Source organism: Nocardioides sp. REDSEA-S30_B4 (assembly GCF_001627265.1).
Classification (GTDB): Bacteria; Actinomycetota; Actinomycetes; order Propionibacteriales; family Nocardioidaceae; genus Nocardioides.
The window spans coordinates 1-43,577 of the sequence record NZ_LUPI01000042.1 but is presented as its reverse complement, the minus strand read 5'-3'; the positions used below and the strand labels follow the sequence as shown (position 1 = coordinate 43,577).

48 protein-coding genes, 1 tRNA gene and 1 pseudogene are annotated in these 43,577 nt (G+C 72.5%); 21 read left to right on the top strand and 29 right to left on the bottom strand.

Annotated elements, in window-relative coordinates; genetic code table 11:
- Window positions 1-76: 76 nt before the first annotated feature.
- The 15 genes from A6R01_RS10000 to A6R01_RS09930 form a co-directional block, all read right to left on the bottom strand.
- Window positions 77-580, bottom strand: a complete 504-nt coding sequence (locus A6R01_RS10000; RefSeq protein WP_292605409.1) for a lytic transglycosylase domain-containing protein — start codon at window positions 578-580, stop codon at window positions 77-79.
- The gene (locus A6R01_RS09995; RefSeq protein WP_292605407.1) at window positions 577-945 is read right to left on the bottom strand and encodes an NlpC/P60 family protein; all 369 of its coding nucleotides are present in this window, start codon (window positions 943-945) and stop codon (window positions 577-579) included. The genes A6R01_RS10000 and A6R01_RS09995 overlap by 4 nt, the downstream gene beginning before the upstream one ends.
- A complete protein-coding gene (locus A6R01_RS09990) occupies window positions 942-1,400 on the bottom strand; it encodes a flagellar FliJ family protein (protein WP_292605405.1) in 459 nt (152 codons plus the stop codon). The genes A6R01_RS09995 and A6R01_RS09990 overlap by 4 nt, the downstream gene beginning before the upstream one ends.
- Window positions 1,397-2,740 carry a FliI/YscN family ATPase gene (locus tag A6R01_RS09985; RefSeq protein ID WP_292605411.1) on the bottom strand — a complete coding sequence of 448 codons (1,344 nt, stop codon included), beginning with the start codon at window positions 2,738-2,740 and terminating at the stop codon, window positions 1,397-1,399. Before A6R01_RS09985 ends, A6R01_RS09990 begins: the two co-directional genes overlap by 4 nt.
- 5 nt (window positions 2,741-2,745) lie before the next feature.
- Window positions 2,746-3,465: a FliH/SctL family protein gene (locus tag A6R01_RS09980; protein WP_292605403.1), complete on the bottom strand. Its 720-nt coding sequence runs from the start codon at window positions 3,463-3,465 to the stop codon at window positions 2,746-2,748.
- A 4-nt stretch (window positions 3,466-3,469) separates the two neighbouring features.
- A complete protein-coding gene (fliG, locus tag A6R01_RS09975; protein ID WP_292605401.1) occupies window positions 3,470-4,495 on the bottom strand; it encodes a flagellar motor switch protein FliG in 1,026 nt (341 codons plus the stop codon).
- A complete protein-coding gene (fliF, locus tag A6R01_RS09970; RefSeq protein WP_292605399.1) occupies window positions 4,495-6,057 on the bottom strand; it encodes a flagellar basal-body MS-ring/collar protein FliF in 1,563 nt (520 codons plus the stop codon). The genes fliG and fliF overlap by 1 nt, the downstream gene beginning before the upstream one ends.
- A complete protein-coding gene (gene fliE, locus A6R01_RS09965; protein WP_292605397.1) occupies window positions 6,057-6,413 on the bottom strand; it encodes a flagellar hook-basal body complex protein FliE in 357 nt (118 codons plus the stop codon). The genes fliF and fliE overlap by 1 nt, the downstream gene beginning before the upstream one ends.
- On the bottom strand, window positions 6,410-6,802 hold the full coding sequence (locus A6R01_RS09960; protein ID WP_292605396.1) for a flagellar basal body rod C-terminal domain-containing protein: 393 nt from the start codon (window positions 6,800-6,802) through the stop codon (window positions 6,410-6,412). Before A6R01_RS09960 ends, fliE begins: the two co-directional genes overlap by 4 nt.
- Window positions 6,802-7,194 carry a flagellar basal body rod protein FlgB gene (gene flgB, locus A6R01_RS09955; protein ID WP_292605394.1) on the bottom strand — a complete coding sequence of 131 codons (393 nt, stop codon included), beginning with the start codon at window positions 7,192-7,194 and terminating at the stop codon, window positions 6,802-6,804. Before flgB ends, A6R01_RS09960 begins: the two co-directional genes overlap by 1 nt.
- 233 nt (window positions 7,195-7,427) lie before the next feature.
- The gene (locus A6R01_RS09950; RefSeq protein ID WP_292605392.1) at window positions 7,428-7,928 is read right to left on the bottom strand and encodes a hypothetical protein; all 501 of its coding nucleotides are present in this window, start codon (window positions 7,926-7,928) and stop codon (window positions 7,428-7,430) included.
- A gap of 11 nt (window positions 7,929-7,939) precedes the next feature.
- Complete coding sequence (locus A6R01_RS09945) at window positions 7,940-8,311, bottom strand: response regulator (RefSeq protein WP_292605390.1); 372 nt, start codon at window positions 8,309-8,311, stop codon at window positions 7,940-7,942.
- 26 nt (window positions 8,312-8,337) lie between these two features.
- Window positions 8,338-8,802 (bottom strand): chemotaxis protein CheX, encoded by a 465-nt coding sequence (locus A6R01_RS09940; RefSeq protein WP_292605388.1) that lies wholly within the window; start codon window positions 8,800-8,802, stop codon window positions 8,338-8,340.
- Entirely contained in the window at window positions 8,799-9,125 is a 327-nt protein-coding gene (locus tag A6R01_RS09935; protein WP_292605386.1) for a response regulator, read from the bottom strand. Before A6R01_RS09935 ends, A6R01_RS09940 begins: the two co-directional genes overlap by 4 nt.
- Window positions 9,126-9,127: 2 nt before the next feature.
- Window positions 9,128-10,036, bottom strand: a complete 909-nt coding sequence (locus A6R01_RS09930) for a CheR family methyltransferase (protein ID WP_292605384.1) — start codon at window positions 10,034-10,036, stop codon at window positions 9,128-9,130.
- 128 nt (window positions 10,037-10,164) lie between these two features.
- Here A6R01_RS09930 and A6R01_RS09925 point away from each other — a divergent pair, with 128 nt between their 5' ends.
- Window positions 10,165-11,208: a chemotaxis response regulator protein-glutamate methylesterase gene (locus A6R01_RS09925; RefSeq protein ID WP_292605382.1), complete on the top strand. Its 1,044-nt coding sequence runs from the start codon at window positions 10,165-10,167 to the stop codon at window positions 11,206-11,208.
- A gap of 16 nt (window positions 11,209-11,224) precedes the next feature.
- On the opposite strand, the gene csrA is transcribed toward A6R01_RS09925, so the two are convergent.
- From csrA to flgN, 5 genes are read right to left on the bottom strand one after another with little or no spacing between them, the layout of a single operon-like run.
- Complete coding sequence (gene csrA / locus A6R01_RS09920) at window positions 11,225-11,458, bottom strand: carbon storage regulator CsrA (protein WP_292605380.1); 234 nt, start codon at window positions 11,456-11,458, stop codon at window positions 11,225-11,227.
- 39 nt (window positions 11,459-11,497) lie between these two features.
- A complete protein-coding gene (locus A6R01_RS09915) occupies window positions 11,498-11,968 on the bottom strand; it encodes a flagellar assembly protein FliW (protein WP_292605378.1) in 471 nt (156 codons plus the stop codon).
- A complete protein-coding gene (gene flgL / locus A6R01_RS09910; RefSeq protein WP_292605376.1) occupies window positions 11,965-12,852 on the bottom strand; it encodes a flagellar hook-associated protein FlgL in 888 nt (295 codons plus the stop codon). The genes A6R01_RS09915 and flgL overlap by 4 nt, the downstream gene beginning before the upstream one ends.
- Window positions 12,852-14,240, bottom strand: a complete 1,389-nt coding sequence (gene flgK, locus A6R01_RS09905) for a flagellar hook-associated protein FlgK (RefSeq protein WP_292605374.1) — start codon at window positions 14,238-14,240, stop codon at window positions 12,852-12,854. The genes flgL and flgK overlap by 1 nt, the downstream gene beginning before the upstream one ends.
- A 3-nt stretch (window positions 14,241-14,243) precedes the next feature.
- Window positions 14,244-14,720, bottom strand: coding sequence for a flagellar export chaperone FlgN (gene flgN, locus A6R01_RS09900; RefSeq protein WP_292605372.1), 477 nt, complete (start codon window positions 14,718-14,720; stop codon window positions 14,244-14,246).
- Between the two features lie 367 nt (window positions 14,721-15,087).
- On the opposite strand from flgN, the gene A6R01_RS09895 reads away from it, so the two are divergent.
- From A6R01_RS09895 to A6R01_RS09860, 8 genes are all read left to right on the top strand, one after another.
- Window positions 15,088-15,972 carry a sigma-70 family RNA polymerase sigma factor gene (locus A6R01_RS09895; RefSeq protein ID WP_292605370.1) on the top strand — a complete coding sequence of 295 codons (885 nt, stop codon included), beginning with the start codon at window positions 15,088-15,090 and terminating at the stop codon, window positions 15,970-15,972.
- 138 nt (window positions 15,973-16,110) lie between these two features.
- Window positions 16,111-17,247 carry a flagellin gene (locus A6R01_RS09890; RefSeq protein ID WP_292605368.1) on the top strand — a complete coding sequence of 379 codons (1,137 nt, stop codon included), beginning with the start codon at window positions 16,111-16,113 and terminating at the stop codon, window positions 17,245-17,247.
- A 137-nt stretch (window positions 17,248-17,384) separates the two neighbouring features.
- Entirely contained in the window at window positions 17,385-18,716 is a 1,332-nt protein-coding gene (gene fliD, locus A6R01_RS09885) for a flagellar filament capping protein FliD (RefSeq protein WP_292605366.1), read from the top strand.
- 31 nt (window positions 18,717-18,747) lie between these two features.
- Complete coding sequence (fliS, locus tag A6R01_RS09880; protein ID WP_292605364.1) at window positions 18,748-19,128, top strand: flagellar export chaperone FliS; 381 nt, start codon at window positions 18,748-18,750, stop codon at window positions 19,126-19,128.
- Between the two features lie 573 nt (window positions 19,129-19,701).
- A complete protein-coding gene (locus A6R01_RS09875; RefSeq protein ID WP_292605362.1) occupies window positions 19,702-21,999 on the top strand; it encodes a chemotaxis protein CheA in 2,298 nt (765 codons plus the stop codon).
- The gene (locus tag A6R01_RS09870; RefSeq protein ID WP_292605360.1) at window positions 21,996-22,496 is read left to right on the top strand and encodes a chemotaxis protein CheW; all 501 of its coding nucleotides are present in this window, start codon (window positions 21,996-21,998) and stop codon (window positions 22,494-22,496) included. The genes A6R01_RS09875 and A6R01_RS09870 overlap by 4 nt, the downstream gene beginning before the upstream one ends.
- Window positions 22,493-24,817 (top strand): methyl-accepting chemotaxis protein, encoded by a 2,325-nt coding sequence (locus tag A6R01_RS09865; protein WP_292605358.1) that lies wholly within the window; start codon window positions 22,493-22,495, stop codon window positions 24,815-24,817. Before A6R01_RS09870 ends, A6R01_RS09865 begins: the two co-directional genes overlap by 4 nt.
- Before the next feature lie 281 nt (window positions 24,818-25,098).
- The gene (locus A6R01_RS09860) at window positions 25,099-25,560 is read left to right on the top strand and encodes a MarR family transcriptional regulator (RefSeq protein ID WP_292605356.1); all 462 of its coding nucleotides are present in this window, start codon (window positions 25,099-25,101) and stop codon (window positions 25,558-25,560) included.
- 49 nt (window positions 25,561-25,609) lie between these two features.
- On the opposite strand, the gene A6R01_RS09855 is transcribed toward A6R01_RS09860, so the two are convergent.
- From A6R01_RS09855 to A6R01_RS09845, 3 genes are all read right to left on the bottom strand, one after another.
- The gene (locus A6R01_RS09855) at window positions 25,610-27,238 is read right to left on the bottom strand and encodes a glycoside hydrolase family 13 protein (RefSeq protein WP_292605354.1); all 1,629 of its coding nucleotides are present in this window, start codon (window positions 27,236-27,238) and stop codon (window positions 25,610-25,612) included.
- Between the two features lie 78 nt (window positions 27,239-27,316).
- Window positions 27,317-28,012, bottom strand: a complete 696-nt coding sequence (locus A6R01_RS09850; RefSeq protein ID WP_292605352.1) for a hypothetical protein — start codon at window positions 28,010-28,012, stop codon at window positions 27,317-27,319.
- Window positions 28,009-29,373 (bottom strand): deoxyribodipyrimidine photo-lyase, encoded by a 1,365-nt coding sequence (locus A6R01_RS09845; protein ID WP_292605350.1) that lies wholly within the window; start codon window positions 29,371-29,373, stop codon window positions 28,009-28,011. Before A6R01_RS09845 ends, A6R01_RS09850 begins: the two co-directional genes overlap by 4 nt.
- An 89-nt stretch (window positions 29,374-29,462) precedes the next feature.
- On the opposite strand from A6R01_RS09845, the gene A6R01_RS09840 reads away from it, so the two are divergent.
- Together A6R01_RS09840 and A6R01_RS09835 are read left to right on the top strand one after the other, a co-directional pair.
- The gene (locus tag A6R01_RS09840; RefSeq protein WP_292605348.1) at window positions 29,463-30,149 is read left to right on the top strand and encodes a metal-dependent transcriptional regulator; all 687 of its coding nucleotides are present in this window, start codon (window positions 29,463-29,465) and stop codon (window positions 30,147-30,149) included.
- 183 nt (window positions 30,150-30,332) lie between these two features.
- The gene (locus A6R01_RS09835; RefSeq protein ID WP_292605346.1) at window positions 30,333-30,803 is read left to right on the top strand and encodes a hypothetical protein; all 471 of its coding nucleotides are present in this window, start codon (window positions 30,333-30,335) and stop codon (window positions 30,801-30,803) included.
- 24 nt (window positions 30,804-30,827) lie between these two features.
- Here A6R01_RS09835 and A6R01_RS09830 read toward each other — a convergent pair whose 3' ends face one another.
- Window positions 30,828-31,724 carry a Sir2 family NAD-dependent protein deacetylase gene (locus tag A6R01_RS09830; protein ID WP_292605344.1) on the bottom strand — a complete coding sequence of 299 codons (897 nt, stop codon included), beginning with the start codon at window positions 31,722-31,724 and terminating at the stop codon, window positions 30,828-30,830.
- A gap of 31 nt (window positions 31,725-31,755) precedes the next feature.
- Entirely contained in the window at window positions 31,756-32,025 is a 270-nt protein-coding gene (locus tag A6R01_RS09825) for a DUF2277 domain-containing protein (RefSeq protein ID WP_292605342.1), read from the bottom strand.
- A gap of 215 nt (window positions 32,026-32,240) precedes the next feature.
- On the opposite strand from A6R01_RS09825, the gene A6R01_RS09820 reads away from it, so the two are divergent.
- Window positions 32,241-32,630, top strand: a complete 390-nt coding sequence (locus A6R01_RS09820) for a helix-turn-helix transcriptional regulator (RefSeq protein ID WP_292605340.1) — start codon at window positions 32,241-32,243, stop codon at window positions 32,628-32,630.
- Window positions 32,631-32,710: 80 nt separating this feature from the next.
- The gene (locus A6R01_RS09815; protein ID WP_292605338.1) at window positions 32,711-33,445 is read left to right on the top strand and encodes a hypothetical protein; all 735 of its coding nucleotides are present in this window, start codon (window positions 32,711-32,713) and stop codon (window positions 33,443-33,445) included.
- A gap of 133 nt (window positions 33,446-33,578) precedes the next feature.
- Here A6R01_RS09815 and A6R01_RS09810 read toward each other — a convergent pair whose 3' ends face one another.
- Window positions 33,579-35,609: a beta-propeller domain-containing protein gene (locus A6R01_RS09810; protein ID WP_292605336.1), complete on the bottom strand. Its 2,031-nt coding sequence runs from the start codon at window positions 35,607-35,609 to the stop codon at window positions 33,579-33,581.
- Here A6R01_RS09810 and A6R01_RS09805 point away from each other — a divergent pair.
- The 7 genes from A6R01_RS09805 to A6R01_RS09775 all read left to right on the top strand — a co-directional run bounded on the left by A6R01_RS09805 (window position 35,560) and on the right by A6R01_RS09775 (window position 40,878).
- Window positions 35,560-36,711, top strand: a complete 1,152-nt coding sequence (locus A6R01_RS09805; RefSeq protein ID WP_292605334.1) for a saccharopine dehydrogenase NADP-binding domain-containing protein — start codon at window positions 35,560-35,562, stop codon at window positions 36,709-36,711. The genes A6R01_RS09810 and A6R01_RS09805 overlap by 50 nt on opposite strands.
- Window positions 36,712-36,782: 71 nt before the next feature.
- Entirely contained in the window at window positions 36,783-37,769 is a 987-nt protein-coding gene (locus A6R01_RS09800; RefSeq protein WP_292605332.1) for a hypothetical protein, read from the top strand.
- Between the two features lie 29 nt (window positions 37,770-37,798).
- Window positions 37,799-38,491, top strand: a complete 693-nt coding sequence (locus A6R01_RS09795) for a Pr6Pr family membrane protein (protein ID WP_292605330.1) — start codon at window positions 37,799-37,801, stop codon at window positions 38,489-38,491.
- 162 nt (window positions 38,492-38,653) lie between these two features.
- The gene (locus A6R01_RS09790; protein ID WP_292605328.1) at window positions 38,654-39,001 is read left to right on the top strand and encodes a hypothetical protein; all 348 of its coding nucleotides are present in this window, start codon (window positions 38,654-38,656) and stop codon (window positions 38,999-39,001) included.
- A gap of 55 nt (window positions 39,002-39,056) precedes the next feature.
- Window positions 39,057-39,129 (top strand) — tRNA-Arg (locus A6R01_RS09785).
- Between the two features lie 283 nt (window positions 39,130-39,412).
- The gene (locus tag A6R01_RS09780) at window positions 39,413-40,675 is read left to right on the top strand and encodes an LCP family protein (protein WP_292605326.1); all 1,263 of its coding nucleotides are present in this window, start codon (window positions 39,413-39,415) and stop codon (window positions 40,673-40,675) included.
- Window positions 40,672-40,878: a hypothetical protein gene (locus A6R01_RS09775; protein ID WP_292605324.1), complete on the top strand. Its 207-nt coding sequence runs from the start codon at window positions 40,672-40,674 to the stop codon at window positions 40,876-40,878. The genes A6R01_RS09780 and A6R01_RS09775 overlap by 4 nt, the downstream gene beginning before the upstream one ends.
- A gap of 29 nt (window positions 40,879-40,907) precedes the next feature.
- On the opposite strand, the gene A6R01_RS09770 is transcribed toward A6R01_RS09775, so the two are convergent.
- The 3 genes from A6R01_RS09770 to A6R01_RS09760 all read right to left on the bottom strand — a co-directional run bounded on the left by A6R01_RS09770 (window position 40,908) and on the right by A6R01_RS09760 (window position 42,485).
- Window positions 40,908-41,255, bottom strand: coding sequence for an MscL family protein (locus tag A6R01_RS09770; protein ID WP_292605322.1), 348 nt, complete (start codon window positions 41,253-41,255; stop codon window positions 40,908-40,910).
- Window positions 41,256-41,307: 52 nt separating this feature from the next.
- A complete protein-coding gene (locus A6R01_RS09765) occupies window positions 41,308-42,006 on the bottom strand; it encodes an RcpC/CpaB family pilus assembly protein (protein ID WP_292605320.1) in 699 nt (232 codons plus the stop codon).
- A gap of 110 nt (window positions 42,007-42,116) precedes the next feature.
- Window positions 42,117-42,485 (bottom strand): FmdB family zinc ribbon protein, encoded by a 369-nt coding sequence (locus tag A6R01_RS09760; RefSeq protein WP_292605318.1) that lies wholly within the window; start codon window positions 42,483-42,485, stop codon window positions 42,117-42,119.
- Window positions 42,486-42,551: 66 nt separating this feature from the next.
- Here A6R01_RS09760 and A6R01_RS09755 point away from each other — a divergent pair.
- Window positions 42,552-43,319, top strand: a pseudogene (locus tag A6R01_RS09755) (penicillin acylase family protein); the annotation flags it as partial.
- Window positions 43,320-43,577: the final 258 nt, after the last annotated feature.

Genomic DNA, 43,577 nt, shown 5'->3' with positions numbered 1-43,577 from the left:
GAGTCGGAGGACGAGCCGCGGGACGAGCCGGCGCCGGAGGTGGCGAGCACACCGAGGGGCAGGGGCGCGATGGTCATCAGGCTCCCTCCACCAGGGCGAGGATCTTCGCGACGTACCCCTGCGTCTCGGCGTACGGCGGCACGCCGTCGTACCTGAGCACCGCACCCGGGCCCGCGTTGTAACCGGCCAGCGCGTGGTCGACCCGGCCGAAGCGGTCGAGCAGGTCGCGCATGAGGCGGGCGGCCCCGTCGACGGACTGCGCCGGGTCGAAGGGGTCGCTCACCCCGAGGCCCTTGGCGGTGCCGGGCATCAGCTGCATCAGCCCCTGGGCGCCGGCGGGGCTGACCGCGGAGGGCTGGAAGCTGCTCTCGGTGCGGGCCATGGCGGCCAGCAGCACCGGATCGACGCCGTAGCGGGTGCCGATGGTGTTGAAGAGGTCGGCGAACGGGACGCCGGTTACCTGGGAGGCGCCGGTCGCGGCGACCCGGGAGGCCGGGGCGGTCGCGGAGACGCCCTCGCCGGGCAGGACCCGACGGATGAAGTCGGGGGTGCCGTGCCCGGAGTCCGCGATGCTGATCACGCGGATGTCGAGGCCGGTGCGCGGGGGCTGCCGCTGCGGGCCTGGTCGTTGGAGACGCGCGGCAGGTCGATGCCGTGCTGGGCGAAGACGTGCTGCACGAGGCCGGAGCAGTCCATGCCGCCGTCGGCCGGCGAGCTGCCGCCCCAGACGTAGGGCATCCCGACGTACTGTCGCGCGGTCGCGATGACGCCCTCGGCGGTGGCGGTGCCGCCGGTGGCGGCGCCGGTCGTGGTGGACCCGTAGGCAGCGGTGGCGCCCGACATCATCTGGGCGAAGACGGCGCCGTTCATCGGCGCGGCGGGCTGCAGCTGGGTCAGCTGGCCCTGGATCTGGGCGATGCGGGCCTCGACGGCGGCGATGCTCATGCCGCACCCCCGTCCGCGGTGCTGCGACGCAGCCAGCCCTGGGAGGCGACCTCGTCCATGTCCTTGTCGTCGGCGCGGCGACGCTCGACGCGCCGCTCGGCAGCACGCCGGTCCAGCAGGCCCTCGACGGCGCCGAGCCGGGACCGGTCGCTCTGCCACCGGCCGTCGGCCTCGACCGCCATGCTCCGCGCCACGTCGAGGCGAGCCCGGTCCGCGACCAGCTCCTCGCGCAGGGCCGTGAGCGACTCGCGCAGCGCCACGAAGGTCGACATGTCCCCGGAGACGAAGGAGCCGTGCTCGCGCAGCGCCGCCTCGAGCTCGCCGACCCGCGCCTCCCTGGAGCGCAGGTCGGCGAGCGCGGCCACGAGCCCGAGACGGCTGTCGCGCTCGCGGACCTCCCGCACCCGGGCCACGGCTCCGAGCCCGCGGTCGGCGGGGTGCGGTCGGCGGCTCATCGGGCCACCAGCTGGTGCAGCGCCGCCCAGGTGTCGGCGGTCGGGGTCTGCTCGTCCATCGACTGACGCAGGAACGCCTCGATCTGCGGCATCCGGGCGATGGCGGCGTCGGCCTCGGGGTCGGTGCCGGCGACGTACGCGCCGATCTCGACGAGCTCCTTGACGTCGCGGTGCGCGGCCAGCATGCGTCGCAGGGCGACGGCGTCGCCGCGCTGCTCGGGAGCGGTCACGGCGCTGGTGACGCGGGAGATCGACTCGAGCACGTCGATGCTGGGGAAGTGCCCGGCGGTGGCGAGGCGTCGGGTGAGGACGACGTGACCGTCGAGGATCGAGCGGGCGGTGTCGCCGATCGGGTCCTGCAGGTCGTCGCCCTCGACCAGGACGGTGTAGAGGCCGGTGATCGAGCCGTGCGGCGAGGTGCCGGCGCGCTCGAGCAGGCGGGGCATCAGGTTGAAGACGCTGGGCGGGTAGCCGCGGGTGGCCGGCGGCTCGCCCGCCGACAGACCGATCTCGCGCTGGGCCATCGCCACGCGGGTCAGCGAGTCCATCATCAGCACCACGTCGCGTCCGGCGTCGCGGAAGGACTCCGCGATCCGGGTGGCCACGAAGGCCGAGCGCAGCCGCTCCACCGGCGGGGCGTCGGAGGTCGCGACCACCAGGACCGACCGCGCCAGGCCCTCGGGCCCGAGGTCGTTCTCGATGAACTCGCGGACCTCACGGCCGCGCTCGCCGACCAGGGCGATGACCGAGACCTCGGCGTCGGTGCCGCGGGCGATCATCGACAGCAGGCTCGACTTGCCGACGCCCGAGCCGGCCATGATGCCGATGCGCTGGCCGCGGCCGCAGGGCACGAGCGAGTCCAGTGCCCGCACACCGAGGCCGAGCTGACGGGTGATGGTCGGGCGGGCCAGCGCGTCGGGCGCGCTGCCGTCGACGTCGACGAGCTTCATGCCGGGGATGGCGCCGAGGTGCGGGCCGCCGTCGATGGGGCGGCCGAGGCCGTCGAGCACCCGGCCGCGCAGGGCGTCGCCGACCCGGATCTGCAGCGGGCCGCCGGTGTGGCGGACGTAGGCGCCGACCTGGATGCCGGTGAGCCGGCCCAGCGGCAGGCAGACCAGACCCTCGGTGCTGGAGGCGGCGACCTCGACGAGCACCGGTGGTGTGGACTGCACCTCGAGCAGGTCGCCGACGGCGGCGCGCAGGCCGGTGACCCTCAGGTGGAGGCCGACCATCTCCGAGACCCGGCCCAGGCCGAGCGGACGGATCGCGGCCAGCGCGCGGGAGCGGTTCGCGGTCAGGGCGGCGCTCGCCCCGGCGGGCGTCGGGGCGGGGATCGACATCGCGGTCACGACAGCGCCTCCCGCACCCGGGCCAGGGCGGTCGAGATGCGCAGGTCGACCGCCTCGGCGGTGGTCTCGAGGAGCGCGTCGTGCGGCTCCAGCCCGGCGTCGGCGACGACGGTGATGCCCTGCGCGGACAGCGCGGCCACGTCGGGGTGGCTGGCGACGTGCGGCGCCAGTCGCACGGTCACCGGCAGGCCCTGGGGGAGCGCAGCCAGCACCCGGCGTACGACGTCGGCGACCGGATCCTCGGCGCCGGCCAGCTCGCGGCCGACCAGCGCTTCGGTCAGCTCGCAGGCCAGGCCCAGGGCGTGGTCCTCGACCTCGGCGGCGGTGGCGGTGGCCTGCTGGGCGAACAGCGCGGCGGCGCGCTGCAGCGCGGCCAGCGCCTGCTCGTGCTCGGCCTGTCGGCGGGCCTCGGCCTCGCGGGTCAGGGCCTCCAGCTCCGCGCGGTTCGCGGCCGCCTCGGCGGCGGCCTCGCGACGGCCCTCGGCCCAGCCGGTGGCGTACCCCTGGGCACGCGCCGCGGTCCGGGTGGTCTCGGCGAGCGCGGACAGCACGTCCTCGGTGACCGGGTCGCCGAGGGTGCGCTCGCCGCCGAAGCGGGTCCACGCCCCGGTGCGCAGCTGCGGGGTGCTCAGCGGGCCCACGGCCTGCGCGAGCTCACCGCGCAGGACCCGACGGTCCGGGGACGGCGCGGTCCCGGCTGCGGTGTCCGAGGTCATGACGTCACTCGACGAACTCAACGTCGCCTCCGCGTCGGATCATGATCTCGCCGCGCTCCTCGAGCTGGCGGATCGTGCGGATGATGGCCTGCTGGGCCTCCTCGACCTGCGAGAGACGCACCGGGCCGAGGAGGTCGATCTCCTCCACGAGGCCCTCGGCGGCACGGCTGGACAGGTTGCGGGTGATCTTCTCCCGCACCGCGGTCGAGACGCCCTTGAGCGCGAGCGCCAGCGAGGAGACCTCGACCTGGCGCAGCACCTGCTGGATGGAGCGGTCGTCGAGGCCGGTGATGTCCTCGAACATGAACATCCGGCTCTTCACCTCGTCGGCCAGGCTCGGGTCGAGCGCCTCGAGGCCCTCGACGATCTGGCGCTCGGTGGAGCGGTCGGAGCAGTTGATGATGTTGACCATCTGGTCCAGGCCGCCCACACGCGACATGTCCGAGGGCTGCAGCATCGAGGAGAGCTTGCGCTCCAGCGTGCTCTCGACGGCCTTGACGATGTCGGGCGAGGTCCGGTCCATCACCGCGATGCGGTGCGCGACCTGCGCCTGCTGCTCCGGCGGCAGACCCGAGAGCAGCAACGAGGCCTTGTCCGGCGTCATGTGCGCCAGCACCAGCGCGATCACCTGCGGGTGCTCCTCGACGATGAAGGAGCGCAGCTGCGCGGGGTCGGCCTGGTGCAGGAACTGGAAGGGCATCTGCACCGCCGCGGCGTGCAGGCGCTCGATGATCTCGGCGGCGCGCTCGGGACCCAGCGACTGCTCGAGCAATGCCTGGGCGAAGCCGAGACCGCCACGGGCCATGTGCTCCCGCGCCACCATCAGGTCGCGGAACTCCGTGGCTACGGCCTCGGACTCCGAGACGCTCACCGAGTCGAGCATCGCGATCTCGGCGGTGATCGCCTCGACCTCGTGCTCGTCGAGCATGCTCAGCACCTTCGCGGCCTGCGACTTGCCCAGCTGCACCAGCAGCACGGCCGCCTTGCGGGCGCCCATGGCCTGGATGGGGCTCTTGGTCATGGTGCTCATCAGCGCTCCACCAGCCAGCCGCGCAGCAGGGTCGCGACGTCCTCGGGCTGCCGCTCGATGAGGGCGCTGAGCTCCTCACGCACGTTGTGCTCCTCGACCTGCTCGGCCTCGGCCAGCGCCATCGCGGCCGGCGCCTCGAGGGCCTGGCGCTCCTGGCGCAGCTGCTCGACGACGTACGTCGTGGCCTGCTCGCGCTTCTTGCTGCGGCGTCGGCCGGTGACCAGTGCCAGCAGCAGGACCAGGAGGACTGCGCCGCCCAGCGCGCCCTTCTCGATCAGGTCGTTGCGGGCGGTGGCGGCCTCGGCGGCTGCGGCGGCCTCGAGCTCGGCGGCGGCGGCCTCCTCGCCGGTGCGGTCGAAGGGCATCTGGACCACGCGGATGGTGTCGCCGCGACGGCCGTTGATGCCGATCGCGTCGGCGACCAGCGTCCGCACGTCGGTGGCGGAGACGCCCTGGGTGGTGGCGGTGTCCAGCACCACGCCGACGTTGATCTGCTTGACCGCGCCGGGGGTGGTCTCCCGGGTCTCGACGACGGTGTCGACGCCGTTGGTCCGCGAGCTGGAGGAGTTGTTGTAGGAGCTGTCGCCCTCGGCGCCGGCCGTGGTGTCGGTCTGGTCGTCGACGCCGACGACCCCGCCCACGCCGTCCGCGGCGCCCGCGCCGGAGTAGGTCTCGCTGGACAGCGACTCGGTGAGCGCCGGGATCTCCTCGTCGGCACGGTAGTCGGTGCTCTCGGTGACGGCCTTGTCCCAGTCGAGCTCGACGGTCGCCGACACGGTGGAGTTCCCCGGTCCGACGACGCGGTCGAGCATCGCCTGCAGCCGCGCGCGCAGCTTGTCCTGGTAGGCCTCGGTCTGCTGGGTGCGCTCCGTGGCGGCCGCCGACGTCGTCCCTCCCGGGCTGGACAGGACCCGGCCGGTGGAGTCGGCGACGGTCACCTGGTCGGGGTCGAGCCCGTCGATGCTGGAGGCGACGAGGTGCACGACGGCCTGGACCTGCTCGGGGGTGAGCGTGCGGCCCGGGTTGGTCTGCACGAGCACCGACGCCGTCGGCGGCTGCTGCTCGTCGGTGAAGACGTCCTTCTGGGGGATCGCGAGGTGCACGACGGCGCCGTTCACGCCGTCGATCGCCTTGACCGTGGCGGCGAGCTCGCCCTCCATGGCCCGCTTGAAGTCGGTCTGCTCCTTGAACTCCGAGGTGGAGATCCCCTGGTTGTCGAGGATCCCGTAGCCGCCGTCGGTGCTGGTCGGCAGGCCCTCCCCGGACAGCGCGATGCGGGTGGAGTGCACGGCGTCGCGGGGCACCATGATCGTGGCGCCGCCGTCGGCGAGCTCGTAGCTGACGCCCTGGGTCTCGAGCTCGTCGATGACCGACGAGGCGTCGGAGGGCGCGAGGTTGGAGAACAGCGGGGCGTACGCCGGTGCGCTGGCCCACCGGAAGACCATGAAGCCGCCCAGCAGCAGCGCGGCGGTGCCGATCACGGCCACGACCTTCTGGCCGGGGGTGAACTGCCGGAAGGTCGTCGTGTGGCGGTTCATCGACCGCTGGAGCATCTCGCGCATCAGACCTGCATCCGCATGATCTCGGTGAACGCCTCGACCGCCTTGTTGCGGACGGCGACGGTGACCTGGGTGGTGACCGCGGCCTGGGTCGCGGCGATCGTGTAGTCGTGGATGTTCTGCAGCTCACCGGTGGCGGCCTGCACCGACAGCTGGTCGGCGGTGCGCTGCACGCCGTCGAGTCGGTCGAGCCCGTCGAGCACCAGCTCGCCGAAGTCGGGGCCGCCCGCCCTGCCGACGCCGCCGACCGAGGGCGCGTCGCCGACTGCGGGGGCCGACGGGGTCGCGGGGACCGTCGGGGGGGCGAAGGGCGTGAAGCCGCCGACGCCCGGGATGCCCTCGATGCCGCCGATGCTCATCGCTGACCGATCCCGATCGCGGTCTGGTAGGTGTCCTGGGCGAACTTGGTCACCTGCGCCGAGGCCTGGAAGCCGCGCTGGGCCATGATCAGCTCGGCCATCTGGTCCGACATCTCGGTGTCGGGGAGGCGGACGTAGCCGGCCTCGTCGGCCAGCGGGTGGTCGGGCTGGTAGGTCATCCGGCCCTCGGCCGAGCTCAGCGCGATCTCCCGGACCCGCACGCCGCCGTCCTCGCGGGACTCCGCGACGACCAGCTGGGCCTGGAAGGCGTCCTCGGCGGTGGAGCGGACGGTGCCGATGTTGGCGATGTTGTGCGAGAGCGCGTCCAGCCAGGTCTGGTGCATGCCCAGCCCGGACCCCGCGATCCGCAGGGACTCGAAGGCGCTCATCACATCGCCCCGGCGACGGTCTTGACGAGGTCGAAGCGGTCCGTCACGGCCCGCGCGACCATCTGGTACATGAACTGCGACTGCATCGCGGCCAGCGACTCCTTGCGCAGGTCGACGTTGTTGCCGTTCTCCCCGACCGGGGTGTTGGCGTCCTCCATCAGCGGGGCGGCACCACCGAGCTGTCGCGCCATCGCGGCGTCGCCGGCGGGGGCGTTGCTGCCGATCGCGGAGCGCAGCACGGACTCGAAGTCGACAGCCGTCGCGCGGAAGCCGGGGGTGTCGAGGTTGGCCAGGTTGTCGGCGATGGTGTTCTGACGCAGCGACAGGCCGTCGAGCGCGTAGCTCAGGACGGCCGACACCGAGTCGGACACCGCGTACGACGGAACGGACACGACTACTCCTCGAGACTTCTCTGAGGTGGCTGCCGGTCCGTCGGCGGAAAGGGGTGAGCACTCCCTGCTCGAGGAGGTTGATCGGCGTACGTCGCGAGCACCTGAGACGTTTCCCGCAAACGTCTGCACCGGTGCTGCTGCGGCCCCTCCGGACGCGCAGGACCCCCCGGTCCGCGGGGGACCGGGGGGTCGCGTGGTGGAGTCGCGGGCGCGTGCCCGACCTGACCGGTGGGTCAGGTCAGGACCACGGCCACCCGACCGGAGCCGTAGCCCGCGACGTCCACGTGGAAGTCGGCCCTGCGGCCGAGGACCTGGGTGCGGATGCGCGCGTCGGCGGGCACGTCCTGGCCCGAGGTGTGCGCGGAGTAGAGCTTGAGGTGTGCGGACTCCCCGACGTTGAAGACCGAGGAGAAGACGTTGAAGACCTCCTGGAGACCCTCCCCGAGGATGTCGGGCAGGGCGCCGTCCTCGATCGCCTGCTCGGACCCGCTGGCGGGGACCAGGGCGAGCGCCGCGCCGGCGTGGGCGGAGAGCGGCAGGTCGAAGGCGACCACGGCGCGCACCACCAGCGAGTCGTCGACGAACTGCGCCACGCTGGCCGGGTAGTGCCCGTTCACGGCGAACGGGGGACCCGGCTCGAGCGTGACGTCGCGGTCCAGCAGGTCACCGAGGAGGTCGCGGACCTCCTTGGGCTCCGGCAGGTGGACCGGGCTGGTCCGGTCGGGTGCCTTCATCACCGGTGGCGTCACGGGTGCGCGCCCAGCACGGCGCCGAGGGCCTCGTCGAAGCTCTCGGGGGTGAAGGGCTTGGCGATGAGGAACGCCGCACCGGCGGCCTCCGCCTGGGCGCGCATCGCCGGCGAGCCCTCGGAGGTGACGAAGCCGAACGGCACCGTCCCGCCCGACCCGCGCAGCGTCGTGAGGAAGTCGATGCCCGACATCTCGGGCATGTTCCAGTCCGACAGCACGAGGTCGGGGGCCTCGCGCTGCACCGCCTCGAGGCCCTCCCGGCCGTTCTCGGCCTCGACGATGTCGTGGCCGCCGTGACCGGACTGGCGCAGGGTGCGGATGACGATCTGGCGCATGACGCGGCTGTCGTCGACGACGAGGATCTTCATCGGGGTGCTCCTTCGGTGGACCGTGCTCAGGACGGGTCGGCGGTGGGGGGCTGGTGGACCGTGACGACGACGGGCTCGCCGCGCCAGGTCAGCTCGAGACGGCAGACCTCGACCAGGTGCGACCCCGGTGAGATGTCGCCGTGGCCGACCAGCGGCAGCGAGAGGACGGCCGACCCGGCCATCAGGCTCTTCACGTTGCCGCCGACCATGTTGACCAGCTCGCCGAGGGCGTCGCGGAGGTCCTCGTCGGCGCAGTCCTCCACCGGGCACATCAGCATGGTCGAGGTGACGGCCTGCGCAGCCCCGTCGGTGAGGTTGACCGTGATCTGGGCGTCCCAGCCGCCGCTGACGGTGATGGCGGCCGACCAGCCTCCGGGTGGCATCGGCGTGGCCAGGGGCAGGATCGGCTCCTCGGCCCCGAGGAAGCTCGACCACACCTCCTCGACGACGGCGTGCACGTCCCCCAGGGACGGCTCGAGGGTGACGGTCATGCCGGTACCTCCTGGGCGACGAGCCCGAGGAGCTCCATCTTCTCGATGATCGCGATCTGGCCGTGCTCGCTCTCGGTGGTGACCATCATCAGGGTCACGTTGCGCCACCGGTCGTCGGCCCGGACCCGGGTGACGAACGTGTAGCCGTCCATGAGCGGCATGTTCCAGTCGATGAGGCAGATGTCCGGCACCAGGCCGGCCTCCAGCACGTCGAGCGCCTCCTGGCCGTTGCCGGCCTCGGTGGTCTCGAAGCCGAGCTCGGTCACGATGCGGCGCAGGATGCTGCGCATCGTCTTGGAGTCGTCGATGATCAGGGCGTGCACGGTCAGGCTCCTGTCTGGCTGAGGGCGGGTGCGATGCTCCGGGCGACGCCCGCGGTCGCGCGGGCGGTGGTGGCGGCGAGGCTCCCGGCCGAATCGGTGGGGGACGCGCCACGGGGGCGGTGCATCCAGACCCGGCCCGCGGCCTCGCGGGTCCAGGCGTCGTCGAGGTCGAGGGTCGTCTCCGAGGACCCCAGCAGCAGGTAGCCGTCGGGGGAGATCCGGCTGCTGACGCGGCGCAGGATGTCGCGCTTGGTGTCCACGTCGAAGTAGATGAGGACGTTGCGCAGGAAGACGATGTCGAAGACCGGCATCGGCGGGAACGGCGCCGCGAGGTTGAGGTGCTGGGTGGTGACCATCGAGCGCAGCTCGGGGGAGACCTCCCACTCGTTCCCGGCCCGGGTGAACCACGTGACCAGGCGCTGGGCCGGCATGCCGCGGTTCATCTCCACCTGGGAGTAGCGGCCGGCCCGGACCCGCTCCAGCATCGAGGTGGAGACGTCGGTGGCGTGGATGCGGGCCGTCCAGCCCGGCGGCAGGTTCTCCTTCAGGAGCATGGTCAGGGAGTAGGCCTCCTGGCCGCTCGAGCACGCCGCCGACCAGATCTCGAGGTGCTTGACGTGCGCTCGTGCCTCGAGCAGCGGCGGCAGCATCGCCTCGGTGAAGGCCTGGTAGGGGGCGAGGTCGCGGAACCACGAGGTCTCGTTGATGGTCAACGCGTCGATGGCCTTGGCCCGTTCGGACGGGTCACGGCCCAGGAGCGCGACGTAGCTGTCGACGTCCGGCTGGCCGGCGGAGCGGGCCAACGGGAGCAACCGTGCCTCGACGAGGTACTCCTTGCCCGGTTCACAGAGCATGGCAGTCTCTCGGCGCAGCAGGTCCGCCACGTAGGCGAAGCTGGTGGGGGAGATCACGCCGGTCCCATCGTCCCCGGCCGGGGGCACCTGAGACCGTCTAGACCTCGGGCGGTCGTCCTCGGGACCTTGGTCCCGGGTCGGAGCCGATGCCTCACGTCGAGCCGGCCGGGGCCGATCAGACGCACGTGATCCGTGCACTGGTGGTCGACGACTCGGCCGTGCTGCGTCGCCTCATCAGCAACGTCCTGGCCTCCGACCCCGAGATCGAGGTCGTGGGGACCGCGGTGGACGGGCTCGACGCCATCGAGAAGGCCGACGTCCTGCGCCCCGACGTGGTGACCCTCGACGTGGAGATGCCACGGCTCGACGGCCTGGGCGCGGTGAAGGAGATCAGCAGCCGGCACCCGCGCCTGCCGGTCATCATGTTCAGCACCCTGACCGAGAAGGGCGCCAGCGCCACGCTGCAGGCGCTGTCCAACGGGGCGAGCGACTACGTCGCGAAGCCCACCGGCGCGACGTCCTTCGCCGACGCGCTCGACATCGTGCGCGACGAGCTGCTGCCCCGGGTCAAGGCCCTGGTCGCGGCCCGGCGCATGGTGGCCGCCGCCCCGCCCCGCACCGTCGCCCCGGTCAAGGTCACCACGTCCCCCGAGGTGCTGGTGGTCGCCTGCTCGACCGGCGGGCCCGACGCCCTCTCGGCCGTGCTGGCCGAGCTGCCCTCGTCCTTCGCGCTGCCCGTCCTGGTCACCCAGCACATGCCGCCGGTCTTCACGACCCAGTTCGCCACGCGGCTGGACCGGGTCTCGCCGCTGCAGGTGCGCGAGGCCGCGGACGGCGACGTCGTACGCCGTGGGAAGGTGCTGCTCGCGCCCGGGGACTTCCACCTGCGGCTCTCCCGGTCCGCGGGCGTGGTGCGGGCGACGCTCGACCAGGGCCCGCGCGAGAACTTCTGCCGTCCCGCGGCCGACCCGCTGCTGCGCTCGGCCGCTCAGGTCTACGGCCCCGGCGTGCTCTGCCTGGTGCTCACCGGCATGGGCTCGGACGGTCTCGAGGGCGCCCGCACGGTCGTCGACCAGGGCGGTCGGGTCGTCGTCCAGGACGCCGCCACCTCGGTGGTGTGGGGCATGCCCGGTGCCGTCGCCACCGCGGGGCTGGCCCACGAGGTGCTGCCGCTCGGCTCGATCGCGGCGAGGCTGGCTGCGCTCAGCGGGGCCGTCGCGATCGGCTGAGGCCCGACGACCTCCGTCAGGACCGCTTGCGCAGGGCCTCGGCGAGGTTGGCGACGGCGTCCTCACCGGGGGACGCGGCCGCCTGGTTGCTGTTGGTGACCTCCGCCAGGAGCTCGGCGCGGTTGACCGCGACCGAGCGGGGCGCGTCGATGCCGATCCGCACGACGTCGCCGCGGACCTCCAGCACGGTCACGGTGATGTCGTCGCCGATGACGACGCTCTCACCGACGCGGCGGCTCAGGACCAGCATGGGGCAACGCTACCGGGCGTGGTGGTGGCCGGTGGTCAATCAGGCCACCAACGGCGTGGTCGTGGACAGCGCGGGGTCGTCGAGCACGACCTGGCGAGCGCGCTGGGTGCGGGTGTTGACCAGCAGCGGGGCCAGCAGGTTGGCGGTCGTGGAGACCAGGCTCTCGCCGGCGGTGAGGATGCTGAGCAGGAGCACGTCGTCCGCGGTGGTCACCCCGAGCTCGGCGGCGGTGGCGTCGTCGATGACCGGCGCGTAGTCGGGGAAGAACGCGTGCGGCGGGACCACGAGGAAGCGCAGGTCGGGGTCGTCGAGCGAGCGCAGCGCGCACAGCACGCCGTCGTCGTCGAGGCGGACCAGGGCGAAGCGCACGTGGGTGGGGAAGCCGGGCAGCGGCCGCACCAGCTCGATGACCGGCAGGTCCGGGACCGTCGGGTCGGCGTCCGTGGTCATGCCCGTGCGGTCCTCCTCGGCTGCGGTGCCGGCGCCCTCGGCCGGCCTGGTGGCGATCATCGCAGAAGGTCCACGAGGCTCGGCTGCATGACCCGCGCGGTCGAGGCGAGGGCTGCTTGGTAGGCCACCTCGTGCATCTGCAGGTCGACCATCGCCTTGGGAAGGTCGGTGTCCTCCACCTCCGACAGCGCCGAGCGCAGGGTGACCAGCGCGTCCTGGCCCTTGCGCTCCGCGGCGTCCACCCGGTTGTACGACGCACCGACCGCGGCCTGGGCGTCGCTGACCGCGCGCTGACGGTCGGTGATCGCGGAGATCCCGGCCTGGATGCCGGCCTTGTCGCCGAGGCGCAGGGCGTTCTCCAGGGCGGTCAGGTCGTCGAAGAGGTTGGCGCCGTTCGGGCCGACGACGGTGGTGCCGCTGACGTCGATGCGCACCTTCACCCCGTCGGCGACGCTGCGCTGCACCGGGGCGTCGGCGCCGACGTACGCGCCACTGGCGTCGAAGGCCTCGGACCCGGCCGTGACGCCGCCGAAGATCGGCCGGTCGAGGTAGGTGGTGTTGGCCTGGGCCAGCAGCCCCTCGCGGATCTGGGCGACCTCGGTGGCCAGCGCCTCGCTGCTGGTGCCGGTGATGGAGGCGTTGGCACCCTGCAGGGCCAGCTCGCTGACCCGGCGCAGGTTGTCGGCCATGCCGCTCAGCGTGGTGTCGGTGACGTCGAGCCACCCCAGGCCGTTCTGCGCGTTGCGCACGTGCTGCTGGGTCTCGGCCAGCTGCACGCGGATCTTCATCGACGTCGTCGCGTCGGTGGGGGAGTCCGAGGGCCGGTTGAGGTTCTTGCCGGTGGACAGCTTCTCCTGGGTCTGGGCCAGGCGGTCGAGCCCGGCCTGCAAGGAGGTCAGCGACCTGTTCGTCACCATGTTCTGGGTGACGCGGATCATCGCCATCAGCCGATTCCTGTCCTGTTGATGAGGGTGTCGAGGACGCTGTCCATGACCGACATGACGCGGGCGGCGGCCTCGTAGGCGCGTTGCGCGGTGAGCATCGCGACGGTCTCCTCGTCGAGGTTGACCCCCGAGAGCTGCTCGCGCGCGGAGTCGACCTGCGTGGTGAGCAGCGACTGGGTGCGCACGAGGCGCTGGGCGGAGGCGACCTCGGTGCCGAAGCCGTTGACCAGCCGCTGGTACGACCCCTCGGGGGTGCCCGCGGTGCCGATCACGTCGGCGTTGCTGCCGTCGAGCACCCCGCCGGGCAGCGAGGACGCGGCGACCTGGCGGGCGGTGACGGCCACGGTCAGCGTGGCGGCCGGGTCCGCGGGGTCGTAGGAGAAGAAGGCGGTGCCCGTCGTGCCGTCGAGGTCGTAGCCCGCGGCGTGGACGGCGTTGACGCTGTCGGCCAGGTCGCGCGCGACCGCGCCCAGCCCGGCGGCGTACGCCGGCAGGGTGGTGTTGAGGAGGTCGGCCGAGGCCCCGACCTCGCCGCGCACGTCAGCGGTGAGCGTCGTGCTGGTCGCGCCGTGGTCGATCGCGAAGGTGACGGGGGAGCCGTCCGGGCCGCCGGAGGCCGTGACGCCCGTCGCGATCCGCAGGGTGCCGGCGGTGGAGCCCGACACCAGGGAGACGCCGGCGACGCTCACGGTCATCGTGCCGTCGGGCTGCAGGAGCCCGACGCCGCCGGTGAGCTCGGCCAGCCTGAGGCCGAGCACGTCGCGGGTGTCGGCGAGGTCGGAGACGTCCACGCCGTCGAGCGCCGCGGTGGCGATGGCCCGGTTGGTGGCGGCGAGCTCCGTGGCCACGGTGTCGACCTCGGCGACCGAGCCCTGCAGCGTGAGGCGCTGCGTGGTCATCTCGGCGGAGACGTTGGCGGCCTGTGCGGCGAGCGCCCCGGCGAGGGACTCGGCCCGGGCCAGCACCTGGCCGCGGGCGGCGGTGCCGCCGGGGTCGTTGGCGAGGTCCTGCCAGGAGCTGCGGAAGTCGGCCATCGCGGCGGAGACGCCGGAGTCACCGGGCTCACCCACCCCGCTCTCCATCCGGGCCAGCGCGGTGGCCCGCAGCTGGAGGTAGGAGAGCGAGGAGTGCTCCGTGCGAGCCCGGTTGTCGAGCAGCGCGTCGTTCATGCGGACGATGGAGGAGGTGCGCACGCCGGAGCCGGCACCCTCGTAGGTCGACCAGCGGGCGGGGACGACCGGGGCACCCATCGACTCGCCGTCCACGCGGCGGCGGTTGTAGCCCTCGGTCGCGACATTGGCGATGTTGTGGCTCGCCACGTCCATCGCGACGCGGTTGTACCTCAGCGCACTGAGTGCGGTGTTGAGGGAGGACAGGGTGCCGGACATGGGTCAGAGCGCGCTGTCGAAGAGTCGGGCGACCGGCGTACCGCCCACGGCGCTGCCGTCGGGGGAGTAGCCGTCGGTGGAGTCGCCGAGGTCGGCCAGCGCCTCCCGGGCCTGGCGGTAGCCCTGGGTGAGCAGGTCGCGGTTGGAGTCGGCGAGGGCGGTGATTTGGCGCGTGGAGGAGGCGAAGGCCTCCCGGTGCTCGTGCAGGATCGTCGACCACGGCTCCGGTGCCGCGTCGGCGAGCTGGCGCAGCGACGGGTTGGGCGGGCAGCCGATCTCGGCGGCCGCGGCGTCGGCGGCGGTGGCGCGCAGGACCTCGGTCTCGCGCAGCGTCTCCAGCACGGCCTCGACGTCACGGGCGGCCCGCATCAGGTGCTCGGTGCGGTTGCTGGCCAGCACCAGCTGCTCCACCTCGAGCCGGTAGTGGAGGGTGTCGAGCAGCTCACGCTCGCGCCACAGGACGAGGCACAGCTTCTCCATGGTGGGCTCCGACTCTGCTCGACGGAGACTCCCCCCGTGGGGCCTCCTGGGACGGCACACGCTGCCGAGGCTCCAGTCGGCTCCCGGTCAAGGGACTTGAGGACTTCCGGAGGGCGTGTCCGGAGGGGATGCAGGACCCAGGCCCGATATTCACGGCTTGCAGGCGGGATCGGGACCGGCATGTGAGGAACGCGTGAGGTGGTCTCTCGGACGGCTGGTCTAGCCCCTTCGGGCCAGTCCGGTCCAAAACCCTGTCGCCGATCGGTAAAGCGGCGCAACCTGTGACATGTGTCCCGGTCTGGGAGGTCCGAGACACACCCCGTTGGTCAGGGAGGGCCAGCGGTTGGGAGCACTGAGGGAGGCTCGCGTGACCAACGACGCGTGCGACACGAACACCGCTTCATCGGGGGCGGCGACACCGGTCGACGATGCCCAGGACCCGCAGCGCGAGGCGCTGGTGGTCGAGCACATGACGCTGGTGTCCCACATCGTCAGGGAGACGATGACCCGGGTCCCGGCGCACGTCAGCCGTGACGACCTGCAGTCCGCCGGCCTGACCGCGCTGGTCAAGGCCGCTCGTGCCTACGAGCCCGGTCGGGGGGTGCCGTTCACCCGGTACGCCGCCAGCCGCATCCGTGGGGCGATCCTCGACGAGCTGCGCCAGGTCGACTGGGCCTCGCGCTCGGTCCGCCGCCGCGGCCGCGACCTGGAGGCCGCCCGCACCGCCCTGGCCAACACCCTGGGCCGGGCCCCGGAGAACCACGAGGTCGCCGCCTCGCTGGGCCTCTCGGTCGCCGAGGTGGAGTCCAATGACGGTGACGTCGCCCGCGCCAACGTGCTGTCGCTGCAGGGCTCGGAGGTCTCCTTCGAGGACATGCTGGTCAGCACCTCACCGGCGCCCTCCGAGCTCGTCGAGCACCGGGAGAAGCTGGAGTACCTCGTCGACGCGATCGCCGAGCTGCCCGAGCGGCTGCGCATCGTGGTCCAGGAGTACTTCCTCGCGGAGCGGCCGATGGCCGAGATCGCCGAGACGCTCGGCGTCACCGAGTCGCGGGTCTCCCAGATCCGCGCGGAGGCGCTGGTCCTGCTGCGCGACGCCCTCAACAGCGCTCTCGACCCCAGTCTCGTCCCGCCGCACGCACGCCCGGACGGCTGCGCCGCCCAGCGTCGCAACGCCTACTTCGAGGCCGTGGCCGCCCGCCACGCCTCCGGCAGGGTCACCGCCCGGATCCCACAGGCCGGCACCGCCTAGGGACCAGGCGACCCGCCGCCCGTCGGCCCCGTCGAGAACTGCTCGAGTTTTTTCCTCAAGCGGTCCGAGACGGGGCCGATGTGCTTCTCGAGGCCCATGGACGGGCCGCCCGACTCACCATCCAGGAAGGGATTCATCATGAGTCTTCGCATCAACCAGAACATCGACGCGGTCAACAGCTACCGCAACCTGTCGGTCACGCAGGGCCAGATGAGCAAGTCGCTGGAGAAGCTCTCCAGCGGTTTCCGCATCAACCGTGCCGCCGACGACGCGGCCGGCCTCGCCATCTCCGAGGGTCTGCGCTCGCAGATCGGTGGCCTCAAGGTCGCGGTCCGCAACACCCAGGACGGTGTCTCGGTCGTGCAGACCGCTGAGGGTGCGCTCACCGAGACGCACTCGATCCTCCAGCGCATGCGCGACCTGGCGGTGCAGTCGGCCAACGACTCCAACGACTCCGACTCGCGCGCTGCCATCAACGCCGAGGCCACGGCGCTGAAGGAGGAGCTGACCCGCATCGCGGATAAGACCACCTTCAACAACGTCAAGCTCCTCGACGGCTCGTTCACCGGCAAGGAGTTCCAGGTCGGCTACGCCGCCAACGACACCATCAGCGTCAGCATCTCCTCGGGCGCCGGTGCCAGCGGTGGCGAGGTCCACACCACCACGGGTGCCGCCGTTAGCGGCGCCGACTTCACCACCGCAGACTGGAACATCAGCCAGGGCGGCGTCTCCGTGGACGTCGACCTCTCGGCTGCCACCGGCACGCTGAGCGCGGTCAACACCCTCAACGCGGACGCGGGCTTCGCTGCGAACTTCCTGGCGGAGCAGGGCGACGACGGTGAGCTCGTCATCACCTCGAAGCAGTCCGGCGTCACCACGGACATCGCGGTGACTGACGGCGCCGGTGCCGTGCTGGGTGCTTCCGCTGACGGATCCCTGGGCGGCTTCAACGCGGCGGGTCTCGGGGTTGACAGCATCGACCTGTCGAACCAGGCGGACGCCACCTCCGCCATCACTGCTCTTGACACCGCCATCGGCAACGTGTCGACCGCTCGCGCCAACCTCGGTGCCCTGCAGAACCGGTTCGAGCACACGATCAACAACCTGAACGTGACCGCCGAGAACCTCTCCGCCAGCGAGAGCCGGATCCGCGACACCGACATGGCCCAGGAGATGATGGCCTTCACCCGGTCGCAGATCCTCTCCCAGGCCGGCACCGCGATGCTCGCGCAGGCCAACCAGGCCCCGCAGAGCGTCCTGTCGCTGCTGCGCTGATCCACCACGTCCCGGTGACCGGGGCCCGACGGCGATCCCGTCGCAGCCCCGGTCCCGGGACCGGGCGTCACTGACACCCACCAGCAGGACCGAGCACCACCAGCAGCACCAGGGAGCGCGAGAGGAGGCGACCTCGAATGGCAGCAAGCATCAGCGGACTGGCCAGCGGCATGGACACCGCGACCATCATCGACCAGCTCATGCAGCTGGAGGCCGCGCCCCAGAACCGCCTCAAGTCCCGGGTCTCCTCCGAGAAGCTGGTCCTCTCCAGCCTCCAGGCGCTCAACAAGACCACCGCGACGCTGGCCACCAAGGCCGAGGCGCTCGCGAAGGACACCGCGTGGACGCCCCTGACGTCCTCGAGCTCGGCCGCCGGTGTCGGCGTGAGCACCACCAGCTCCGCCTCCCCGCGCAACCTGACCGTCACGGTCACCTCGGTCGCCAAGACCCACCAGCTCGGGTACGCCGACGCGGCCGGTCTCTCCGATGTCGTCACCGGCGCCTCGACCCTGGTCCGGCTGGACCGCTTCGACGGCTCCCCGGTCGAGGTCGAGACCGGCGACGGCACCCTCCAGGGCCTGGTCACCGCCATCAACGACCCGGCCAACGACACCGGCCTGAGCGCCACCGTCGTCAAGGTCGCCGACGGGCAGTACCGCCTGCTGGTGGAGTCCAAGGCCACCGGCACCGCCAGCGACTTCGACCTCACGGCCCAGGACGGCAGCCCGCTGCTCGGCGGAGCCACGGTCCGCGCGGGCAGTGACGCCTCCATCGACCTCGGCGCCGGCATCTCCGCCAGCAGCTCCACCAACACCTTCTCCGAGGTCGTCCCCGGCGTCACCATCACCCTCGGTGCACAGGCCACGGTCGGCACCGTCTCCTCGGTGTCGGTCTCCCGCGACGTCGCGGGCATGACCGCCAAGGTCAAGGACCTCGTCGACTCGCTCAACGCGGTCGTCGCCGAGATCGGGGTCAAGACCGCCGGCGGCACCTCGGGCAGCGCCGGCCCGCTCGCCGGGGACGGCGGCGCCCGCCAGCTGCGCTCGCAGCTGCTGGACACCATCCGCACCGACGGCGGCACCAGCCTGGCGTCGTACGGCATCCAGGTGAACCGCGACGGCCGCCTGGACTTCGACGAGTCCGCCTTCAAGGCGGCCTACGCCGCGGACCCGACCGGGACCGCGGAGATGTTCACCACCGCCGCCGACGGGTTCGCCGCCCGGGTGGCCGAGGTCGCCAAGGGCGCCAGCGACTCCACGGACGGGACGCTGAGCGCCGCGATCACGGGTCGGCAGTCCGGCATCGACCGGATGGAGGACTCCATCGACGAGTGGGACCGCCGGCTGACGCTGCGGCGCACCGCTCTCGAGCGGCAGTTCGTGGCGCTGGAGACAGCGCTCTCACAGATGTCCAGCCAGTCGAACTGGTTGGCCGGTCAGCTCGCCTCGCTCCCCTCGAGCAGCAGCTGACGCCCACGGGAAGTCAAGGAAGGCACCCCACATGTACAACGATCCCCGCGCCGCATACATGGATGCATCCGTCGCGACCGCCAGCCCCGCCCGCCTGCTCGTGATGCTCTACGAGCGTCTCGTGCTCGACGTGCGCAAGGCCCTGGCCGCTCAGCAGCAGGCGGACCACGCCGAGGCCCACACCCAGCTCCTCCACGCCCAGGACATCGTCCTCGAGCTGCGCGCCAGCCTCGACGTCGACGCCTGGGAGGGCGGCCCCGGGCTCGCCTCCATCTACGACTTCCTGCACCTGCAACTGGTGCGGGCCAACATCAACCGCGACGCCGGTGCCACGGAGGGCTGCCTCAAGCTCGTCGAGGACCTGTGCGCCACGTGGCGCGAAGCGGCGCTGGCTGCGAGCCAGGTCGCATGAGCCCGCTGGTCACCACGACGGATGCCCACCGTGCTGACCCCCCGGCCGACTCCCCGGCCCACCCGCCGGCCCTCCACCTCCTCGACGTCCAGAAGGCAGATCCTGCCGTGATGGCCGAGGCGGACGTGACGGCCTGGGAGATCGTCCTGGACCGCATCGAGCTCGACGTCCTGCGCGGCGAGCGCAACCTCTCCCGCGGCCTGGAGTTCCGCACCGACCCGCTACACACTGCGTCAGCAGGCCGTGGCCGAGGCCGCGAGCCGCGACCACGGCGCGGCGGCGTACCCGGTGTACGTCGACGTGGCCATCTGACCGATTCCCCCCCGGGCCAGGACCACCCCTCCCTGGTCACCGCGACCCCCGTCCTCCGTCGAGGACGGGGGTCGCGGTGTGTCCGGAGCCGGTCGCCACCCGGGCGGGATGCCCCGGTCTGGACCATCGACCAGACCAGTGGTCCGAAATGCGGGAGAACGTGGCGGCGCTCTCACCTTCGCGGGTGGTGCGCCGATGGGGGAGGTCGACCCCGCTGCGGCCGCCCCCGGCCCAGCACGCCCGACAGGAAGGGGGAGAGCCGTGGACGACGACGCCGAGATCGTGGCGGAGTTCCTCGTGGAGAGCCACGAGAACCTCGACCAGCTCGACCGGGACCTCGTGGAGCTCGAGCGCACGCCGGACTCCCGCGAGCTGCTCTCCAGCATCTTCCGGACCATCCACACCATCAAGGGCACCAGCGGCTTCCTCGCCTTCAACCGGCTCGAGGCGCTGACGCACGTGGGGGAGAACCTCCTCTCTCGCCTGCGCGACGGCAAGATGGTGATGACCACCCACACCGCCGGCGCGCTGCTGACCATGGTCGACACCGTCCGCGCGCTGCTCGAGGCGATCGAGCACGGCGCCGGCGACGCCGACCCGGGCGTCGACGTCGAGTCGGTCGTCTCCCTGCTCGAGCGGGTGCTGGCCGGTGACGTCGAGGAGCCGGCGGCGGCGGCCGCCGAGGGCGGTGAGCAGGCAACCGTTTCGGAGCTGGAGTCGGTTCAGGACGCACCGCCTGCGCAGGCCGCGGTCGAGGGCGGTGAGCAGGCAACCGTCACGGCGACCGACTCGGTTGAGGACGCACCGCCCGCGGCGGCAGCTGCGCCCGCACACGAGCCGGACCCGGTCGCGGAGGAGCTGCTCGACCCGGTGCTCGACCAGGCTCCGGAGGACGTGCCCGCCGCCGCCGAGGTGGAGGAGGGCCGCCGGGGCGTCGTGGACTCCTCGGTGCGTGTGGACGTGGACCTGCTCGACGGGCTGGTGCAGCTGGTGGGGGAGCTGGTGCTGACGCGCAACCAGATCCTGCAGCGCACCGAGGCCGCCGACGACGTCGAGCTGGTCCGCGCCTCCCAGCGCCTGGACCTCGTGGCCAGCGAGCTGCAGGAGAGCGTGATGCGCACGCGCATGCAGCCCATCGGCCAGGTCTGGTCGAAGATGCCGCGCATCGTGCGCGACCTGGCCCACCAGCTCGGCCGCGAGGTTGACCTGGAGATGGACGGCCACGACACCGAGCTGGACCGCTCGCTGCTCGAGGCCCTCAAGGGGCCCCTGACCCACCTGGTGCGCAACTCCCTGGACCACGGCATCGAGCCGCCCCCGGCCCGTGCCGCGGCGGGCAAGCCGACGGCCGGCCGGCTGCTGCTGCGGGCCTACCACGAGTCCGGCCAGGTGGTCGTCGAGATCACCGACGACGGCAAGGGGATCGACCCCCGCCACATCGGCGACGTCGCGGTGCGCCGTGGCGTGGTCACCCGCGAGCAGCTGGCCCGGATGGAGCCGCGCGACGTCCTGGACCTGATCTTCCGTCCCGGGTTCTCCACCGCCGAGCAGGTCACCAACGTGTCCGGTCGTGGCGTGGGGATGGACGTGGTGCGGACCTCGATCGAGCGGATCGGCGGCAGCGTCGACCTCACCAGCACCGTCGGGTGCGGTACGACGATGCGGATCCGCATCCCGCTGACGCTGGCCATCATCCCGGCGCTGGTCGTCGGGCAGCAGGGTGAGCGCTACGCGATCCCGCAGGCCAACCTGGTCGAGCTGGTCCGCCTCGAGGGGCAGGACCTGCGCGAGAACGTCGAGACGCTCGCCGGCGCCCCCGTCCTGCGGCTGCGCGGTCGGCTGCTCCCGCTGGTGTCTCTCTCCGAGGCGCTCGGCGGCGAGAAGGCCGACCCGGACGGGCTCACCATCGTGGTGGTGCAGGCCGACGAGACCCGCTTCGGGCTGTGCGTCGAGGAGGTCCACGACACCCAGGAGATCGTCGTGAAGCCGATCGGGCGCCAGCTCAAGTCGCTGCCGACGTACGCCGGTGCCACGATCATGGGCGACGGTCGCGTCGCCCTCATCCTCGACGTGGGCGGCATCGCCCGCACCCGGGCGATCGGTGCGGCGCACGCGACCGAGCCCGAGGTGCAGGTCGGCACCGTCGACTCCCGGGCGCTGCTCGTGCTCGAGGTCTCCCAGGGCCGCCGGGCGGCGCTGCCGCTCACGGCGGTGAGCCGGCTGGAGGAGTTCGAGCTCGGGCGGGTCGAGCGGTCCGGCGGCGTGGAGGTCGTGCAGTACCGCGACGGCATCCTGCCGCTGCTGCGCCTGGCCCCGGCGATCGGGCTGGCCGAGTCGCCGCCTGCGGAGGACCAGATCAGCGTCGTCGTCCACGAGGACGGCCAGCACCGGGTCGGCATCGTCATCGACCGGGTCCTCGACGTCGTCGAGGAGCACGTCGTCCCGACGGAGGTGGGCAGGCGCAACGGCGTGCTCGGCTCCGCCGTGGTCCAGGACAAGGTCACCGACCTCGTCGACCTCGACGCCGTCGTGCGTCCTCTCCTGGCAGGTGCGCGATGACCGTCACGACCCTCACCCCGACCTCCGGAGGCACCCGGACCACCGGGGCCACCGGACAGATGTGCACCTTCTGGGTGGACGGCCTCTACTTCGGCCTCCAGGTGGAGCACGTCCAGGAGGTGCTGCGCTACCAGCAGCTGACGGTGGTGCCCTGCGCGCCGGACGCCGTCCACGGCCTCATCAACCTGCGCGGACAGATCGTGACCGCGCTCGACCTGCGGTGCCGGCTCGGGCTCCCGCCGCGACCCGAGGGCGAGCTGCCCATGAACGTCATCGTCCGCTCCCGCGGCGAGGTCGTCTCCCTGCTCGTCGACGACATCGGTGACGTCATCGACACCACCGAGGTCTCCCTCCAGCCCACGCCGGCCAACCTGCCCCCCACGGTGCAGGACGTCGTCGGCGGGGTGCTGCCCCTGCCCGGATCGATCCTTCTCGTCGTCGACGCCGAGCGCGCCGTCGACGTCTCCACACCCGACACCACCGGAGGAACGCCGTGACCGAGCTCCAGACCCGCGCCCACCAGAACGGCTCCGGCACCGCCTCCGGGCGGGCCAAGGCCGTGAAGGCCGCGTCGGCCAAGCCCGCCACCACCAAGACCACGACCGCGCCCGACCTGACGAAGATGCGCTCGGTCCTCGACGGCCTGCCCACGCGTGTGATGCTGGCCGACACGAACCTGGTCATCACCTACGCCAACCCGGCCACGGTCGAGGGGCTGCGTGCCCTGGCGGACTGGATCCCGGTCTCGCCCGACGACCTGGTCGGCTCGAGCCTGGACATCTTCCACAAGGACCCGTCCTACCAGCGCGGCCTGCTGGCGGACCCGGAGAAGTACCTCCCGCGTCAGGCGATGATCAAGGTCGGGCCCGAGACCCTGGACCTCACGGTCGCCGCGGTGTACGACGACGAGGGCACCTACGTGGGCGCCATGGCGACCTGGGACCTGGTCACCGAGAAGCTCGCGCTCGAGCAGCAGGTCGCGCGGGTCACCTCGATGATGGAGAACTCCCCGACGAACATGATGTTCGCCGACCGTGACTTCACCATCACCTACATGAACCCGGCGTCCCTGGAGACGCTGCGTGGCCTGCAGGAGCACCTGCCGGTGCCCGTGGACAAGATCGTCGGCACCAGCCTCGACGTCTTCCACAAGACCCCGGACTACCAGCGCGGCATCCTCTCCGACGAGGCCCAGCTGCCTCGCCGCGCCAACATCTCGGTCGGCCCGGAGACCCTGGACCTGCTGGTCTCGGCCATCCGGGACAAGAACGGCGAGTACATCGGTGCCATGGCCACCTGGGAGGTCATCACCGAGAAGCTGCGCTCGGAGGCCGAGCGCAACGACGCGATGGCCGACTCGGCCGCGGTCAACAAGGTGCTCGGTGAGCTGCAGAGCGCGTCGACGATCGACGGCGCGATCAGCGCGGTGCTCGACTCCGTGCGCGCGGAGTTCGGCTGGGCGTACGGCTCGTTCTGGGCACTCGACCGCGACGACATGACCCTGAAGTTCGTCCAGGAGTCCGGCGACGCCGGCCCGGAGTTCCGCAAGGTGACGCTGGAGGCCTCCTTCGCCCGCGGCGTCGGGCTCTCGGGCCGGGCCTGGGCCAGCGAGGACCTCTTGTTCACCCCCGACATCGGCGAGATGACCGACTGCGTGCGGGCGCCGGTGGCCCAGAAGGTCGGCGTGAAGTCGGGCGTCTGCTTCCCGATCATCGTGAGCGGCGAGGTCGTCGGCACGATGGACTTCTTCGCCACCGAGACCCTCAAGCCCTCGGCACAGCGCCTCGACGCGCTGCGCAACGTGGGCCGCCTGGTCTCGCAGGCCTACACCCGGATCAACAAGGAGACCGCCGACCGGGAGCAGGCCGCGGAGCTGGCCGCCAAGGTCGAGGCCGTCCTCGACGTCGTGCAGGCCGCGGTGGACGGTGACCTGACCCGGGAGATCACCGTCTCCGGGGAGGACGCGGTCGGCCAGCTGGCCGGCGGACTGTCCAGCCTGCTGGGCACGCTGCGCGAGTCGATGGCCTCCATCGGCCAGACGGCGGACGCCCTGGGCGTCGCGGCCGAGCAGCTGACGATCCTCTCCCAGGGCATGGGCGACGGCGCGTCGGTCACCTCCGACAAGGCGGCGAGCGCGAGCGCGTCGTCCTCGGAGGTCTCCGCCAGCATCCAGACGGTCGCCTCGGCGGCCGAGGAGATGACCGCGAGCATCCGCGAGATCGCGCAGAACGCGACGGAGGCCGCCTCGGTGGCCACCGGTGCGGTGGGCGTGGCGAGCCAGGCGCAGGACACCGTCGCCAGCCTGGGCGAGTCCTCCGCGGAGATCGGTCAGGTCATCAAGGTGATCACCTCGATCGCCCAGCAGACCAACCTGCTGGCCCTCAACGCCACCATCGAGGCGGCCCGGGCCGGCGACGCCGGCAAGGGCTTCGCGGTCGTCGCCAACGAGGTCAAGGAGTTGGCCAAGGAGACGGCGAAGGCCACCGAGGACATCGGTCGCAAGATCGAGGCGATCCAGGGCGACACCTCCGGTGCCGTGTCGGCGATCTCGGAGATCTCCGAGGTGATCGGTCGGATCAACGACATCCAGACCACGATCGCCTCGGCGGTCGAGGAGCAGACCGCGACGACCAACGAGATCGCCCGCTCGGTGACCGAGGCCGCCGGTGGTGCCAACGGCATCGCCGACGACATCTCGCAGGTGGCCTCGGCCGCCGACGACACCCGCCAGGGCGCCCAGAACACCCTGCAGTCGGCGACCGAGCTCTCCACCATGGCCTCCGAGCTGAAGGCCCAGGTCGGACGCTTCCGAGTCTGAGCAACTGAACCGCCGTCGATCCTCTCCCTGACCGCTCCACCCGGTCGACGGTCCACGGACCGGCCCCGGTCGCACATCCCACCCCCCAGTGCGACCGGGGCCGAGCCTCGTCCGCCGAGAGGTCGCTCGCGCACGGCCGAGAGGTCGCTCGCGCACGGCCGAGAGGTCGCTCATGCACGGCCGAGGCGTCGCTCATGCACGGCCGAGAGGTCGCTGACGCACGGCCGAGGTGCGACGAGCCGCGGCGACGGGCCGGGGACCCGGTTAGGCTCACAGCCACCATGAGTGCCGCACCGCGCCCGGAGTCCCTCACCCGGCTCGAGCAGGAGGTCGGCGTGCTCGTGCGCCGGGTCCGCCGGGTCATCGCCGAACGGGCCGGGGCCGTGCACGCGGAGCTGCAGCCGGCGTCGTACCTCATGCTCGCCCACGTCGCCGAGCACGGTCCGATGCGCGCCTCGACCGTCGCGGACCTCTTCAGCATCGACAAGGGCGCGATCAGCCGACAGGTCACCCACCTCATCGAGCTGGGCCTGATCGAGAAGTCCCGCGACCCCGAGGACGGGCGGGCGTGGCTGCTGACCGCGACGCCCGACGCGCGGGAGCGGCTCGCGCAGGTCGCCGAGAGTCGCCGGCGCTACCTCGCCGACCGGCTCGGCGGCTGGGAGTCCGGCGACCTGGAGACCTTCACCGCGCTGCTCGCGCGCTACAACGAGAGCCTCGGCTCCGGGGTCGAGACGGACTGATCCCGACCCCGGCGGCCGACGCGGGGTGACCCGGGTGACCTCGGCCGGCTCAGCGCAGCCAGACGGCCGTGTCCCCGGGCAGGGTGTCGGTGACCGGGCCGCTGGCGATGACGACCTCGCCCGCCGGGAGCGGGACCGGGGTGCTGCCGCAGTTGAGCACCACGGTGACCTCGCCGCGACGGAAGGCCAGCAGGTCCTCGCCGAGGTCGAGCATCTCGACGGTCGACGGGGAGCCGAGCAGGGTCCGGCGGGCGGCCAGCGCGCGACGGTAGAACGCCAGCGTCGAGTCGGGGTCGGCCTCCTGCGCGGCGACGGTGAGCCCGGCCCAGTCGCCGGGCTGCGGGAGCCAGGGCTGGCCCCCGCCCGGTCCGAAGCCGTACGGCGGCTCGGAGCCCGACCACGGGATCGGGACCCGGCACCCGTCCCGCCCGACCTCGGGGGACTCGCTGTCCTTGGTGCGCAGCCAGCTGGGGTCGGTGCGGTGGGCCGGCGGCACGTCGACCTGCTCCAGCCCGAGCTCCTCGCCCTGGTAGAGGTAGGCCGAGCCGGGCAGCGAGAGCATCGTCAACGTGGCGGCGCGGGCCCGGGCCAGGCCCTGCTCGCCACCGCCGTAGCGGGTGACGTGCCGGATGACGTCGTGGTTGGACAGCACCCAGGTGGGGTCGGCGTGGACCTCCTCGAGCGCCTCGAAGGTGCTGGTGATGACGTTCTCGAAGGAGGCGGCCGACCAGGCCGCGAGCAGCCAGGAGAAGTTGAAGGACTGGCTCATCTCGTCGTCGCGGACGAAGCGGGCCATCGACTCCGGCGACTGGGTCCAGGCCTCGGCGACGGTCATCCGGTCGCCGTCGTACTCCGCGAGCACCCGGTGCCAGCGACGGTAGACGTCGTGGACCTCCGGCTGGTCCCACATCGGCTCGTCACGGTGGGTCCGCTCGACCATCGACTGGGTGGCGTTGACGTCCGTGCCGCCGCGCTGGGTCTCGCCCTCGGGGATGACCTGGTCGCGCAGTGACTCCTCCTTGAACAGCCCGTGCGCCACGTCGACGCGGAAGCCGTCGACGCCGCGGTCGAGCCAGAACCGCAGGACGTCCTCGAACATGTCGCCGACCTCGGGGTTGCGCCAGTCGAAGTCGGGCTGGGAGGAGTCGAAGAGGTGGAGGTACCACTGGCCGTCCTCGACGCGGTCCCACGCGGAGCCGCCGAAGACCGAGAGCCAGTTGTTGGGCGGCTCGGAGCCGTCCTCGCCCCTGCCGTCGCGGAAGACGTAGCGCGCCCGCTCGGGGCTGCCCGGGCCGGCGGCGAGCGCGGCTTGGAACCACTCGTGCTGGTCCGAGGAGTGGTTGGGCACCAGGTCCACGACGACCTTGATGCCGAGCTCGTGGGCGGTGGCGAGCAGCGTGTCGGCGTCCTCGAGGGTGCCGAAGAGCGGGTCGATGTCGCAGTAGTCGGAGACGTCGTAGCCGTGGTCGTTCTGCGGCGAGCGGTAGAACGGGCTGATCCAGATCGCGTCCACCCCGAGGTCGCGCAGGTAGGGCAGCCGGCTGGTGATGCCGGGCAGGTCGCCCACGCCGTCACCGTCGGCGTCGGCGAAGGAGCGGGGGTAGACCTGGTAGATGACGGCGTGGCGCCACCACTCGGTCTCGGCGGGCGTCACGGGGGGCGTCTGCTCGGTGGTCATGGGGACACTCTGACACACGGTGGTTGACCGGTACACCGTGATGCGTAAACGCTTACTCCCCGGCCTGGTGGCGCACCCTCAGGAGGGGATCTCGATCCACACCTGGCGGGCCAGCCCCACCAGCGCGCCGTCGGCCGTGCGCAGCGTCGTCGTCGCGTGGTGCTTGCGCCCCTCGGACCCGCGCGCCTGGCCGGTCACGACGAGCGTCTCGCCGACCTCGGGGAGCCGGTCGACCCGCGCCGTCATCCGCCCCAGCACCCGCGGGCCCTCCTCGATCCCGCTCGCCCAGGCGCCCGCGCAGTCCAGCGCGGCCCAGGCGATCTCGTACGACGACGCGTGCGGGGTCCACGACGCCGCGACCGTGCCCCGACGACCCGGCACCGGCCCGGGCAGGATGCGCAGCCCGTCGCCTGCGGCCCGCTCGGGTCCGCACGAGAAGCAGGTGGGGAAGGGGTGCCGGTCGTGCCCGGCGTACGACGCCTCGGCGGCACGCGCCACGTCGACCGGCACCGGCGCGCTCGGCTCGAGGTCCGTCTCCACCGCGCGGGCCTCGAGGACGGTGCGGCCCTCGGCGTCCAGCGCGCGCCACGCGCCCTCGTGCTCACCGACTTCCAGCGGGACCTCCAGCGGCGGGGGGAGGCGCAGCGTCACCTCGACGGTGCGACCCAGCGCACCGCCGGTGGCGGTGAGGGCCGCGAGGGCGCCGGCGGCCCAGCCGCCGTTGGCCGAGTCGGGAGGTCCGTGGAAGGCGGTCGGGACGATCAGGGAGGTCATCCCCGGATCTTCTCCCACCGGTCCAGCGCCTCCTGGCGCTCCTCCTTGTGGTCGACCATCGGTGCGGGGTAGCCGACCAGGTCGCGGGTGTCGGGGTCCGGGTCGTGCGGGTCCGGCACCTGCTCGGGGTCGGAGAGCTCCTCCACCCAGCGGCGGACGTAGTCGCCGCGCGGGTCGAACTTCTTGCCCTGCGTCGTGGGGTTGAAGACCCGGAAGAACGGCGAGGCGTCGGTGCCGCTGCCGGCGACCCACTGCCACCCGTGGTTGTTGGAGGCCAGGTCGCCGTCGACCAGCCAGTGCAGGAAGTGCCGCGCACCGTGCTGCCACTCCACGTGCAGGTCCTTGACCAGGAAGCTGGCCACGATCATCCGCACCCGGTTGTGCACCCAGCCGGTCGCCCGCAGCTGGCGCATCCCGGCGTCGACGATCGGGAATCCGGTGCGGCCTTCCTGCCAGGCCTCGAGCTGGGCGCCGGGACGGTCGTAGGACAGTCGCGCGAACTCGGGCTTGTAGTACTCCCGTGCGGTCTCGGGCCGGGTGTGCAGCACGTCGGCGTAGAACTCCCGCCAGGCCAGCTCGGTGCGGTAGACCCGGGCACCGTCGGACCGGCGGCGCGAGAGGTCGGCGAGCAGCGTGCGCGGGTGGACCTCGCCGTACTTGAGGTGGACCGACATCCGGCTGGTGCCGTCGACCCCGGGCCTGTCGCGATCCTCGGCGTAGTCGTCGACGCGGTCGAGGAACTCCTCCCACCGCCGTCTCGCCGCGGCCTCGCCGGCCTCGGGCAGCTCGAGCCCGGCGGGCAGCCGCGGGTCGGGGATGTCGGTCGTGCCCTCGTCGGTGTGCTCGTCGAGGGTCAGCCACGAGACGCCGGTCGGGGTGTCGACCGGGCCGCGCCAGCCGTGGTCGGCCCACGCGCGGGAGAAGGGGGTGAACACCTTGTACGGGTCGCCGGAGCCGTTGCGGACCCGTCCGGGCGCGACGGCGTACGGCGAGCCCGTCCGGACCAGCTCGATGCCGGCGTCGGCCAGGGCCTTCTCCACCTCCTCGTCGCGCCGCGAGCCGTAGGGGCCGTGGTCGGCTGCGACGTGGACGGTGGTGGCCTGCACGGCCTTCGCCGCCAGGACGACCCGGCGCACCGGGTCGCCGCGCACCACCGACAGCTGCGTCCGTCGCTGGCGCAGCGAGGCGTCCAGCGAGCGCAGCGACGCCCCGAGGTAGGCGCGACGGCTCGGACCGCTCGGTCCCCAGAGCGCGGGGTCGAGCACGAAGAGCGGCAGCACGTCGCCGCTCTCGGCGGCCGCGATGAGCGCCGGGTTGTCGGCCAGGCGCAGGTCCCGGCGGAACCACATCACCGATGTCATGGGGCCCCAGCGTGCCAGCGGCGGGGGACCCGGACATCACCCGAGCGGCCGCCGGACCGGGCCCTGGGTGGGGATGGGATGATGGCGCCGTGAGCGACCTGATCGACACCACCGAGATGTACCTCCGGACGATCTACGAGCTGGTCGAGGAGGGCATCGTCCCCCTGCGCGCCCGGATCGCCGAGCGCCTGCACCAGTCGGGTCCGACGGTGTCCCAGACGGTGGCGCGCATGGAGCGCGACGGCCTGCTCACCGTCGAGGGCGACCGGCACCTGGAGCTGACCGAGGACGGCCGCCGCCTGGCCATCCGGGTCATGCGCAAGCACCGCCTCGCCGAGCGGCTGCTGACCGACGTCATCGGCCTGGACTGGGAGCTGGTCCACGAGGAGGCCTGCCGCTGGGAGCACGTGATCTCCGAGACCGTCGAGCGGCGCTTGATGGAGATCCTCGACCACCCGACGGAGTCGCCCTACGGCAACCCGATCCCCGGGCTCGACGAGCTGGGCGAGACGCCCGGCGCGGAGGGGTTCATGGACGGCGTGGAGTCGCTGTCCAAGGCCGCCGCCCGCGGCGAGGGCCGGGTGCTGGTGCGTCGCATCTCCGAGGAGATGCAGAAGGACGAGGACCTCATGAGCGCGCTGCGCCGGGTCGGCGCGATGCCCGACACGACCGTCACCGTCGCGCAGACGCCCGAGGGCGTCCTGGTCGGCGCCGGCGGGGAGACCGCCGAGATCGTCCCCGAGGCGGCCGACCACATCTTCGTCCGCCGCCTCTGAGGGCTGGCCGAGCCCGGCCCGAGCGGCGTCCCGGCTCCTCGCTGAGGTCGTCGCCGGGTCCTTGCTGGGGTCCTTGCCGGGTCCTGCTGGGGGTCATCGGCAGTCGGCGGCCGGACCTGAGAGCCGTCCAGACGGGTTCCGGACCGCGCGTGACCGCATTCCCGGACGCGTCGTTGTCGTGGCATGCAGGCAATGTCTACGCTGGTGGAGCGCCGTGCGGGCGGCGACGGTCGATTCGAGGGTGTCATGGAGCTGATCTCGGTGCCGCTCAGCGCCGCGCTCCTGACCGACGGTCGGGGGGTCGGCGGCCGTTTCGTCGTGGCGCACTCCGAGTCCGCACTGGCTCGCGGCCTGGACCTCGACGAGCACGTCGTGGTGGTCGACCCGGACGGTGAGTTCCACGCCGCCGAGGTGGTCGACATCCGCTTCGAGCTCACCGACACCCACTACGAGCTCGAGCTGGGCGTGCGCCTCCCGCCGCACGTGGTGCGCGACCGACTCGCGAGCGCGCGGGGCACCCGCCGCCGTGAGGACCGCGACTGGGTGGACACGGGCGACGTGCTCGACATGCTCGGCCGGCTCCGCGACGCCGCCAGCGAGGACTTGCGCGACGACCCGTGGGGCGGCCCCGGCGCCGGTCCCCGTCCTGTCTGACCCGTCCCGTCCGACTCGTCCCGTCTAGCCCGTGCCGACCTCTCCGGGCGAGCGCCGGGAGAGGCGTTGCTCCAGCGCGGAGAGGAACGGCGAGCAGCCGGTCTCGACGGCGTACGTCGCCAACGGGTCGCCCCGGGTCTCCCCGCGGTTGGCGATCACCACCGGGACCCCCAGCGAGGCGGCTCGGCGGACGAAGCGCAGCCCGCTCATCACCGTCAGGCTCGAGCCGACCACCAGCAGCGCACCGTCGCGCTCGACGAGGGAGTCCACGGCCGCGTAGCAGTGCGCCACGCGGTCCTTGGGGACGTTCTCGCCGAAGAACACGACGTCGGGCTTGAGGATGCCGCCGCACCCGCAGGCCGGCACCACGAAGCCGTCGGTGTCCTCGAGGTCGACGTCGCCGTCGGGCCGGATGTGCACCGAGGGGTGCCGCTCGTGCCAGTCGGGGTTGAGACGCCCCATCTCCTCGTGGAGCGCGGACCTGGCGCCGGTCCGACGGCACGACAGGCACACGACGTCGGCGATCCGGCCGTGCAGCGCGACCAGCCGCGGGGTGCCGACGCGCTCGTGCAGCCCGTCGACGTTCTGGGTGATGAGCAGGTCCGGGGCGATCCGGGCCAGGACGTGGTGACCCTCGTTCGGGTCCGCGCGGCGCATCCGTCCCCACCCGAGGTGGCTGCGGGCCCAGTAGCGCTGCTGGGCGGTCGGGCCGGAGACGAACTCCTGGTAGGTCATGGGCCGCCGCGGGGGAGCGTCGGGGCCGCGGTAGTCGGGGATGCCGGAGTCGGTCGAGAGGCCCGCGCCGGTGAGCACCACGAGGGGGCGGTCGGCGAGCAGGTCGAGCGCGGCGTCGACGTACGACGCGCTGCGGCCGCGCGTGCCGGTGCCACTGCCCGCGGGGGTGGTCGGGGGGCTGCTCACGGTCGGTGGCTGGGTCGGGGGCCGGGTCGGTTCAACGGGCGTAGCGGACCGCGGCACGGGCCCGGGCCTTCTCCGCCTCGACCTCGCGGTTCTTCGGTGCCGCGGACGTGGTCAGGGCGTCGAGCAGGTGCTGGGTGGCGTGCGCGACCTCGGCGACGGCGCGGTCGAAGGCCTCCTGGTTGGCCTGCGAGGGCTTGGTGGAGCCGCTGACCTTGCGGACGTACTGCAGCGCGGCCGCGCCGACCTCGTCGGACGTCGCCGGGGGCTCGAAGTTGTGGAGCTGGCGGATGTTGCGGCACATGCGTCGAGCGTACGTCGCCGCGCGCACCCCCGCGCCTGCTCCAGCAAGCAGTCGACAAGCGGGCGGGGGCTTGCTAGCACGGTGGCTAGCGGCGTCGTCGCGGGACGATCTACCAAGCAGGCCAGGAGTTTCGCTCGGGGAATCGCTGTCCGGTTGTGACCTGATGCACCCGCTTGCTGCTTGCAAGTGCTAGCACGAGCAAGCACTATGGAGGCATGGCCAAGGGAAAGGTGTCGACGGCAGTCGGCTCGCTGGGTGACTACCTCAAGGAGCAGCGCACGCAGGCGCAGCTCTCCTTGCGGCAGCTCGCCGAGCAGACCGGCGTCTCGAACCCCTACCTGAGCCAGATCGAACGCGGACTGCGGCGCCCGTCAGCGGAGGTGCTCCAGCAGATCGCGAAGGCGCTGCGGATCTCGGCCGAGCAGCTCTACATCCGCGCCGGGATCGTCAGCCCCGACGACGGCGTCGGTGGCTCGGTGGAGCTCGCGGTCCTCGCCGACACGGCGCTGACCGAGCGCCAGAAGCAGTCCCTGCTCGATGTCTACCAGTCCTTCCTCGCCATGAACGCCGGTCAGGCGACCGCCGAGCCGGGCGACGAGGAGTAACGACCCCCACACCCGCGGCCGTGGCACCCGCCACGACCCACCCGACGGGCCGCGAGGCCCACCGAAGGAGTAGTTCCGACATGGCCAAGGCCACTCTCCCCACCATCAAGATCGAGGACCTCAAGTCCGAGGCCACCAAGTCCCTGTACGCCGGTGCCGGTGTCGTGGACCTGGCCGTCGAGACCGTCCGCGAGTACGTCTCCGACGTGCAGAAGAAGCTGGTCGACCTGCAGAAGGACGCCACCTCCAAGCTCGAGGGCGTGCAGAAGTCGGTCAAGGACTTCGACTTCGAGCCCAAGACCATCCGCACCCAGGTCGAGACCGTGGTCAACGCCCGCGTGGAGGCGCTGAGCGACGAGGCCAAGGCCCGCCGCACCGCCATCGAGAAGCGCGTCGCCGAGCTCCAGGGCGACGCCAAGGCCCTGCCGGTCACCGTGCGCAAGCAGCTCGACGAGACCACCGCGACCGCCACGGCCACCTACGCCGACCTGGCCAAGCGCGGCGAGGTCCTCGTGGGCCGCATCCGCAAGCAGGAGTCGACCCAGGCCACCAAGACCGCGGCGAAGACCACCACCGCGAAGGCCAAGACGACCAAGACCCAGGGCACCAAGACCGCGAAGACCGCGGCCAAGAAGACCACCACCGGTGCCAAGAAGTCGGCGACCACCGCCAAGAAGTCGGCCTCCTCCGCGGCCACCACCGCGAAGAAGTCCCCGGCCAAGAAGTCGGCGACCGCCACCAAGACCGCCGCCAAGAAGACCGTCACCACCGCGGCCACCGCCACCACCGAGGCGGCCAAGAAGGTCGGCGACTGACCGATCGCGCCTGACCCCTCCGGGTCACGCACACTCCCCGAGCCCCGGCACGCCTCCCTGCGTGGCGGGGCTCGGCCCGTCTGCGGGCGACCCGACCGCGCCGAGGAAGGTCGGACTGATGTCAGTCGAACCTTCAGACCTCGACGTACGACGCCTCCTCGGCCGTCACGAGCAGCACCCGCTTGTCGGGCAGCCGCAGCAGCCGCACGTGGTCGACGTCGCTGCCGTGCTCGACCTCGACCAGCTCCTCGCTGATCGTCCCGTCGTCGAGCCGGAGGATCGAGAGCCAGCCGGTGCGCGCGCCGTACCCGCGGGTGATCACGCTCAGACCGGTGCGCTGCCCCGGGATCCAGGTGAACGCCCGCGGGTCGGTGGCCGCGACGTGCCGGGTGTTCGCCCGGTGGTCGAGCACGTCGAGCCGCCGCGGCGCCGCGAGGTCGGCCAGGTCGAACAGGCTGGTCTGCGCGCCCCACCGGCGACCGCCCACCGGGCCCTCGCCCAGGCCGAGCAGCCGGTGCGGGCCCAGCGGGTGCAGGTACGCCGAGTAGCCGGGCACCTTCAGCTCCCCGACGACCCGCGGCGCGGTCTGGTCGAACAGGTCCACGGTGTAGAGCGGGTCGACCCGCCGGAACGTGACCACCAGCGCCAGGTCGCCGAACCACCGCACCGCCTCGATGTCCTCGCGCGGCCCGATCCGGTCCACCCGGCCGATCTCCTCCAGCCGGGTGCCGTCGCGGCGCATGGTGACGATGGAGGAGAAGTCGCCGGTCTCCGAGGACGGCCCGACGGCCACCCGCAGGACGCCGTCGTGCTCGTCCATGGACCAGCGGTCGCGGATGGTGCCGTCGACCTCGCCGGTCGCGACGTACGTCGCCGCCGTGCCGTCGAGCTCGAGCTCGTGGATCTCGCTGGTGCCGCTCCAGCCGCCGATCGGTCCGCCGGGGAAGGCGCGGTCCACCAGCCAGCAGCACCCCGTGGGCGCTCCGCCGGTCGCGAGGTAGAGCCGGTCGAGCGAGGCGTAGACCAGGTCCGTGCCGATGGCGACGCCGACCGCGTCGGCCTCGGCGAGACCGGCGAGGGGAGCGGTGGCGTCCAGGCCCACGACGGCCACGGTCCCGGGCGTCGTGCCGTCCGCCTCGCCAGGGCTGCCGGGCAGGGCGACGTCGTCGCAGTCCACGAGCCGCTCGGTCGTCGCGCTGCCGTCCTCGGCGTACGTCGTCACTTGCGGCAGCCAGTCGTCGACCTCGGTGCCACGCACCGCCTCCAGGTTGCGCTCGAGCGCGCGGTCCTGGCTGCCCGCCCGTCGCCCGGGGCGCGCGAAGTCGAGGTCGGGCAGACCGGTGCGGGTCACCCACCGCACGGTGGTGCCGTGCTGGCGAGCCGAGAGCAGCTCGCCGTCGATGGTGAGGGTGTCGGTCAGCGTCGGCTCGTCGAGGTCGCCCACATCGACCCGCAGGATCCGGGTGCCGGGGGAGCCGTCGGCCTCCTGGTCGCCCCCGACGACGACCACGGTGTCGCCGACCAGCAGCAGCTCGGGGTCGACGACGTCCGGGAGGTCGATCCGCGCGGACTCCTCGACGCTCTCGCCGGTGACGTCGGCGAGGACCAGGTCGGCGGTGCGGCCGGTGCGCTCGATCCTGGCCAGGAGTCGGCCGTCGGACTTGGCCACGTCGGGCTCGTCGACGCCGGCCTCCTGCACGTTGGTGCCGGTCTCGGACTGGGTCGCGTTGGTCATCCCGCGTGCGTTGCCGGGCGCCGGTGCCTGCTTCGCGGCGAAGCCCTGCAGCTCGACCACGCCGTCCCGGGCGAAGGTCCGCCAGGCGCCACCCTGGTCCAGCAGCCCTCCCGGCCAGCCCCCTGACCAACCCCAGGGCGTCACGAGCTCCTCGGCGCCGTCGACGTACCACTCGAGCAGCTGCTCGCAGGACGCCGCAGGGGTCAGGGCGTCGCCCTGCCAGGCGACGGGCTGGGGTCTCGACGCCCGCTCCTCGCTGGCGCTCGTCGCTGCTCGACCACCGGCAGGGGTCCGCTCCTCGCTGGCGCTCGTCGCCGCTCGACCGCCGGTGTCGCTGTCGAGGGAGAGGCCGACGAGCACTCCGGCGCCGACGAGCGCGGTGGATAAAATAGTTATTTTTGGGGCCACCGGGTTCACCGGCACGCTCACCGCCGTCTACCTCGGCACCCACCTGCCCGAGGGCGGGACGTGGGCCGTCGCCGGGCGCAGCGCCGCCAAGCTGCAGAACGTGGTCGACGAGGTCGAGGCCGCCGGCGGCACGGCGCCCGAGATCGTGCTGGCCGACGTGTCCGACGCCGCCTCGATGCGGGCGATGGCCGAGGGCACGCGCGTGCTCATCTCGACCGTCGGTCGGTACGTCCAGCACGGCGACCCGGCCGTCAGGGCGGCCGCGGAGGCCGGCATCGCCTACGTCGACCTGACCGGCGAGCCCGAGTTCGTCGACACGATGTACGTGCGCCACCACGCCGCCGCCGAGCGCTCCGGCGCCCGGATCGTCCACGCCTGCGGCTTCGACTCGATCCCGCACGACCTCGGGGCCTACTTCACCGTCCAGCAGCTGCACGCCGCCGGCCCGGTGACCCTGCGCGGCGTGGTCCGCGCGGCCGGCACCTTCTCCGGGGGCACCTTCCACTCCGCGCTGGGGGCCTTCGAGCGCAGCCGCCAGATGAGCCAGGCCTTCAAGGAGCGCCGCCGGGTCGAGCCCCGCCCCGAGGGCCGCAAGAGCCGCGCCGTCGCCGGCAAGCCGGGCAAGGACCCGGTGCTGGGCTACTACCTCCTGCCGATGCCGACCATCGACCCGCAGGTCGTGGCCCGCAGCGGTGCGGCGCTGGACGCCTACGGGAGCGACTTCCGCTACTCCCACTTCGCCGGCACCAAGACGCTGCGCTACGCCGCCGGCGGCGCCCTCGGCGTGGGGCTGATCGGCGTCGCGGCCACAATCCCGCCGGCGCGCAACCTGCTGAAGTCCAAGGTCAAGCAGGGCGAGGGCCCCTCGGCGTCGCGTCGCGAGAAGTCCTGGTTCACCGTCGACTTCGTCGGTGAGGGCGACGGCCGCACCGTCCACACCCGCGTCTCCGGTGGCGACCCCGGCTACACCGAGACCGCGAAGATGCTCGCCGAGTCCGCGCTGTGCCTGGCCTTCGACGACAACCCGGCCGTCGCCGGGCAGGTCACCACCGCCCAGGCGATGGGCGACAACCTGCTGGCTCGCCTGCAGGCCGCGGGCATGAGCTTCGAGGTCGTCGACTGACCCTGAGGGCGCAGGCCGTCGACCCGGCGGAGGCTGCGCGGCGGGCGGCCGCCTGGCCGCGGGTGCGCTGGATGGGCTCCAAGCACCGTCTGCTGCCGCACCTCGCGCAGGCGTTCGCCGACCTCGCCCCGGCGGGCGGTCACGCCCTCGACGCGTTCAGCGGCTCGGGGGTCGTGTCCTACCTCCTCAAGCACCAGGGCTTCGGTGTACGCGCCAACGACTACCTCGGCTTCCCGGGTGTCGTCGCGAGCGCCGGGGTCGTCAACGACGACGTGCGGCTCACCGAGGAGGACGTCGCGCGGATCTGCTCCCCGGCGCTCGACGACCGCGACTTCTGCCGCCGCACGTTCGACGGGGTCTTCTTCACCCCCGAGGACCTCGCCTTCCTCGACAGCGCCTGGAGCCACGTCGCGACGATGAGCGGCCACGCCCGCTCGGTGGCGATCGCCGCGCTCTGCCTGGCCGCGGCCCGCCGCCAGCCGCGCGGGGTGTTCACGATCAGCGGCGACCTCAGCAGGTACGACGACGGGCGGCGCGACCTGCGCCTGAGCCTGCGCGAGCACTTCGTCGAGCGCGTCGCCGACTACCACCGGGCCCTCGTCGGGGGCGCCGCCTGCTCGGTCTCCACCGGCGAGGTGGGCGAGGTCGAGCGGGACGGTTGGGACCTGGTCTACCTCGACCCGCCCTACGCCCCGGTCAGCGACGACAACGACTACACCAAGCGCTTCCACTTCCTCGAGGGGCTCTCGCGCTACTGGGAGGGTGACCAGATCATGTGGGACACGAGGACCCGCAAGTTGCCCAAGAGGGTCACGAAGTTCTCCTCCCGCCGCACCATCGAGGCCGCCTTCGGCGAGCTCTTCGAGCAGTTCAGTGACGCCCCGTTGGTGCTGTCCTACTCCTCGCACGCCCTGCCGGACCGCGCCACCCTCGAGGGGCTGCTGCGCGAGGTCAAGGGCGAGGTGGAGGTGCGCGCCGTCCCGCACACCTACTCCTACGGCACCCACCGCACCGCCGTGCGGCGCCGAGTCGACGAGCTGCTGCTGATCGCCCCCTGAGCACCGCCGCCATCGGCGATACTCCGAGCATGACGTCGGGGGAGGACGTGCGGCGGCGCCGTGCGTGGACAGTGGTGGCCGTCGTGGCGTGGGCGGGCTTCGCGCTCACGCTGAGCCTCTCGGCGCTCGGGTGGTACGCCGACAGCCCGCCCGAGCCCGGGGTCTACGGCGACACCGGCGACGGGGCGTACGGCGTGCTGCAGCGGGTCACCGACACGCTGAGCTACTTCACGATCTGGTCCAACGTGGTCGTGGCGCTCGCGGCGACGGTGCTCGCCCGTGGCGCGCGGGGTGCCACCTGGCAGCGGGTGCTGCTGCTCGACGCACTGCTGATGATCGTGGTGACCGCGATCGTCTACCAGCTGCTGCTCGCGCCGAGCATCGACGTGCAGGGCTGGTCGATCCTCACCGACCCCACCCAGCACGTCGTGGTGCCGGTGCTGGCGGTGGCGGCCTGGGTGTGGGCGGGGCCTCGCGGCTGGGTGTCGGGTCGGCTGGTGCCGCTGGCGCTGCTGGTGCCGGTGCTGTGGGTCGGGTGGATGCTGGTACGGGGCGCGGTCATCGGCTCCTACCCCTACGGCTTCGTCGCGGTGGGCGAGCGGGGGGGCTACCCGGCGGTGCTGGCCACCATCGCGATGATCCTCGCCTTCGGGCTGGTGGTCGCTGCGGTCTTGTGGGCAGTGGACACTGCCCTGTCCCGGCGTACCCGCTCGCGGGCCTGACCCGGCACGGCCGGCGCTCACGACGGCTTCAGGTCCACACCACTGTGACGAGCACGACGTCCCCGGGCGGGGATTGCTGAGCGCCGGTCAAGGAATGGGTTAAAACCTCCGCCGACCTGCGGAGGTAACACGCATGAAACATTTCCGGGCGAGGTTCTCAGCATGGCTAGGGGCGTAGCGGCCGCCCTCCGCCAGCACCTCGCCGACGACGGCTGGGTGGGAACCGACGACGGGGGGAACGCGTACCAGGTCCGCCGGGACGAGGTCACCATGCACGTGGTGACCGTCGAGCAGGCGCGCACGGCGCGCGGCCGGTCGAGGAGCATCGACCGCGCCGTGAGGACGTTGCTGAGCGGCATGCGCGACCCGGAGGAGCTGCACGCACTCGCCCTCCCCGCACGGGACCTGCCCACGGTGCTGACGGTGCCCGGTCGCGTGTGGATGATGCTGGGCGTGCGCGTGTACGCCATCGAACCCGACGGGTCGGTGCACCAGCAGGTGATCGCCTGACGCGGTGGTGCCCGAGGTCTGTGGCGTCGCGGGGTCTGACAGGATGACCGCCGCGGCCCCAGTAGCTCAGCGGATAGAGCAGCCGCCTCCTAAGCGAAAGGTCGCAGGTTCGACTCCTGCCTGGGGCACTTGGTGTGGGGTTGAGAGCAGCCGCGCTCCGTGGTCTGCGGAGCGAAAGGTCGCAGGTTCGACTCCTGCCTGGGGCACCCGTCGCCCGATGCCCTACCCCCGACTTGGCCGGGACAGCCCTCCCGCCGCACAATCGAGGAGCTTGGCGGACCCGGCTAGGTTCGCCGCACGCGGCGGCCGAGTGCAGCCGCCGGGCGCAGCGCAGCGCCACCGACGTACGCCGGAGCCACCGGCGCATCCCCCGGGCCGCACGTCGCGGCCGACCGCCAGGAGAACGACCCCGTGAGCACGCCCACCCCCACCCCGTCGGTCGAGGTGGCGACCCCGGAGCCGCGGGTGACCCGGCGGGGCAAGCGGCGCGCCAAGCGCCGGCGCACGCACACCGTGGCCAAGGTGCTGGTCTCCACCCTCGTGGTGCTGGGCCTGGTGACGGGCCTGTCGGTGACCTACCTCTACCGCCACCTCAACGGCAACCTCACCGTCATGGACATCGACGACCAGCTGGTCGGCGACCGACCGGACAAGGTCGAGGTCACCGGCCCGCAGGAGCCGCTCAACGTTCTGGTGATGGGCTCGGACACGCGCGAGGGCGCCAACAACATCGACGGGCTCACCGGCGGCGGCGAGCGCTCGGACACGACGCTGCTGCTGCACTTCTCCGCGGACCGGGAACGCGCCTACGGCGTGAGCATCCCGCGCGACTCGATGGTCGACCGGCCCGAGTGCCGCACCGAGGACGGCACGACGACCCCGGCGGCGTCGTACCAGATGTGGAACGTCGCCTACCAACTCGCCGGACCGGCCTGCACGATCCAGCAGTTCGAGGCGCTCACCGGCATCCGGCTCGACCACTTCGTCGTCGTGGACTTCACCGGTTTCCAGGACATGGTCGACGCGGTCGGCGGTGTCGAGGTGTGCATCCCCGAGGACATCGACGACCGCGCCCACGGGATGTACCTCGAGGCCGGCACCCGCAAGCTCGAGGGCATCCAGGCGCTCAACTACGTCCGCCAGCGCTATGCCCTGTCCGGCGGCTCCGACATCGGCCGGATGAAGCGGCAGCAGGCGTTCATCGCCTCGATGGTCAACACCGTCGTCTCCTCCAACACCCTGGCCCGCCCCGACCGGCTGCTGGGCTTCCTGGAGGCCGCGACCGAGTCTCTGACCCTCGACGAGGACCTCGGCAACCTGTGGGAGCTGGCCAAGCTGGGCTACGAGTTCCGCGGGATCGGCCTGGACAACGTCCAGTTCATCACCATCCCCAACAAGGTCGACCCGAACGACCCCAACCGGCTGGTGTGGAAGCGTCAGGCGAACGTCGTGTGGAACCGCCTCAAGAACGACGAGCCCCTCACCAAGCGCCTGCAGACTGACGTGATCAGCGCGGCGAAGATCCCGGGCACGTCCTCCGACGAGCCCTCGGAGTCGCCGGACGACGGCGAGACCGCCTCGCAGGGCGGCGGGTCCACCGGCTCCAAGGGCAGCGGCGGCAACGCCCCCACCGCCTCGGACGAGGCGCTGGCCGCGGCCGGGCTGTGCACGTGAGCGACCAGGGTGCCCAGGACGCCGGTCCTCAGCGGCGTACGCCGGAGGAGCAGGCCGCCTGGGAGCGGCGCCGCCGTCGGGCCGAGGTCTTCGGGGAGAGCCTGCCCGAGACGACCTCCGACGAGCGCGAGCCCGACCCCCGCGACCGGCGTGACGGCGACACCTGGCTCAAGGAGCAGGTGCCGCCGCACCACGGCAGCTGAGGTCGGGCTCGACCGGAAGTGCTGGTGCCTCAGCCCTGGCGGGCGGTGAGGGCGTCGCGGATCTCGCGCAGCAGGACGGTGTCCTCGGGGGTGCCCGGCGCGGGGCTGGGGAAGTACTTCTCCTTGGCCTTGGTGTAGGGCAGCACGACGAGGAAGTAGACGACCGCCGCGAGGATCACGAACGCGATGACGGCGTTCATGAAGGCACCGAAGGAGTTCTCCTCGTTGGTGAAGTAGTCACTGGCACCGTCGGGCATCTTCGAGGTCAGCCAGTTGGTGAAGGTCGTGACGACCGTGCCGAAGGCGGTGCCGATGATGACCGCGACGGCCAAGTCGACGAGGTTCCCGCGGAGCAGGAAGTTCTTGAAGCCACCCATGATGGAGTCCTCCTAGTCGTGGCGGCCCGAGCGGCCGCGTCCTCCCGCGACGCTAGCGGGACCAGACGTAGGTCAGGAAGGTCGCCGCTCCGGCTGTTGCCAGGTTGTGGACGTCTGTTTCCTCGACGGCCAGCACGACGAGCCGGCCCCCGGGCTGGCCGAGGGGACCGGCGCCCCCGCCGGCGTCGGAGGCCGCCCCCGGCAGCGCGAGGACGGGTACGCCGGCAGCGACCGTGTCCGAGCTGCCCGCCTGCGGGTCGGTCGCCACGACGTCGATCCTGTCCCCGACGGCCAGCAGGTCGACCGCCCCGGCGTCGGGCAGTCGCACGGGGACGGCGACGCGGCCGGTCCCCACGAGCCCGTCGGAGGCGAGGTCCTGACCGACGACCCGGACCGCGGTGACCGGCTCGCCCCGGGCGACCGGCCCGGCGAGGACCGATCCCACCGGGTCGGTGAGCACGTCGTCGGGCACCGTGACGGGCGGGAGGGTCGCGGTGGTCAGGTCGGACTCCTCGAGGACCGTCCCGGCCGGCAGGGCGCGGGCCGCCACGACCACGTCGACCCCCGGTGGGACGGGCGCGGCCACGGCACGCACGCCCGCGACGACCGCGAGCCCGGCGCACAGCGCCGCGAGCAGCCGACGCCGGCCGAGCACCGCGCGGCGCAGTCGTTGCCGGGCGGCACCGAGCCGGCGGCGTACGGGGGAGGCGGTGGGTGAGGCGGTGGCGGGGGAGTGCGGTCCGGGCGGCATCCGGCGACGCTAGGCCGGATCGGCCACCCGGGCCCGGGCCACTCCACAGGCGCCTCGCACAGGACCGCCGACCGTCCACAGGACGGCCGGGAGGCGGGTCAGGAGCGGGGTCAGGAGGCGGCGGCGGGAGCGCTGCTGGTGCTGCTCGAGCTGCTGGTGGAGGACCCCGAGGTGCTCGTGCTGCCGGAGGAGCCCGAGGTGCTGGAGCTGCTGCCCGAGCTGCTGCCGGAGTCGCTGGAGGAGTCGCTGGAGGAGGTGCCGGACGAGCCGGAGGTGGACGACGAGGAGCCCGAGCCGGAGCCCGAGCGGCTGTCGGTGCGGTAGAACCCGGAGCCCTTGAAGACGACGCCGACGGCGTTGTAGACCTTGCGCAGCCGGCCCTCGCACTGCGGGCACTCGGTCAGCGAGGCGTCCGAGAAGCTCTGGACCTGCTCGAAGGCGTGGTCGCACTCGGTGCAGGCGTACTGGTAGGTCGGCATCGGGTCTCCTCTCGCACGGGCCGGGGCACGGGGCGCGTCGTTGGCACTCTTCCCAGGCGAGTGCCAATGTTACGTCACGGCAGAATGGCCCGCACCATGAGCGACCACACGCGACCGGCCGACCCCACGGCCGGCTCCACGGACGGACCCACGACCGGTCCGGCCGCGTGGTGGCGCGCCTTCCGGCGGATGCCCGACTCGGTGCGGGTCTCGACCTACGTCGTGGCGGGCCTGGTGCTCTCGCTGGTGGTGGCCGGGCTGTTCGCGCTCGCGCTGGCCCGGCGGCCGCTGCCGCAGACCGGCGGCGAGCTCGAGGTGCCGGGCCTGGCCGGGACGGTGACGGTGCTGCGCGACGGTGCCGGTGTCCCCCAGGTCTACGCCGACAGCGTCACCGACCTCGCGATCGCCCAGGGCTACGTCACCGCCCAGGAGCGGTTCTTCCAGATGGACGTGCGCCGCCGCAGCGCGTCGGGCACGCTCGCCGAGCTCGTGGGTGCCGGCGCGCTGCCCGGGGACCGGGTCGCGCGCACGCTCGGCTTCCGGGGCGTCGCCCAGCAGGAGGTGGCGCTGCTCAGCCCCGACACCCGTGCGTTCCTGGAGGCCTACGCCGACGGGGTCAACGCCTACCTCGCCGAGCAGGAGCCCTCCGAGCTGGCCGTGGAGTACACCCTGCTCGACCTCGACGGTGCCGACTCGGCCCCGGAGGACTGGACGGCCGTGGACTCGCTGACCTGGCTGAAGGCCTACGGCTGGGACCTCGGCGGTGGCCCGGCCGACGAGGTCGAGCGCGTGCTGGTCGCCGACGCCGTGGGCTCCCAGCGGGCCGAGCAGCTGTGGCCGGCGTACTCCCACCAGACGGTGACGCCGGTCGTCACCGGCGGCGCGGTCGTCGACGGACGGTTCGAGCCCGGCGCCACCGAGGGCGGCACCCGCAACCCTCAGCGGGTGAGCTTCGGCCCGCGCCGGGTGCGTGCGGTCGAGGCGGCCGGGCGGGCGCTCGACGACCAGGTCGGTCGTGTCGAGGCCGGCGGCGGCCATGCCCCAGGCCACCTCGGCGTTGTGCCCCTGCACGACGCCCGGCACCCCGGGCAG

Excerpts from the sequence above, each read along its gene's own strand:
- A6R01_RS09995 (WP_292605407.1), bottom strand. The coding sequence starts at position 945 with ATGAGCATCGCCGCCGTCGAGGCCCGCATCGCCCAGATCCAGGGCCAG.
- A6R01_RS09990 (WP_292605405.1), bottom strand. The coding sequence starts at position 1,400 with ATGAGCCGCCGACCGCACCCCGCCGACCGCGGGCTCGGAGCCGTGGCC.
- A6R01_RS09985 (WP_292605411.1), bottom strand. The coding sequence starts at position 2,740 with ATGTCGATCCCCGCCCCGACGCCCGCCGGGGCGAGCGCCGCCCTGACC.
- A6R01_RS09980 (WP_292605403.1), bottom strand. The coding sequence starts at position 3,465 with ATGACCTCGGACACCGCAGCCGGGACCGCGCCGTCCCCGGACCGTCGG.
- fliG (WP_292605401.1), bottom strand. The coding sequence starts at position 4,495 with ATGAGCACCATGACCAAGAGCCCCATCCAGGCCATGGGCGCCCGCAAG.
- fliF (WP_292605399.1), bottom strand. The coding sequence starts at position 6,057 with ATGCGCGAGATGCTCCAGCGGTCGATGAACCGCCACACGACGACCTTC.
- fliE (WP_292605397.1), bottom strand. The coding sequence starts at position 6,413 with ATGAGCATCGGCGGCATCGAGGGCATCCCGGGCGTCGGCGGCTTCACG.
- A6R01_RS09960 (WP_292605396.1), bottom strand. The coding sequence starts at position 6,802 with ATGAGCGCCTTCGAGTCCCTGCGGATCGCGGGGTCCGGGCTGGGCATG.
- A6R01_RS09950 (WP_292605392.1), bottom strand. The coding sequence starts at position 7,928 with ATGAAGGCACCCGACCGGACCAGCCCGGTCCACCTGCCGGAGCCCAAG.
- A6R01_RS09945 (WP_292605390.1), bottom strand. The coding sequence starts at position 8,311 with ATGAAGATCCTCGTCGTCGACGACAGCCGCGTCATGCGCCAGATCGTC.
- A6R01_RS09940 (WP_292605388.1), bottom strand. The coding sequence starts at position 8,802 with ATGACCGTCACCCTCGAGCCGTCCCTGGGGGACGTGCACGCCGTCGTC.
- csrA (WP_292605380.1), bottom strand. The coding sequence starts at position 11,458 with ATGCTGGTCCTGAGCCGCCGCGTCGGTGAGAGCGTCGTCATCGGCGAC.
- A6R01_RS09915 (WP_292605378.1), bottom strand. The coding sequence starts at position 11,968 with ATGATCGCCACCAGGCCGGCCGAGGGCGCCGGCACCGCAGCCGAGGAG.
- flgL (WP_292605376.1), bottom strand. The coding sequence starts at position 12,852 with ATGGCGATGATCCGCGTCACCCAGAACATGGTGACGAACAGGTCGCTG.
- flgK (WP_292605374.1), bottom strand. The coding sequence starts at position 14,240 with ATGTCCGGCACCCTGTCCTCCCTCAACACCGCACTCAGTGCGCTGAGG.
- flgN (WP_292605372.1), bottom strand. The coding sequence starts at position 14,720 with ATGGAGAAGCTGTGCCTCGTCCTGTGGCGCGAGCGTGAGCTGCTCGAC.
- A6R01_RS09890 (WP_292605368.1), top strand. The coding sequence starts at position 16,111 with ATGAGTCTTCGCATCAACCAGAACATCGACGCGGTCAACAGCTACCGC.
- fliD (WP_292605366.1), top strand. The coding sequence starts at position 17,385 with ATGGCAGCAAGCATCAGCGGACTGGCCAGCGGCATGGACACCGCGACC.
- fliS (WP_292605364.1), top strand. The coding sequence starts at position 18,748 with ATGTACAACGATCCCCGCGCCGCATACATGGATGCATCCGTCGCGACC.
- A6R01_RS09870 (WP_292605360.1), top strand. The coding sequence starts at position 21,996 with ATGACCGTCACGACCCTCACCCCGACCTCCGGAGGCACCCGGACCACC.
- A6R01_RS09860 (WP_292605356.1), top strand. The coding sequence starts at position 25,099 with ATGAGTGCCGCACCGCGCCCGGAGTCCCTCACCCGGCTCGAGCAGGAG.
- A6R01_RS09855 (WP_292605354.1), bottom strand. The coding sequence starts at position 27,238 with ATGACCACCGAGCAGACGCCCCCCGTGACGCCCGCCGAGACCGAGTGG.
- A6R01_RS09850 (WP_292605352.1), bottom strand. The coding sequence starts at position 28,012 with ATGACCTCCCTGATCGTCCCGACCGCCTTCCACGGACCTCCCGACTCG.
- A6R01_RS09845 (WP_292605350.1), bottom strand. The coding sequence starts at position 29,373 with ATGACATCGGTGATGTGGTTCCGCCGGGACCTGCGCCTGGCCGACAAC.
- A6R01_RS09835 (WP_292605346.1), top strand. The coding sequence starts at position 30,333 with ATGCAGGCAATGTCTACGCTGGTGGAGCGCCGTGCGGGCGGCGACGGT.
- A6R01_RS09825 (WP_292605342.1), bottom strand. The coding sequence starts at position 32,025 with ATGTGCCGCAACATCCGCCAGCTCCACAACTTCGAGCCCCCGGCGACG.
- A6R01_RS09820 (WP_292605340.1), top strand. The coding sequence starts at position 32,241 with ATGGCCAAGGGAAAGGTGTCGACGGCAGTCGGCTCGCTGGGTGACTAC.
- A6R01_RS09815 (WP_292605338.1), top strand. The coding sequence starts at position 32,711 with ATGGCCAAGGCCACTCTCCCCACCATCAAGATCGAGGACCTCAAGTCC.
- A6R01_RS09800 (WP_292605332.1), top strand. The coding sequence starts at position 36,783 with ATGGGCTCCAAGCACCGTCTGCTGCCGCACCTCGCGCAGGCGTTCGCC.
- A6R01_RS09795 (WP_292605330.1), top strand. The coding sequence starts at position 37,799 with ATGACGTCGGGGGAGGACGTGCGGCGGCGCCGTGCGTGGACAGTGGTG.
- A6R01_RS09790 (WP_292605328.1), top strand. The coding sequence starts at position 38,654 with ATGGCTAGGGGCGTAGCGGCCGCCCTCCGCCAGCACCTCGCCGACGAC.
- A6R01_RS09770 (WP_292605322.1), bottom strand. The coding sequence starts at position 41,255 with ATGGGTGGCTTCAAGAACTTCCTGCTCCGCGGGAACCTCGTCGACTTG.
- A6R01_RS09765 (WP_292605320.1), bottom strand. The coding sequence starts at position 42,006 with ATGCCGCCCGGACCGCACTCCCCCGCCACCGCCTCACCCACCGCCTCC.
- A6R01_RS09760 (WP_292605318.1), bottom strand. The coding sequence starts at position 42,485 with ATGCCGACCTACCAGTACGCCTGCACCGAGTGCGACCACGCCTTCGAG.